We start from the raw sequence: 57,286 nt of genomic DNA on the forward strand, positions 1-57,286 counted from the left end.
CTCTTCGTTCAGCGTCAGGTCGCGGCCAAGGTAATCCTTGTCCTTGCGGGCAAACCGCAGCACGTCCGCCTCGGCCAGAGTGACTTCGTTGGTCAGCTCGCCCGCCCCTTTAAAGCCCTTTTCCATTCGCATGACGTTCATGGCAAAGCTGCCGTAATCGGCGATGCCGTGCGCCTCACCCGCGGACCAAAGCGCGTCGTAGACATCCTTGACCGCGGCAAAGGGCATGTGCAGTTCCCAGCCCAATTCGCCCGCATAGGACATGCGGAAGGCCCAGACCTGATGGCCTGCCACGGTGATTTCCTGCGCCGACAGCCAGCGGAACGAAGCATTGTCCAGCGGCGCATCCGTGGTGGCCGCCAGCACGTCACGTGCGCGCGGCCCGTTCAGGGACAAGGCCCCCCAACTGTCGGACAGCGCGGAAACCGTTACCGCCGCGTCGCCGCGATATGTGTCGAGGTGATCCAGCAAACGCTGTTCGAAGAAGGCCGCGCAAACCAGATAGAACTTGTCTTCGGCCATGCGCACGATGGTGGTTTCCAGCTCGATCCTGCCACGACGGTTCAGCATGTGGGTCAGCGTGATCGACCCGGTCTTTTGCGGCATCCGGTTGGCGGTCAGCCGGTCCAGCAGCGCATAGGCATCCGGCCCCTCTACCATGACCTTGGTAAAGGCGGTCACGTCCATCACGCCCACCCGTTCACGCACGGCCCGGACCTCCTGGCCAACCATGTCGTGCACTTCGTTGCGCCGGAAGGAATAGTGATCCTCTTGCGCGACACCGTCCTTGGCGAACCAACGGGGACGTTCAAAGCCATAAACCTCTTCGTAAACCGCCCCCTTGTTCTTGAGGGTTTCATACAGCGGCGAGGGTTTGATCGGGCGGCCGGCAAGCCGGTTGAAATGCGGGAACGGAATCTCGTGGCGCAGGCAATAGTCCTCTTCCGCCTTGGTCACCTGCCATTCCTTGGTGGCGTAGCTGCCAAAGCGGCGCGGATCGTAGTCGCGCATGGAGATATCCGCCGCGCCGTGAACCATCCATCGGGCCAGTTCGCGCGTCAGGCCGGGGCCCCAGCCGATGCCGATCTGCGTGCCGCAGCAGCACCAGTAGTTGCGCACGCCCGGTGCCGGGCCGATCAGCGGGTTGCCATCCGGCGGATGGCTGATTGCGCCATGCACATCGCGGGTGATCCCCAATTCGGCAAAGATCGGCATCCGGTTCAGGCTCTCTTCGAGCCAGGGCATGACCCGGTCGTAATCCGCATCGAACAGCCAGTTTTCGTATTCCCACGGGCATTCATCATGCCAGACCGAGTTGGGATTGGCCTTTTCGTAGATCCCGATCAGCCCCTTTTTCTGTTCCATCCGGATATACCCGGAAACCTTGCGGTCATCGCGGATCACCGGCAATTCGCGGTCCAGGTTCTGGAACTCGGGCACCTCGTCGGTCACGAAGTAATGGTGCGTCATGGACGTCATGGGCAGTTGCAGGCCCGACCATTCGCCCATCTGGCGGGCATAGGTGCCGCCGGCGTTCACGACATGCTCGCAGCGGATTGTGCCCTGTTCGGTTTCGACCACCCATTCGCCGTTCTCGGCCTGGGTGATGTTGGTTGCGCGGCACCGGCGCACGATGCGGACGCCCTTGGCCCGCGCGCCCGCCGCAAGCGCCATGGTGACGTTGGTCGGGTCCACGTGGCCGTCATCCGGCGTGTGCAGCGCGCCCAGCACGCCGTCGAGATTGTAGAACGGGTGGAGTTCGGCAACCTTCTCTGGCCCGACCAGTTCGATGTTGAACCCCAACGTCCGGCCCACCGACAACGTGTGGCGCAGCCAGTCCATCTCGTCCTCGGTATAGGCAAGGCGGAAAGACCCGCAGCCGTGCCAGGTAACGGCCTGCCCGGTCTCTTTTTCCAGCGCACCGGAATACAGGCCAATGTTGTAATCGACACATTTGCCAAGGCTGAAGGACGAGGTCGAATGGGTGATCTGCCCCGCCGCATGCCATGTGCTGCCGCTGGTCAGTTCCGCCTTTTCCAAAAGGACCGTCTCTGGCCCCCAGCCTTCGTGGCCAAGGTGATAGGCAAGACCCACCCCCATGACACCGCCACCAACAATCACCACGCGCGCCGTTTCGGGCAGGGCTTTCTCACTCATCTCGTCTCCACCTGTTCGAGAGTCGCAATTCAATCCCGTCAGGGCGGGAAACTGCTCGACAGGCTAAGTGGACATGTGTACCAATGTCAATCATGATTGGCACAAATGTTTCATCAACCATCCTCGACCGGCTTCGCGCCGAATGGGACGCGCTGACACCAGAAGCGCAGAAAGCCGCGCGTTACGTGCTGGAACACCCGCAGGACGTGGGCGTTTCCACCGTGCGCGAGATCGCGGAGGCCGCGAAGGTCAAGCCCAACACCTTTGTCCGCATGGCGCGACAAGTGGGTTTCGAGGGCTACGAAGACTTTCGCGCACCTTTCCGCGAAGCAATCCGCAACGGCACGGCCAGCTTTCCCGACCGCGCGCGCTGGTTGCAGGACATTCGCAAATCCGGCGACCTCGGCGGGCTTTATGCAGACATGGCCGAAGCCGCGATGCGCAACGTCGAGGAAACACTTGCCGGAATCGATGCTGAACGGCTAAAGGCCGCGGCCGAGGCGATTTGGGCCAGTGGCCAAGTCTACACGCTGGGTGTTGGCGTGAATAACGCCAACGCACGCAACTTCACCTACCTTGCCTCGACCGGAATGCGTCAGTTCCACGCCATTCCGCGTCCCGGATCCACCGCCATCGACGATCTGGCATGGGCCGGGCCGGACGATGTGCTAATTGCCATGACCTGCCGCCCCTACCGGACCGAGGTCATCGAGGCGCTGAACATCGCCCGTGAACAAGGCACAACCATCATCGGCATTTCCGACAGCCCCGCCAGCCCGGTCATCCGTGGCGCGGATCACGGCTTTGTCGTTGCAGCCGATACACCGCAATTCTTCCCCTCTTCCGTTTCGACCATCGTGCTGCTGGAAACCCTGCTGAGTTTCGTGATCGCTGTGGCCTCGGACGAAATCGTTGAACGGGTCGATAAATTCCATCACCGCCGCCACCAGCTTGGCCTTTACCTGGAGGAGCCAGAATGAACCTTCACGTCGAGCCGGTCCGCTCTCTTGCGGCCCGCTACTATACCGATCCAGCGATCTTCGAGGTCGAAAAGGTTGGCCTGTTGGCCAAGACATGGCAGTTTGCCGGTCACGCCAGCCAACTGGAAAATCCCGGCGATTACTTCGCCTTTGAACTGGCCGACCAGAGCCTGTTCAGCATCAAGGGCCGTGATGGCGTCATCCGCACCTTCTACAACGTCTGCCAGCACCGGGCGCACCAGCTTGTCAGCGGCGAAGGATCGACCCGTGTGGTGGTCTGCCCCTACCATGCATGGACCTATGAGCTGACCGGCGGTCTGCGCGCGGCCCCCAACGCCAAGACCGTGCCCGGTTTCGACAAGTCCAAGATCTGCCTGACCGAAGTGCGCACGGAGGTCTTCCTCGGCTTTATCTTCGTCAACCTCGACAACGAGGCCAAGCCGATGGACGAATGGTTCCCCGGCGCGCGGGCGGAACTGGAATCCTTCGTACCCAACTGGGCCGAACTGAAACCGCTGGAATGGGTCGAGATCCCGGAAAACTGCAACTGGAAGGTCTCGGTCGAGAACTATTCCGAGTGCTACCACTGCTCGCTGAACCACCCGACCTTTTCGACCGGCGTCATCAAGCCGGAAACCTACGACATCCAGCCCCAGGGCTATTGCCTGCGTCACACGACCGAATGCAACAGCCTTGACCAGATGACCTATGACATCAACAGCGGGTTCGAGAACAACGAGAAATATTCGTCGTGGTTCCTCTGGCCGATGTTCTCGTTCCAGGTTTACCCGGGCAACCTGCTGAACACTTACCACTGGCGGGCAATCGATGCCGATCACGTTGTGGTCTGGCGCGGCTGGTATTCCATCGGCGGCTACGATAATGAAACCGTCCGGCGCATGGCCCAGCAGGACCGGGCCACCACGGTCGAAGAGGACATCCACCTTGTCGAATCCGTGCAGCGCGGGCTGAAATCGCGTGGCTACGTGCCCGGCCCTCTGGTGGTCGATCCCGGCTGCGGCGTGAACTCGGAACATTCGATCCTGCACCTGCAACGCTGGATGCGCGAGGCCGTGGATGGCTGAGATCACGGGGCGTTGCCTGTGCGGTCACATCCGCTATCGCGCGGCAACCGCCCCGGTCTGGACGGCGCTTTGCCATTGCGACAGCTGCCGCCGGGCCTGTTCGGCTCCGGTGGTGGCCTGGATGGGCTTTGCCACCGGTGACGTGACATGGACCGGCACGTGCAAATTCTATCAATCTTCCCGGATCGCCACGCGCGGCTTTTGTCCCGAATGCGGAACGCAGATGAGCTTTGAAAGCACACGCTGGCCGGGCGAAATCCATCTTTACGGTGTTTCGCGCGACGATCCACAGGCCTATGCCCCGGACCTGCACTGCCACCACGCCGAAAGGCTGGACTGGCTGACCCTCACGGACGACCTGCGCAAGTGCGAAGGCTCTGCCGAACTGAACTGACCCGTCGCGCACCGACGCGACAAGCAAGAGACGGACCCCATGCAGATTGCCCCCTATTGGAAAAACTACATCGACGGCGTTTGGGTTGATGGCGGCGCGGGCCGCATCGACGTGACCAACCCTGCCACGGGCGAAAAACTGGCCGAACATGCGCTGGCCGATGCGGGCGACGTGGATCGCGCGGTGCAGGCAGCGCGGCGCGTGCACCTGTCCGGCGCCCTGCGGGACATGCGCCCGATCGAACGCGGCCGCCTTGTTCAGGCCATGGGCCGCTACCTTCTGGACCACATCGACGAGATCGCCGAGGTACTGACGCTGGAACAGGGCAAGCCGCTGTGGGAATCCCACATCGAGGTTCAGGGCGCGGCGCTCTATTTCGAATACTACGGCAATCAGGCCTCGACCGTCGAAGGCCGGTCGATCCCCTTGGGCGGCGGCTATTTCGACTGGACGGAAAATGAACCCTATGGCGTTTCGGCCCAGATCATCCCGTGGAACTACCCGGTGGAAATGACCGCGCGCTCGCTGTCGGCGGCGCTGGCCACCGGCAACACCTGTGTCATCAAGACACCCGAGATGACGCCCCTGTCCAACGCGTGGTTCGCCCATGCGGCCGAGGCTGTGGGCCTGCCCAAAGGTGCGGTCAACCTGCTCTGCGGTTTGGGTCAGGACGCGGGCGCGGCGCTGTCGTCGCATCCGCAGGTCAATCAGATCGTCTTTACCGGCTCGGTTCCGACCGGCATCGCCATCGCCACGGCGGCGGCCCGAAACGTGGTGCCCTGCGTGCTGGAACTGGGCGGCAAATCGGCGGCTATCGTACATGACGACGCCGATCTGGAAGCTTTCGAGAACGACCTGCGCTGGGGCATTTATTTCAACGCCGGTCAGGTCTGTTCTGCCATGTCTCGGGTCATCGTGCATGAAAGCCGCGCGGAGGAACTGGTCGAACGCGCGGCCAAGGTGGCCTCGTCGCTTTCGGTTGGCCCCGGCATCGACCGCACAGAGGGCGGCGCCAACATGGGGGCCATGGTGTCCGAAGCTCAGCGCGACCGCGCCGAAAGCATGGTGATCCGGGCCGAAGAACAGGGTGCGCGCACCGCAACCGGCGGGCGCCGCCTGAACCGGCCCGGCGCTTTCCTTGAACCAACCGTTCTGGCCGGTGTCACACCGGACATGGAGATCGCCCGGCAAGAGGTTTTTGGTCCGGTGCTTTCGGTCTTGTCCTTCAGCGATGACGCGCAGGCCATCGAGATCGCCAATGGCACCGAATACGGGCTGGTCGCCGGTGTCTTTACCGGCAACCTCGATCGGGCGACGCAGGCCGCACGGCACCTGCGGGCGGGTCAGGTCTTTGTCAACGAATGGTTCGCGGGCGGCGTGGAAACGCCCTTTGGCGGCTTTGGCAAATCCGGCTACGGGCGCGAAAAGGGCCGCGAGGCGCTCTGGAACTACGTCCAGACAAAGAACGTCGCGATCAAACTAAAATAACGCCGCCACGAAGCGGCCAAACCAGACGCAACAGGGAGGGACCAAACTTGTCCATAGAACCACCACTGACAGATCTGCCCATTCGCACAGCCCAACGCGGGTTCTACCGCGGCTTTACCAAGGATGTGACGATCACCGCAAAAATCATCGTCGCTGGCCTGATCCTCTGGGCCGTGGCCTTTCCGGAACAGGCCAGCGCGGCGCTGGGGGCCATGAACAGCTTTATTCTGGCCTCGTTCAATTTCTGGTACGTCTACGTGATGGCCTTTTTCGTCCTGCTTTGCTTTGCGCTGGCGCTTTGGCCCAAGGCCGGACGGATGAAGCTGGGCCACCACGACGACGAACCGGAGTTTTCCAATTTCTCGTGGTTCTCGATGATGTTCGGCGCGGGTATCGGCATCGGGATGCTGACCTTCGCCACCGCCGAACCGATGTATCACTGGGCTTCGAACCCGGATACGATCCGGGGGCTGTCCGAAGGGTCCACCGCCGATAATGTGCGTTCGGCCTATGTCTGGTCCTTCACGCACTGGGGGCTTGCCGCTTGGGCGTCATATGCGATTGTCGGACTGTCGCTGGCCTTTTTCGCCTATCGACGCAACCTGCCGCTGACCATCCGGTCGGCGCTGGCACCGATTTTTGGCGAAAAGCTCTCGGGGCCGATCGGGCACCTTGTCGACATCGTTGCCGTCGTGGCCACGGTTCTGGGCGTGGCCCAGACGCTGGGCTTTGGCGTCGAACAATTCGTGGCTGGCCTTTCGCGCATCGGCTTTGGCGACTGGCTGTACACCGCTACCGAAGATGGCGGACAAAAGACCTCGACCGCGGCGATCATTCTGGCGCTGCTGGTGATCATGGGCGCCTCGACCCTGTCGGCCCTGTCCGGGGTCGGCAAAGGCATCAAGTGGCTGTCCAACATCAATATGGGGCTCAGCTTTTTCCTGCTGCTGTTCTTCGTGGCCTTCGGTTCGACCTTCTTTGGCCTTCAGGCGCTGTTCGTCGGCATCTTTGACTATGTTCTGTCGATCCCGACCAGCATCTTTACGGTCTGGGTCTCGGACGGCGTCGATGGCTCTGAAGCGTCACAGCTTGCCGGGTGGCAAGGGGCCTGGACGATCTTCTACTGGGCGTGGTGGATTGCCTTTGCGCCGTTCGTCGGTGTCTTTCTGGCGCGGATTTCCAAGGGTCGGACAATCCGGGAATATGTGCTGGGCGCACTGATCATCCCGTCGCTGATGTGCTTTGTCTGGTTTGCCATTGTCGGCGGCACCGCCATCAACCTTGAACTGACCGGAGAAGCGGCCGGGGCCATCACCGGTGCGGGTGCATCGGATCAGCTCTTTGCCACGCTGGCGGTGATCCTCAGCGAGAACCTCGCCTGGATCATGTCCCTTGTCGTCGTGGTCCTGCTGCTGACGTATCTGGTGACTTCGGCGGACTCGGCCGTGTTGATCATCAACACGATCAACGCCGCGGGTGACGAAGGCCCAAAGGCCCGCCCGCACATCCTGTTCTGGGGCGCGGCGCTTGCGCTGGTCGTGGGGGCGCTGATCATCGCCGGCGGGCTCAGCGCAATCCAGACCGCCATGGTGATCGGGGCCCTGCCCTTCAGCCTTGTGATGGTTCTCATGGGGCTGTCGCTGGTCAAGGCGATCTGGCGGGACGTCAAGCGCGAGGCGCTTGGTCTGCCCACTACCCATGACGACGACGGTCCGGTCGCGGCACCGCAACCGGCCGAATAATCGGCACGCTTGTCAACCGGGGCCGGGGCATCCATGTGCCCCGGCCCTCCCTTGTGAAAGACTGGAGACGATACCATGGATCAGGATCTTTTCGAAAAAGGCCTGGAACAGCGCAAATCCACGCTGGGCGCGGAATACGTGGAAAAGAACCTTGCCGCGGCAGATGATTTCACTCGCCCTTTTCAGGAGGCGATGACCGCATGGTGCTGGGGCTTTGGCTGGGGTGATGACACGATCGACCCCAAGACCCGGTCGATGATGAACCTCGCCATGATCGGGGCGCTGGGCAAGATGCACGAATGGGAAACCCATTGCCGCGGCGCGGTGAACAACGGCGTAAGCAAGGAAGAAATCCGCGCCATCATCCATGTGATCGGCATTTACTGTGGTGTGCCGCAGGCGCTGGAGTGCTTCCGCGTGGCCCGCAAGGTGCTGGACGCCGAAGGCTGATCCCCACCGCCAAGACGATTGACGAAAAGGGGGCCCTGCGTGCCCCCTTTTTTCACATCCGAAACGTCTTGGCGGTTTGACAGGGGGGCGGAAATCGCATGCAGTCGGCCCGTACAGGGAGACCATGCATCCGATGACTGCTGACCAGACCATCCTCTTTGCGCTGTTCGGCGCGGTCTTTGCCCTGCTGCTGTGGGGCCGCATCCGCTATGATCTGATCGCCTTTTCGGCGTTGCTGGCGGCGGTCTTGCTGCATGTTATCCCGGCTGAACGCGCCTTTGCCGGGTTCGGGCATCCGGCCACCGTCGTGGTGGCGCTGGTGCTGGTGGTATCCGCCGGGCTGGTCCGGTCAGGCGCAGTGTTTCTGATCACCCGAACCCTGATCGACGCCTCGCGCAGCCTTGGCGGGCACATTGCCTTTATCGGCGGCATCGGGGCGGTGCTGTCGGCCTTCATGAACAATGTCGCGGCGCTGGCCCTGCTGATGCCGGTCGACATCCAGACCGCCCGCAAGGCCGGGCGCCCTGCCCGGCTGTCGCTGATGCCGCTGTCGTTCTGCACGATTCTGGGCGGTATGGTCACGCTGGTCGGAACCCCGCCCAATATCGTCATTGCCGAAATCCGGCGCGACCAGCTGGGAGAAAGCTTTCGGATGTTCGACTTTGCGCCCGTCGGCGGGGTGATTGCCCTGGTCGGGATCGCCTTTGTCGCCTTGCTGGGGTGGCGTCTGGTGCCCAAGGCCAAGGGCGAAGGCGCGCTGGCCGAGGTGCGCGAACGCGCCAAGGACTATGTTGCCGAACTCAAGGTGCCGACCGGATCGGCGTTGGCAGGCAGGCGCCTGTTCGAGATTTACGACACCGCCGAACAGAACGACGTGGCGATCCTTGGGCTCGCCCGGGACGGCACGCGCCGCTACGGGTTGCAGCGCAACACCATGATGGAAGAAGGCGACGCCATCGTCATCGAGGCCAGCCCCGAGGCCCTGGACGAATTTCGCGCCGCGCTTTCGCTGGACTTTACCGACGACGATGAGAAACAGCGGCTTGGCATCGCCGGAGAGGGCCTGTCGATCATCGAGGCGGTCGTGCCTGAGAATGCGCGCATCGCCGGCCGGACCGCCCGCCAACTTGGGCTGGCCAAGCGGCAGCGGACCGTGCTTTTGGGCATCTCGCGCGAAGGGCGCCGGATCAGCAAAGAGGTGCGCCGCACGATTGTCCGTCCTGGTGACATCCTGCTGTTGCTGGGCCCCGAAGGCGACGAGACCAGCTTGACCGACTGGCTGGGGGTTCTGCCCCTTGCGGATCGCGGTCTTGTTGTAACCGATTTCACCAAGGTCTGGCTGGCGATCGGCATCTTTGCCCTGGCCGTCACGATGGCGGCGATTGGCTGGGTCTATCTTCCGGTAGCCCTTGGCGTGGTGGTTGTGGCCTATGTCCTGACCGGCGTCTTGTCTATCTCGGACCTTTACGACCATATCGAATGGCCCGTGGTGGTTCTGTTGGGGTCGATGATCCCACTGGGTGCGGCGCTTGACGAGGCAGGCGGAACGGCCCTGATCGCACAGGCTTTGGTGGACCTTGGCTCGGGCTGGCCGGCATGGGTGCTTCTGACGCTGTTGATGATCGTCACGATGACCCTGTCCGACGTGTTGAACAACACGGCCACGGCGGTTGTGGCGGCCCCTGTGGGCATACAGATGGCCAACAGTCTTGGCGTCAGCCCCGACCCGTTCCTGATGGCCGTAGCGGTGGCCGCCTCCTGCGCTTTTCTGACGCCAATCGGGCACAAGAACAACACGCTGATCCTTGGCCCCGGCGGGTACACCTTTGGCGACTACTGGCGCATGGGTCTTCCGCTTGAGATCCTCGTGGTGGCCGTGGCCATCCCGATGATCCTGCTGGTCTGGCCCTTCTAGATCTTTTTCCATTTCTGCTTTGCTTCGGCGGCACGGACCGGTGCCGGGCTTTGTGTTGACGTGATCGGATTTTTGGTACATTTTTTGAATCAAAATTACAGGTGCCGATATGCGTCGCAACGAACTGTCAGAAGAATACTGCTCGATCGCACGGGCGGGGGCCGACATTGCTGACGCATGGACCTTTCTGATCCTGAGGGAACTGTTCCTGTCCAACCGCTCGTTCGAGGGGCTGCGCCGCCAGACCGGCATGGCACCGGGATCGCTGACCCAAAGGCTGACGTCACTCGAAGAGGCGGGCATCCTTCGGCGCAACGCCCCCGAGGACAAACCCCGCAAGGCACAATACGTGCTGACCGAAAAGGGGCTGGACCTCTGGCCCGTAGTGATCGCGCTCAAACAATGGGGCGACAAGTGGTTCGGCCCATGGCCGGGCGGCCTGCCCCCGGTCAGCCTTGAACATCGCGGACGCGACCATCCGCTGATCGTGCAAACCGTCTGTGCCTGCTGCGGCGAACCGGTCACGGCGATGGACTCGACCCCCGTCATAAACCCCGTCTTTGGCCGCAACCGCGACCAGCGCGAAGACATGGGCAAACGTGCCCGCAGAAAGGAAACCAAGGGATGACCACGCGACGTGTATTGTGCTCGGGATGCGACATCTATTGCCAGGTAGAGGCCGAAGTTCCCGACAGCGGTCTTGTCGCGGACGTACGGGTCAAGGCGATTGATCCGCGCCCGCTGCGCGCCAACATCTGCATGAAGGGCGTTCACGCGCCCGAAGGTTTTGCCCACCCCAACCGCCTGCTGTACCCGCTGCGCCGGGCCGGAGCGCGGGGCGACGGCAAATGGCAACAGGTCAGTTGGGACGAGGCGCTGGACGATATCGCGGCGCGGCTGGGCGCCATCGTCAACCGGCACGGCCCCGAGGCCTTCGCCGTATCGACCTCGCAATGGAACACCCAGACCGACAACGGGATGGCACGCCGCTTTATGAACCTGCTGGGGTCGCCCAACTGGATCAGCGGCGTGGCGATGTGCGCCGGGAACACCGCCGCGATCAATCGACTCGTCTACGGCTGGTATCCCTACCCCGACTACCCCAACACGCAATGCGTGGTCCTGTTCGGACACAACCCCAAGGCGCATTCATGGACACCGGTCCACAATGCCATCCGACGGGCGCAGGAGCGCGGGGCCAAGGTGATCGTGCTGGACCCACGGCGCAGCGAAAATGCCGAACTGGCCGATCTGTGGTTGCCGCTGAAACCCGGAACCGATGCCGCCATGTGCCTTGGTTGGCTGAAAGTCATTCTGGACGAAGGCCTGTACGACGCCGATTTCGTTGCGCAGTGGACCGTGGGCTTTGACAGCTTCCGTAAACGTATCGACGCGTATCCGCTGGATCGGGTGGCCCGGATCACCGGTGTCGATGCGCATCTGATTGCACAGGCCGCTCGCATCTACGCCACCTCAACCCCTGCCGTGATCCCATGGACACCGATCACCGACCAGCAGCGCAACAGCACCAGCGCCATCCGGCTGATGTGCATCCTGCGCGCGATCTGCGGCAATCTCGACGTCAAGGGCGGAGAGATCCTGCACGGGTTTCACCCGGATTTCATCAGCGAAACCGAACTGGAACGGCATGACGCCCTGTCCGATGCGCAACGCGCCAAGCAGCTTGGTTCGGAGGATCATCCCGCCTTTACCTACCGCGCGGCGGATATGCTGAAAGAGCCCGCGCGCCGCGTCTGGGGGCATGACTATCCCAACCTCGTGAACGGCAGTTGCATGGCGGTGCCTTCGGCGGTGTTCCGCGCCATGGCGGACGGCGATCCCTATCCGGTCAAAGCGTTCTTTACCCTCGGGAACAACACGCTGCTGAGTTATGCCAATATGCAGCTGATCCACCGGGCCTTGATGGCGCAGGACCTCGTGGTGGCGGTTGAACACTTCAAGACGCCCACCGCGCAACTGGCGGACTACATCCTGCCCGGCGACGCGTGGCTGGAACGCAATGCGATCAGCGACAGCTTTGCCTGGACCGCGATCTATCGCACCAGCCAGAAAACGGTCGAGGCACCGGGCGAATGCCGACCGGTCTATGATTTCTGGCACGGTCTGGCGCATCGGATGGGATTGGGGGACGCGTTCCCCTGGCCCACGCAGGACGCCCTGCTGGACCACCGGGTGCAAAAGCTTGCGCCGGATTTCGCCAGCTTTGCAGAGAACCACGCCTATCACATGCCCCGCATGGCCTATCGAAAATACGAACGGACCGGCTTTGCGACGCCCTCGGGCAAGGTCGAACTGGCCTCCGGCATCCTTGACGAACTGGGATTTGATCCCCTGCCCGGCTGGCGGCCCGATCCGCCAGCCGACCCGGACTGGCCGCTGACCCTGTTCACCGGCGTGCGCGAGGATGCCTTTTTTCAGACCGGACACCGGCACATCGCCTCTTTGCGCAAACGTCAACCAGAACCGCAGGCCTTTGTCTCGGTCGAGGATGCCCGCGCGCTTGGCATCGCGGCGGGTGACGATCTGGAGGTCGCAACCCGGCAGGGCCGCGTCCTGCTGAAGGCCGCAGTGCGCGATGACATGCCCATCGGTGTGGTGCGGGTGCCGCATGGCTGGTGGCTTCCCGAACGCCCGGAAGGCGATGGCAGCCTGTCAGGCGCATGGGACCATGCCGATGCACAGATCTGCCCGGATGATCCCGATCACGTCGACCGCGAACAGGGCATCCCGCATCTCAAGGGCATCGCCTGCCGGGTCACACGGCTGTCCTGACGGACAGCCGGGCGCTCAGGTCAGCCCATAGACCTGCCTTGCGGTGCCCTGCCCGATGGCGATTGCCTCATCTTCGGACAGAGAGGTCAGCAAGACGCGCGTGACTGCCAGCCAATCGGGCAGGCCCATGGCCATGTCGACCACGGGCCAGTCGCTGCCCCAGACCATGCGGGCCGGGCCGAACACCTCCAGCACGTGATCGACATAGGGCTGGATGGCGGCTTGGCTGGCCTGCCCCGGTGCGCAATAAGCCAGAACACCGGACAGCTTGCAGACCACGTTCGGCTGCGCCGCCAGCGCCGCCAAATCGGCACGCCACGGATCCATCCCCCCGCCGGAAATGTCGGGCACCCCGCAGTGGTTCAGGACAAATTGCGTGTCCGGGCAGGCCTGCACGAGGTCAAGCCCCAGCGGCAATTGCCGCGCCAGTAGGCACAAGTCAAAGGGTTTGCCCCGCGCCCCAAGCTTGCGCAGGTTCGCCCGGAACCGATCTGTGCCTGACAGATCGTCCGGCATGACGTGCAGGATCCGGCGAAAACCAACGACCCTCAGATCCCCGCATTCGTCCAGCCAGCCTTCGAACCCGTCCTCTTCGGGACGACACGAGGCAATCAGCCCGAGGAGTCCGCTGCCCTCTTGCCGCATCAGCCCGGCCACAAAACGCGCCTCGGCCCTGTAGTCGGCATCATCGACGCCGGTTTCCATGAACAGGCTGCCCGATACGCCCTGACCTGCGGTCAGTTCCTTGTAGCGCTCCAAGGGAAAGGCCTTGTTCGCCAGTACCGGAATCTCCTTGGTCCAGCCATAGCCGGCCGCCTCGGGATAGATCAGGTGCTGGTGGGTGTCGATCAAACCGACCATTGCCGCCTCCTATTCCGGGTCCGCGATGGCGGTCTGCCGCTGCTGGCCCAGGCCTTCGATGCCTAGTTCGACCACATCGCCGGGTCGCAGGTACTGCTGCGGCGTCTGCCCCATGCCAACCCCCGGAGGTGTCCCCGTCGAAATCACGTCACCGGGCTGCAACGACATGAACTGGCTGAGGTAACTGACCAGATGCGCCACGCCATAAACCATCGTGGCGGTCGATCCGTCCTGTTTGGTCTCGCCGTTCACGGTCAGCCACATCCGCAGGTTCTGCGGGTCCGCGACCTCGTCCCGCGTCACCAGCCAAGGCCCGATCTGGCCATAGTTGTCGCAGCTTTTGCCCTTGGTCCACTGCCCCGAACGTTCAATCTGGAACGCGCGTTCCGATACGTCATTGGTCACGGCATAGCCCGCGACATAGTCCATCGCCTCCGCCTCGGAGACGTATTTGGCGCGTTTGCCGATGATGACGGCCAGTTCGACCTCCCAATCGGTCTTTTCCGATCCGCGCGGAATGATGATCGGATCATTCGGGCCACAAATCGCGCTGGTCGCTTTCATGAACATGACAGGTTCGGGTGGCACGTCCAGCCCGCTTTCGGCGGCGTGATCGGCGTAGTTCAGCCCGATGCAGATGAATTTGCCGGTGCCTGCCACACAAGGGCCAAGCCGCGTTTCGGCAGGCACTGCGGGCAATTGCGACAGGTCGGTCGCCGCGATCTGCGCGAGGCCGGCCGCGGACAGGGTGTCCCCCGCAATATCATGAACCACGCCAGACAGGTCGCGGATCACGCCCTCGCCGTCAAGAATACCTGGTTTCTCGGCGCCGTCGGGGCCAAATCTGAGAAGTTTCATAGCGTTATTCCCTTATGTATTGGCCCAGCCGCCGTCGATGACATGCGCCTGTCCGGTGGTGTATCCGCATTCGTCCGATGCAAGGTAGGCGGCCAGCGCGGCGATCTCTTCGGCCTTTCCGATCCGACCGATCGGCTGGCGCGCGATAAAGGCTGTTCGGGCGGCTTCATAGTCGCCGGTGTCGCGCAGACGCTGTTCCAGAGAAGGGCTTTCCACCGTACCGGGACAGATCGCGTTGCAACGCACGCCTTGCGTGATGAAATCGGCAGCGATGGATTTCGTCAGGCCGATCACCGCCGCCTTGGTCGCACCATAGGCAAAGCGGTTCGGGGCCGCGATGATCGACGAGGCAACCGAGGCCACATTTATGATCGACCCGCCGCCACGTTCCAGCATCGCGGGCAGAAAGGCACGGCACATCCGGTACATCGACGTGACGTTGAGATCGCAGGAAAAGGCCCATTGATCCTCGTCGCAATCAAGGATGGTGCCATTGGCCACGAAACCCGCGCAGTTGAACAACACGTCCACACCGTCCGTTGCTTCCAGTGCAGCAGCGATCGAGACCGGGTCCAGCACGTCCAGATGCAGGGTTTCCAGACCAAGCCCGGCCAGTTCCACCAGCGCATCGCGGTTCACGTCGCTGGCAAAGACCCTGCCGCCCTCCTCATGCATCCGCAGCGCGCTGGCGCGCCCGATACCCTGCCCCGCTGCCGTCACAAGGCAGGTTTTTCCGGTCAGTCGTTTCATGTGGTGTTCCCGTTCAGATTGGCAGGCAAGCCGGCCCGATGGGCTCAAAGCTCTTGTAGGTCAGGATGAATTCCGCGTGGCCCAGCGCCTCGGACTTGGTCGGCGCGCCGGCGGCAACGCGCGTGATCTGGTCCACGATTTCGGCGCCGATCTCGTCCAGCCCGGCCTCTCCGCGGATGATGCGCCCCGCATTCACGTCCATATCTTCGTGCAGGCGCTCATACATGTCCGGGTTCGCCGCCACCTTGATGACCGGTGCAAGCGCCGATCCCACGACCGATCCGCGCCCGGTCACAAAGACAGTCATATGCGCACCCGAGGCCATCATCTCGACGATCTCGGCATTGTCCGAGATGTTGGGAAACCCAAAACGCACCGGCCCGTCCGGCACCACGTCCATCAGGTAGAGGCCCGGCCTGGGCGGAATGTCCCCCGGCTTGATGAGCCCGGAAATGGGCGATGCGCCCGATTTCGCATAGGCCCCCATGGATTTCTCCTCGATGGTGGACAGTCCGCCATCCGCGTTGCCCGAGGCAAAGCTGCCATATCCCAACTCGGCATAGTAGCGGGCGGCCTTTTCGACCGATGCCCGCAGTTCCACCGCCAGTTCCGGCGTTGCAGCACGGGCGGACATGATGTCTTCGCAGCCGATCAGTTCGCCCGTTTCCTCAAAAATGCAGGTGGCACCGGCCTTGACCAATGTGTCAAAGGCGCGGCCGGTGGCCGGGTTGCCCGAGATGCCGCTGGTCCCGTCCGACCCGCCACAGACCGTGCCGATCACAAGGTCGCCCACATCCATCGGCACGCGCGGCGTCTGGTCCAGCTCCTCTATGGCGGCGCGCACAAATCGCTGCCCCGCCTCGATGGCGCTTTTCGTACCGCCGACCTTCTGAATCACCAGCGTTTCCACCGGGCGCCCGCTGTCGCGGACGACCTGTTCCAACTGCATGCGGTTAAAGCTTTCGCAGCCAAGCGAGACCAACAGGACCGCGCCCACATTGGGATGGCTGCACAGACGTTCCATCATCATCTGGGCGTATTCATTGGGAAAGCACCCCGGAAAGCCGATCACATGGGCCTGATCCCGATAGGGCAGCGCGATTTCGCGGGCGACGTGGTGGGCACATTCCACCAGATAGGCCACGGCGACATAATTGCGGATGCCCTTACGGCCATCCTTGCGAAGGTACCCTTGCAGGTTCATGCGATCTTTCCGTCTTCTGTCAGGGCGTAGGTGGGGGTGTAGTCGCTTTTCATGTTGTGCAGATGCACGTGATCACCGACCGCGATGGACGTGGTCGCCGATCCGATGGGCACGCCGTATTTCAGGACTTTTCCCCCGGGAGACATGGCCCGGCACGCCAGTTTGTGCCCCAGCGTCACAGCGCGGTCCAAGGTGATCTGAACACCGCCAAGCCACAGCGTTTCACCCGCGGCGATGGCACAGCGCGCCACCACCACCGTGTCGGCCGGATTCAACAAAAGCAGCCTGTCATCGGTTTGGGTCATGTCAAAGTTCCTCTATCGTGCAGCGGTCGATGAACTCCCAATCCAGCGCGGCGCCCAAGCCCGGCGCATCGCCAAGCCGCGCCATGCCCTGATGGATCGGAAGCCCGCCGGCCAAACCAAAGTCGAACCGGTCCAAAGGCCAGAGGACCTCGAAGAAACTGCAATTCGACATGGCCCCTGCCAGATGCAGATTGGCCATTTCCAGCGGGTGAAAGATCGTCGTGTGCAGTTCACAGTTCACGTGAAAAGCCTCGGCCAGACGGGCGGTCTTTAAGGCCCCGGTCACACCGCCGGACCAGCTGACATCGGCGCGCACCGCATCGACCACCCGGTCGGCGATACATTCGGCCACGGAATAGGGATGACGGGTCAGCACCTCGGTGCCGACGACCGGAATGTCGAGAACGCGTGCAAGCTCTTTGAGCGCGCCGAAATGCTCATCCGGCAAGGGTTCTTCGAGCCAGAGGTAATCCAGCCGTTCCAGCACCCGGCCAAGGCGGACCGCCTCTTCCAACGTGTAGCAGGCCACCGGGTCGGACATCAGCGGAAACTCCGGGCCGACCGCATCGCGCACGGCTTCGTGGATCTCGATGTCCTCGCCCAGCGACTGCCCGGGCGGGTGGATCTTGTACCCCCGCAATCCCGCGTCCTGCACGGCCCGCGCCTCGTCGGCATAGGCCTGCGCGTCTGGCAGAACCAGCGAGGACGCATAGACCGGCACCTCACGCCGCGCGCCGCCGATATAGCGCCACAGCGGTTGCCCCGCTGCCTGCGCCCCCACCAGCCACAGGCAGGTGTCCAAGGGGCCATACAGGTAGAACGGCAGGTGATGCCACCATCGGTCGGCCACGCGCCAATCCTGCCAGATCGCCTCGCGGTCCAATGCGTTGCGCCCGATCAGGAACGGGCGCAGAGACGCCGCCGCCATGTGCCCTGCCCCGCGCGCCGAACGCCCGGCAAAGCCGAACATCGACGCGCTGGCGCCATCGGCGCAGTGCAGTGTGTAGACAAGAAATTCCAACCCGTCGTCGCCATCACCCTTGCGCAGGGCATCCGGCGCCAAGGCGCCCGGTGCCCGACAACAGCGTATGTCCAACGCCGTGATCTGCATCTCAGAACTTGCCATACTTGAGGTAGGCCTCTTGCGGATCCGTTCCGGCAAGGATGGCCGTGCGGACCATGTTTTCGGTCTGCATGGCGGTCAGCGATTTCTCGATCACCTCGTCAAGGATCTCGACCGGGATACAGACCATCCCGTCGCGGTCGCCATGCAGCCAGTCACCGGGGCGGATCAGCACCTCGCCAATCATGATGTCGATCTCGCTTGCGGTGGGCATCCAGAACCCCACCACGTCGCGCGGCGTATGGTGGGTCCGCCAGCAGGGCAGCCCCAGTTCAAGGATGAAATTCGCATCCCGCAGCGCACCGTCCAGCACGCAGCCCAGCACCCCCTTGGCCTCCAGCGTTTCGGCCGACAATTCGCCCATCTGCGCGATCTGGTAAGTATTGGGCTGGGCCGTCCAGATATGGCCCGGCTTGGCCTTGGACAGCAGCCCGGTCCAGGCCAGCAAGGTTTCATGCGGGTCGGCGGCCTCGTCGACACGGCCTTCGACGGTCCAGGCAGGACCGCACAGCGTCATTTCCGGCTGCAAGGGCGTAATACGTGGCGGCAGCGTGAAATTGCGCTGCCCCATGGCCCGCAGCACGTCGTGGATCACGCCGGTATAGCAGCCCTGCAATTGGGGCAGGCGATTGTCAGTCATGGTGAAAAACCTCTTCCATCATTGCCCACCACTCGCCCTCGGCGCGGGTGTTCAGCGGAGCCTGCATGGGCATGCAGATCGCCCACCACTCCTGCGTTTTGGGGTCCGCCGCCATCTTGGCCGCATCAGCGGCGAAATCGGTTCCGTGGTATTCCCAGTAACCGAACAGAAGGTTTTCCGGCTCGCGCAGGAAGATCGAGTAGTTGCGGATATTGCAGTCCGAAATCTGTTGCAGGATCTCGGGCCATGTCTCGGCGTGCAGCCGTTTGTATTCGGGGATTTTCTCGGGTTTGATCCCAATGACCATCGCCATTCGTTCCATGACCTAGCCCCCGATCTGCGCGCTGAGGCCCGCGACCGCACGGCCATTGATCGCGTCCCAGTTCCAGTCGATACCCAGCCCCGGAGCGTCCGGCGCATGTGCCCGCCCGTCCCGGATGTCCAGCCGCGAATGGGCGATCTCGTCCAGTTGCGGGATGTATTCCAGCATCGGCGCATTGGGCACGGCACAGGTCAGGCTCACGTGCAATTCCATCAGGAAATGCGGGCAGATCGAGACATTGAAGGCCTCGGCCATATGCGCCACTTTCAGCCATGGCGTGATGCCGCCGATGCGGGCCACATCGGCCTGCACGATGCTGCACGCGCCCATCGCAAGATAATCCTTGAACTGGCTCAGCGAATACATGCTTTCGCCCACCGCAATCGGGACCGGCGAACCGGCCGCAAGCACCGCATGGGCGCCAACGTCATCGGCCGGCATCGGCTCTTCGAACCAACCGATGTCGAACTCGGCCAGCATGTCGGCGCGGCGGCGGGCTTCGGACAGGGTAAAGGACTGGTTGGCGTCAACCAGCACCGAATAGTCATCGCCCACCGCGGCCCGGACCGCCGCAAGCCGTTCGCGATCCGCCGCCAGCGTGGGTTTGCCGATCTTGATCTTGGACCCGGCAAAGCCGCGCGCCTTCATGTCCAGCGCATCCGCCACAAGCGCCTCTGTTTCGATGTGCAGCCAGCCGCCTTCGGTCGAATACAGCGGGACGCTGGGCTTGGCCCCGCCCGCCATGCGCCAAAGCGGTTGCCGCGCCCGCAGGCAGCGCAGGTCCCACAGGGCCGTGTCGACCGTCGCCAGCGCCAGCGATGTGATCGCGCCAACCGCGGTGGCATGGGTCGCCAACAACAGGTCGCGCCAGAGAGACTCGATCTCTTCGGCCTCGCGTCCGATGACACGCGGCAGCAAGGTGTCGCGCAGCAGGCTGATGACGGCGGGGCCACCGGTGCCGATGGTGTAGGAATAGCCCGTCCCAACCACGCCATCCGCATCGGTCAGACGGACAAAGGGCGTTTCCTGACTGACGAAGGATTGGATCGCGTCCGTGCGAACGACCTGGGGCTGAAGGTCGACCATCAGCACCTCTGCCTTGACGATACGTGCCATCAGTCCAACCTCACCGATTTGCCGGTGGCCGCATCGAACAGATGCGCCTTTTCCAAAGCCACGTCGAATTCCAGCACCTCACCCGGTTGCACATCACGCGGACCGAACATCTTGCCCTGCGCCTCTTGCCCCGAAATCGAGGTGTACAGGATGGTTTCCGTGCCCAACGGTTCGGACAGGGCCACCTCCAGCGTCATGCGGGCCCGCTCACCGGTTTCGGCAATCCCATGCCCCACCGGCGTCAGGTCGTCGGGCCGCAGACCAAAGATGACCTCCTGCCCCTCCTGCACCCGCGCGGCCAGACGAGCCGGCACCGGCAGCGCCTTGCCGTCCTTGAACTCGACGGCCCCGTTCCGGATGGTGGCCGGCAAGAGGTTCATCGGCGGCGAGCCGATAAAGCTGGCCACGAAGGTGTTGACCGGATGATTGAACACCTCCATCGGTGTGCCGACTTGTTCGATATAGCCGCCGCGCATCACGACGATCCGATCCGCAAGGGTCATTGCCTCGACCTGATCGTGGGTGACGTAGACCACGGTCGTCTTGACCTTCTGGTGCAACTTCTTGATCTCGGTGCGCATCTGAACGCGCAACTTGGCGTCTAGGTTCGACAGGGGTTCGTCGAACAAAAAGGCCTCGGGGTGGCGGACGATGGCGCGCCCCATGGCGACCCGCTGCCGCTGCCCGCCCGACAGTTCGGCCGGGGTGCGTTCCATCAACTCGTCCAGACCGAGGATCTCGGCGGCCTCGTCCACGCGCTCGGTGATGGTGGCCGCATCCTGCTTGGCGATCTTCAGGCCAAAGCCAAGGTTCTCACGCACCGACATATGCGGATAAAGCGCGTAGTTCTGGAACACCATCGAGATGTTGCGCTTGCGGGGGGGCAGGTCGTTCACCACCTCCGACCCGATCGAAACCGAGCCGTCCGAGATGTCCTCGAGCCCCGCGATCATGCGCAGCGTGGTGGATTTGCCGCAGCCCGATGGACCGACCAGCACGACGAATTCATTGTGGGCGATGTCGAGGTTGATGCCATGCACCACCTTGACCTTGCCGTAGCTCTTGACGACGTCCCTGAGGGTGATTTCAGCCATGATTTATCCTTTGACCCCGCCGAACGTCAGGCCGGCGATCAGGTGTTTCTGCACGAGGAAGGTGAGGATCAGCGCCGGGACGATGATGATCACCGCCATGGCGGACATGCCTGCCCAGTCGATTGTGAACTGCGCCGTGAAATCCATCAGACCCACGGGCAGGGTCTTGCTGTCGGTCGACCGCGTGAGGTTCGACGCCAGCGCGTATTCGTTCCAGCTTGTCAGGAAGGCAAAGATGCCCGCGCTGGCGATGCCGGACTTGGCCAGCGGAAACTCGATTTTCCAGAAGGCCTGCCAGCGGGTACAGCCGTCGATCTGCGCGGCCTCGGACATTTCCTTGGGGATCTGCCGAAAGAACCCGTCGATCAGCCAGATGGTGAAGGGCACGTTCATTGCCACGTAGACGATGATCAGGCCCATCTTGGCGTCGATCAGGCCGATGCGGCTCCAGATCATGAAGACCGGCAGCGACAGGGCGATGCCGGGCACGGTGCGCGACAGCATCAGGCCAAGGAACAGGCCGTTCTTGAACTTGAACCGATAGCGGGCAAAGGCATAGCCGCCCGACATGCCGATCAACAGGGCGATGGCCGTCGAGGTCAGCGCGATGATGATCGAATTCGCGAAATAGGCTGGCACGGGGATCGCCACCTGATCGGCGCCGAACCCGAAAATCTTGGCGAAATTGTCCAGCCCGGGGTTCTGCGGGATCCAGACCGGCGGCTTGGCCAGCACTTCGCCGTTGGGGCGAAAGGCCGTCAAGACCACCCAAAGGCCCGGCACACACATGATGACCATCAGGACAAAGGTCAGGACCCAAAGGGCGGCGGCGCCCATGCGTTTCTTCAAGGCACTGCTCATCACTCTGCCCCTCCCATGTATTTCCGGGCCGCGATCAGCTTGGTGAAGAAGTAGTAGGTGAAGGCGATGGACAGCAGGATCGAGACATAGGCCATGGCATTGGCCTGCCCCATCCGGGCGTTGTCATAGCCGGTGCGGGCGATCAGCGTCCAAAGCAGCTCGGTCCGGCCTGCGGGGCCGCCCCCGGTCATCACGTCCACGATGTCATAGGCCCGCGCCACGTCCAGCGACCGGATGGTCATGGCGATAAAGACGAAAGGCATCAGAAACGGCAGCGTGATATGGCGGAACACCTGGAAAGGTGTGCAACCGTCCACCTTGGCGGCCTCCAGCGGATCCCGCGGCATCGCAAACAGGCCCGCAAGCAGGAGAATGGCAAAGACCGAGGTGCTCATCCAGACTTCGGCAAAGATGATCGCGAAATTGGCAAGGTATTTGTCAACCAGCCAGGCAATCGCCCCGTCGCTGAGCCCAAGCGCCTGCAAGGCGTTGTTCAGAATGCCGATATTGTCGTTGAAGACGAATTTGAACTGATAGCCCACAAGGATGGGCGAAAACATCATCGGGAACATCATGATCGTGCGCAGAGTGCGCTGCCCCCATGTGATCTTGTTGATCAGCAGAGCAATCCCAAGGCCCAGCAGGAACTCGAGGTTCAGGGCAATGGTCAAGAAGATGATCGTCCGCCCGAAGGCAATCCAGAAGTCCTCGTCCCCGAAGATCCGTTCGTAGTTCCGGAAGCCGACCCATTGGTACAGGCTGTCCGGCCGGATCAGGCGGTAGCCGGTAAAACTGGTATAGAGCGAGAAAAGCAGCGGCAGCAGGACGACGAACAAAAGCGTCAGCACAGCCGGCAGCAACAATAGGTATGGCGTATATTTCTCCCGCTGCCAGAACGGGGGAGCTTTGCGCGTCATGGTAAGATCGCCGTGATGTTTCGAGACAGGTCAGAACGGATGCGGACCGGACAGGCCCGCACCCCGGGCCGCGATGCCCGCTTAGAGATATCCCGCGTCTTCCATGACAATCCGGGCGTCTTCGGCGGCTTCGTCCAGCGCCTCCTGCGGGGTCATTTCCCCAAGGATGGCGGCCTGAAGACGCGGCCAGATCTCGTTCGAGACCTCGATCCAAGGCGCGATCAGCGGCGGGGTAAAGGCATCCTCGGCCATGGATTGCGCGTAGGTTTCAAAGACCTCGACAAGGAAATCATTGCCATCGGCGGCAAACTTGGCCTTGGCATCTCCCCAGACCGCTGCCCGTGTTGGCAGCAGCCCAGCGGTGGCTTCGATCATCTGGCTGTCGTGATTGGTCAGGAAGGTGACGAAAGACGCCGCCGCATCGACATTGTCACAGCTCGAAGTGATCGAGAAGGAATGGCTGCCAGACCATCCCGACCGCACACCGCCGTCGCCCTTGGGCGCACGGACAAGGCCGATGTCCCCGGCCACCTTGGAATTCGCCGGATCGTTGAAGAACGACGCCCAACCGGCCCAGTCGAGGTTCAGCGCCACAGTGCCCGAAGCAAAACCAAGCCCGGTGTCGTCCCAAAGGTAATTCAGCGAGCCGGCCGGCACAGCCTGTGCGTCATACAGTTCCTTGAACCATTCCACGGCCTTCACGCCTTCGGGCGAATTGAATGTCGGGTTCCAGTCCTCGTCGAACAACTGCCCGCCGTTGGCCACAAGCATTTCGTAGAAACGGCCCGTGATCGCCTCGTCCTTTCCGACGAATTGCGTACCGTAGAAATTCGGCGCATCCGCAAAAAAGATCGCCTGATCCTTCATCTGATCAAAGGTTTCCGGCGGTGCCAGATCGTAACCGTATTCAGCCTTGAAGGCGGCCTTGTTTTCCTCGTTCTCGAAGACGGATTTCTTGTAGAAAAGGTTGGAAATGTCGGAATGGCGCGGCAATTGCACCAGCCGGCCATCCACGGTCGAGTTTTTCAGCGCCAGTTCCTGAAACTCGGCTAGGGTCGCTTCACCGATGACGCCGTTCAGGTCGATGTAGATGCTGCCGTACTGGGGCGCGAAACTGGTGTGGTTCGATCCCACGCACCAATCCAGTGTTCCGGCGGCAATGTCCTGTTTGATCTCGCGGTCCAGTTCAAAGTGGTTCTTGCGCGACAGCACGTCCACCTTGGCGCCGGTCATTGCCTCCCATTCCGCGATGCGCGCATACAGCGGTTCGTACTGGGCGCCGCCGATCAGCTTGACCCGCAGGGTATAGCCCTCGAAACTGCCGTAATCCACGTCCTCGGCAATGGCTGCGGTGGCGGCGATGCCGCTTAGCGCCGTAGCGGTCAGCAGCTTTCTGAAAGTCATTCTGGTCATTTGGTCCTCCCTGGAAAATTGACCGTTATTCTGTCGCATCCTCCGTGCGGTGCCGGTCCAGCACCGCCTGCGTGTCTTGCCCAAGCTCGGGCGCCGCGCGATCCGATTTCAGCGTCGCGCCGTTCATCCGGATCGGCGAGCGCAGCGTCTCCAGCCGGACCGAGCCGTTGCGGATGATCGTCTGTTCCAGATCCAGCAGGCGGTAGGCCTCGGTCTGGCGCAGGTCGGCCCAGTCCAGCACCTCGGAACACCAGATGTCCGCCGGTTGGAGCACCGCCAGCCAGTCGGCGGTGTCGCGGGTCCGCAGTTGTGCCGCAAGGATCGCCTTGATGGTATCGCGGTCGGCCATTGCGGCCTTGGGATCGTCGTACCAGTGGTCCAGTCCCGAAACCTGCAACAGGTCGGCCAGCACCTTCAGCGACGGCGTCATGGCCAGCGCGATAAACCCGTCCCGCGTTTGGTAGACGCCGTAAGGCGCGCCAAGATAGGCATGCGCCCCGTTCACGGCACTGCGCTGCGGCAGGCGATGGCCATCGTTCAAATGGGTCGAAAGCACTTCGAATTGAAAGTCGATCATCGCCTCCAGAAGGCTGGTCTGCACATGCGCCCCCCGCCCGTGGATGCCGCGCCCGACCAGCGCCGCCAGAATGCCCTGCGCCAGCGCGTTGCCCGCCAGCATATCGGCCACCGCAAGCCCCATCGGCATAGGCGCGTGATCGGCGCTGCCGGTCAGCCACAGCAGCCCCGACCGGGCCTGCGCCAACAGATCCTGCCCCGGCAAATCCTTCCACGGTCCTTCCTCGCCGTAGCCGGAAATCGAGCCGTAGATGATGCGCGGATTGATTTCGCGCACCGTCTCATAGCCAAAGCCTTGCCGTTCGATCACACCGGGACGAAAGTTCTGGATCATCACGTCCGCCCCCCGGATCAGAGCCGTCAGTGCGGCGCGGTCCTTGGGGTCACGCAGGTCGGCGGTGATGCTTTCCTTGTTGCGGTTGATCGCGTGAAACAGGGAATTGTCGCCGTCGATATCCGTGTCCGACAAATAGAGATTGCGGCAAAGATCGCCTACGCCGGGGCGTTCGACCTTGATGACACGCGCCCCAAGGTCGGCCAGTTTCAGACCGCAAAGCGGCCCGGACAGGAACTGGCTGAAATCGACAACGACCAGCCCGTCCAGCGGCCTTTCGGATTGCGGCAGCACCTTCATGCCCGGCTCTCGCGATACGCGGCGTCAAGGGCATCCAGCGTTTGCGACGCATCGGTTTCCCCCCGCAGGCAAGCGTGCAGGATGTCCCCGCCCCGGTCCTGAAACCCCATGTAGCCGTCATAGCGCGGCCGGAGCCAAGCGGTGTCCAAGGTCCGCCGCGTGTTGCGAAAGAAATTGCGCGAGGCCGCATTTGTGCGCTCTGCCTCCCAGGCCAGTGCGTTGCCCGGTTGACCGCCTGCATCAAAAAACAGACCTGACTGGCATTCGGCCCCGGCGATCCAAAAGGCATAATCGGCCGCCACGTCGATGTGCCTGCATTGGCTGGAAATCGCGATGCCGGTGCCACCGATCACGGTGCCGCGCGGACCATTTCCACCCACGCCCGGCGCATCGGCAAAAACAATGGGAAAACGGCAATATCCGTCGCGGCTGTAATTCGTATAGTTATAGCCAAAGGGGCAATAGGCGGGTGCATCCGCGGTGCGCCCCATCCATTCCAGCACCCCGATCGGATCCAGTTTCAGGCATCGCGGATCGACCTTGGCGGCCAGTTCGCGCAGCATGTCCAGCACTTGTCGCGCCGCCGTCCGGTCCATCAGGCGGTCCGCTGTCTCGGCCACGGGCATGTCCTGATTCCGGGCCAGCCCGAAAAAGGTCATCAAAGTGTTGATCGGGATCAGCGCCAGCGCCACCTTGCCCTGACCGGCCAGCATCATGACATCGTCCCAGCGGGCCGGAGCCTCTTCGATCAGGTCCGGGCGGAACGAAGCAACCGGCGTGGCCGCGTCGATGGCAAGCCCCCATTGGTGGCCGTCAAATTGGTAAGACGAATGGGACACACCCAAGGATTGAGCGGCCAGCTGTGCCAGATCAGCGTCCCGCCCCAGCGTATCGAGCGCCACAAGATACCCCGCCCCGGCGACCTCGCCCACGTGGGGATGGTCGATCACCATCAGGTCGTAACTGCGCGCCATCTCGGCGATCGGACGGTCGGCAAAAGCCTGAAGCGACCGCTTTTCCCACAGGATTTCTACGCCGGGATGAGCCTTGGCAAATTCCGCCGACGTAGCCAGCATCGGATCGACGCCCCGGCTGTGATCCCATGTCATGCCACGCAGGGTGATCTTGTCAGGCATCCTGCGCCTCCTTCGCCGTGCGATAGAGCGCCGTCATCAGGTGCTCGCAATAAAGCACCAGTTCACCTTTGCCCTTGTAGACCGAATAGCTGACCCGCACCTTGCCCATGCGGTCATCCTTGCGTTCTTTCGCGAGGTTCTCGCGGATCGTGTAGATCGTGTCTCCGATGAAGACCGGCTTGATGAACCGCAGGCGATCATAGCCGTAGGAAAAAGAATTCAGGCAGTTGGTCGCCGCCAATCCCAACCCGTAGGAAAACACCATGGCCCCGGCGACCAGCCGCTTGCCAAAGACGCCCTCCTGCGCGGCGAACTCCTGATCGCTGACATAGGGATGGTGATCCATCACGAGACTGTTGAACAGCATCGACTCGCCTTCCGAGATCGTGCGGCGGATCGAACGGATGCGGTCGCCCACCTCGAAATCCTCGAAAAACCAGTTCTCGGAATTCCAGACGGGGATCTGGGCATGTGCCTCCGGCACCCCCGGCACCCCGCGTGCATGAACCCCGATCTCTGCCATGTTTGCCCTCCTCCGGCTGATGGCCCAAGTCGTAGCATTAGCACTTTTCATATGTAAAGTAGTTTTGTACATATAAAATAAATTGGCCGACCAAGGAAGCAAGCTATGGAAAAAGAACAGTTTTTTCAGGACTACACTCAGGGGGAGCAGCGAAAGACGCTGGCCAGAACGATCACGGAAACGGATTTTGTTGTGCATGCCGGGCACACCGGAGACTTTTTTCCGCACCACATGGATGCCGAATGGTGCGCGACGCAGCCCTTTGGTCAGCGCATCGCGCATGGCACCATGACCTTCGCCATCGGCGTCGGTCTGACCGCCACGCAGATCAATCCGCGGGCCTTCACCTATGGCTATGAAAAGCTGCGCTTTCCTACGCCGGTTCACATCGGCGACACGATCCACACGGTTGTTACAATCGGCGAGATGACACCGGATGCCAAACGCAAGGGCTTTGGCAAGGTGGTCGAGATCACCGAAACCCGAAAGCAGGACGGCAGCACCGTAATGTACTGCGAACACATCCTGATGGTCGAAATGAAGGGGAACACGGCATGATTCGGGACATTTCGCAAAGCTGGCCAGCTCCCAGAGCGCCCCGCCCCATTGTCATCATAGGTGCCGGCGGCATTGTTCGAGACGCCCATTTGCCCGCCTATGCCAAGGCCGGATTGACAGTTTCAGGCGTCACGGATCTGCAAGCCGAGCGCGCCGAAAGCCTTGCCCGCGACTATGGGATCGCCGCGGTACATGGCAGCGTGGCAGAGGTCGTTGCGACCTGTGGGACCGATGTCGTCTATGATATTGCTGTGCCGCCGCAGGCCATCGCCGGGATCCTGGAACAAATGCCCGACGGCGCAGCCACGCTGATCCAGAAACCCATGGGCGCGGACCTGCAACAGGCACGCGCCATCCGTCAGATCTGCCGGGACAAAAAGCTCAAGGCAGCGATCAATTTCCAACTGCGCTATTCACCGATGATGATGGCCGCCCGGCAGGCCATTGCACAGGGGCTGATCGGTGACCTTTTGGAGATCGAGGTTCACCTCAACATCTTCACCCCATGGACCCTTTTCCCCTTTCTCATCCCCATGGACCGGGTCGAGATCGCGGTGCATTCGATCCACTATCTCGACACGATCCGCGCGCTTGCCGGTAATCCGGACGCAGTGTTTGCCCGATCGCTTCGCGACCCGCGCGCCGAAGAATTCGCGCAGACCCGCACCACGGTTATCATGGATTACGGGGACCGGCTGCGCGGTGTGATGTCGATCAACCATAACCACCAGTCCGGGCGGAAATTTCAATCCGCGTGGTTCCGGCTGGAAGGCACCGAAGGCGCGATGATGGTCAAGCTGGGGGTCTGTTTCGACTATCCCAACGGCGAGGCGGACGAATTGTGGTTCTGCCGAAACGGAGGCGACTGGGAGCAAGTGCCGCTGGACGGCAGTTGGTTTATCGAAAGTTTCATGGGGCCGATGCGTAACGTCCAGCGCTTTGCCGCCGGTGAGGACGACCACCTGTTTTCCGGGATCGAGGATGCTTATCAGACCATGGCCTTGGTCGAAGCCTGTTTCGACAGCATGAAAACGCCTGCAACGCCACTGGACCTCAGCTAACCTCCGGCGGTTGCCCTCCCAGCGTCTTGCTCAAGAGGGCCGCCGTCGCCGCCAGTTCGCTTTTACAGGTCTCAAAACTGATCGGTTCGCCATAGCGTTCGATATGGGGAATGGTGAGCGCGGCCACCGCCTGTCCCGAATGGTCGATGATCGGGACCGAGATATTGACCACCCCGCGCACAACAAAACTGTCCCGGACTTCAAGCCCCCCTGCCCGGATTTGGGCCAGCTCCTCAAGGATCTGTTCCGCGCTGCTGTCCTTGGGGATCGGAACCTCTTTCATCAGGCGCCGCACCTCTTCCTTGGGCTGATACGCAAGGATCACCCGCCCCGACGAGGCGCGCCAAAGGTCGATCTGCGCCCCCAGACGCACCGCCATCACGTTGTTGCCCGGTGAATTGGTCTGACCGATCACAAGGACACCGGTGCCGCTGAGGATCGACAGATGCGCCGATTGGTTGATCTTGGCAGACAATTCGCGCATCGGCGGACCCGCCGCCGCCGTCAGACGGCCAACCACCGGAATACGGTGGGCGATTTCAAAGATATATGTGGTCAGGGAATAGCGATCCGACAGCGGATCCTGAGCCACGAACCCACGGTCCTGCAAGACGATCAGCATGCGAAAGATCTCGCCGACGGAACGGCCAAGGCCGCGGGCGATTTCGGATTGGGTCAAGCCGGTTTCCTGCGCCGAAAGCAGTTCGATGATGTCCAGCCCCTTTTCAAGCGCCGGCGCGGAATAGTTCGGATTCGACTTGCTGCTCACTGGTTTGCCCGGATGTCCTCGAATGATCCGCACAAGATTATGTGCGCACCGGCTGAATTTCCATTCCCCCGAGGAAAATCAACGCCACCTGTGACGATAAATGCTCCGAAAAGACGCAAGGGACGCGGATGCGCCCGGCCCCGAGGGGAACCGGGCACGCCCATACCCTCAGGCCGAAACCAGTTCTGCCCGCAACCGGCGGGACGGCGTGCCGGGCACCGGGGCCATAGGCGCCAGCAGGCGATAAAGTACCGGCGTCAGGAACAGGGTAAACACGGTCGCAAAGCCCAGTCCGCCCACCATGACCCAGCCCACCGCGATCCGCGCCTCGGCCCCGGCCCCGCTGGCAATCACAAGTGGCACGCCCCCCAGAACGGTCGAAACCATGGTCATCATCACCGGCCGCAACCGCAGCCGCATCGCCGTTCGGATCGCCTGCGGCACCGCAACGCCCGTTTCGCGCAGCTGGTTGGCAAACTCGACGATCAGAATGCCGTTCTTGGCCATGATACCAATCAGCAAAACCAGCCCGATCTGGCTGTAATAGTTCAGGCTGCCCCCGGTCAGCGCAATGGCCATCAAGGCCGCCCCCAGCCCGAAAGGCACCGCCAGCATGATAACCGCTGCCGAAACAAGGCTTTCGAACTGGGCCGAAAGGACCAGCAAGACCACAAGAAAGGCGATGGCGAAGACCATGTAGGTCCCGGCCTCCGAGCTTTCCAGGCTTGACGCCTCGCCGGTGAAGACCAGGCGCACCTCGTCGTCCAGCACCTCGCGCGCCAGTGATTGCAGCGCCTCGGCGGCCTCGCCCAGATCGACACCCGCAGGCAAGATCGCCCGAATGGCCACCGCACGGTTGCCGCCTTCGCGGCTGACGCGAGACAGACCTGCGACCTGATCCAATTGCGCAACGCTGGACAAAGGCAGGAAACTGCCCGAGGCACTACGTAGCGAAATCCGGTTGAGATCGTTGGGATCATTGATCGGTCGCCCGCCCGGTTCGACCCGGACGGTGATTTCCTCGCCGTCCAGAAAGACCTCCGCCGGCTCAAGACCGCTGGTCATCGCGCTGATGGTGGCGTCGATCTCGGCGGTGGTCAGGCCGTGTTCCCGGGCAAGGTCCGCGTCGATGGTGACCCGGATTTCCGGGACATAGGATTCTTCGCTCAACTGCGGAGCGCCAAAGATCTTGGGCTGCGCCTGCATGGCCGCCACCAGCTTTTCGGCCTCTGCCACCAGCAGATCGGGATCGGTGCCCGTGACCGCAGCGGTCAGGCCCGACCCCGCGCCGCGAATGCCAAGGCTGTTGGGCGACCGGGCAAAGACAGTCAACCCGGTGATCCCGTTCAGACGCGGGGTGAGTTCGGCCATGATCTCTTGCTGGCTGCGGTCCCTTTCGGCCCAGTCGGCCAGACGAACGATCACGAAGGCCGAGGTGCCTCCGCCAAAGCCGACGATGGATTGCACAGCCGCGACTTCGCCGCTGTCGACATAGGGCGCGACCAGCGCCTCGATCTTCTGCACTTGTTGATCGGTAAAGCTTGACGATGCCCCCGAAGGCGCGCGGGCGGCGATCATGAAAGCACCCCGATCCTCGTTCGGTGTCAGAGAGGTGCTGAGCGATCCGTAAATCGCAAAGGAAAACAGTCCGAAACTGATCGCCAGCGCCAGCACAAGCACCGGAAAGGCCAGCGCCCGGTCGACCAGCCACAACAAGCCGCGTGCCGCCCAGCCCGGGCGCGGCTCCCCTGCCGGGGGCGGGGTCGTGCCGGACTTGCCCGGATCCAGCGTGGCCGCCAGCATCGGAACCAATGTCAGGGCGACGAAAGATGACACCAAAACGCAAAACGCCAGAACAAAGCCGAATTCCAGAAAGATGCCCCCGGCCTGCCCCGGCAGGAATGAAATCGGAATAAAGACCGCAGCAAGGGTGGCCGTGGTCGAAATCACGGCAAAGAACACTTCGTTCGCGCCCTCTGCGGCGGCGGCAAACCGGCCCAGCCCCTCTTGGCGTTTGCGGACGACGTTTTCCACGACGACGATGGCATCATCCACCACCATGCCCGTCGCCAGAACAAGGGCCAGCAAGGTGATGGTGTTGACCGAAAAACCTGCCAGCCAGATTGCCGCCAGCGTGCCGATCAGGGCAACCGGGATCGTCAGTGCCGGGATCAAGGTCGCCCGCCACGACCGCAGAAAGGCATAAAGAACAAGGACGACGATCACGACCGCCAGCAGGATCGAGGTCAGCACCTCCTGCAATGCCCGTTCGACATAGACGCCGTCGTCGGCGGTAATGACCAGCTGCACCCCCTCTGGCAGTTCCTTTTGCAGTTCGGCCACGGCATCGCGAACCTCTTGGCTGATGCTCAGCGTATTGGCCACGGATTGCCGGATGATATTTACCGACACGGCCGTTTCGCCGTTCACACGGGAAAACACGGTCCGGTCGACCGCTGTCAGTTGAACCAGCGCAACGTCGCCCAACCGGGTGTACTGGTCGATACGCAGCCCCGCGATGTCCTCGACCAGCACATCCTCGGTCGATAGTTTCAGGGTCAGTTGCTGGTCGTTGCTTTCCAGCGTGCCCAGCGCGGCGCTGCTGTCCAGTGTGGCCAGCGCCTGTGACACATCCTGTATCGTCAACCCGCGCCCGGTCAGCGCGGTCATATTGACCCGTACGAGGTATTCATTCACCTGCGCCCCGGCGACTTCCAGCGAAGCGATACCATCGATACGTTCCAGCCGGTCCGTAATGCGCCCCTCGGCAAGGATCGACAGATCCTCAAGACTGGCCGCGCCGAACAGCGCCAACCGGATGATCGGATCGGCGTCGGAGTCATTCTTGCTGACCTCCGGATCGACGTCTTCGGGCAGATCCCGGCCAAGGCCCGACACGATTTCGCGCGCTTCGTTCGCGGCGGTGTTGATGTCGACGGAAGACGACAGTTCCAGCGTGATCCGAGAACTGCCGAAACTCGACTGAGAGGAGATCGCCACCACGCCTTCCAGCGCGCTCAAGGCATCTTCCAGAACGGCTGTCACCTCGGCATCGACGGTTTCGGGCGCGGCATTGTCGAAACTGCTGCGCACGGAGAGCACCGGCTGATCCACATCCGGCATCTCGCGGATGTCAACGCCAAGAAGGGCCGCCGCACCAGCGATAATGATAAGGAGGTTCAGCACCACGGCAAGAACCGGCCGGGCGACGAACAGGCCCGAAAGACCCGATGTGCGTCTGAACTCAGTCATTGTCCGCGCCCTCCGACCGGGCTGGACGCGCCTGTGCCGTCTGCACCTGACCGCCTTCGCGCACCTTCTGCACCCCCTCGACAACGATCCGGTCGCCGTCGCCCAGTTCCCCGCGGACCCAGACACGATCATCCAGCCGATGCCGGATTGTCACCGGCACACGCCTTGCGCCACCGTCCTCGACAACAAAGACCGAAGCCCCTTCGCGGCTCCATGCAATCGACAAGGCCGGGACCGCGGGCAGCGGCGGCTGCTCCTGCGCCAGAACCACATTGGCGATCATGCCGTGACGAAGCCCCGAAATGTCGCCTTGCAGGCGGGCCTCGACATCGATCAGGCGCGTGTCGGGATCAATTTCCGTGTCGATGGCCGAAACCGTGGCTGCAAAGGCCTGCCCGATACGGGAAGGCAGATAGACATCCACCGCAAGACCCGGCTCAAGGATCGCCACCGCGCTTTCCGGCAGGGCAAAGCCAACCTTCAGCGCGTCCAGCTTGCTGACCGTCGCGATCTCGATCCCGGTTGACAGGTAGTCGCCCTTGTTGGCTTTGATCAGGCCCACAGCGCCGGTGATCGGCGATTTGACAACGCGCTGGTCCAGCTCGAACTCGGCGATTTCAACGGCCACCTCGGCCAGTTTCACCGCGGTCTGCGCCTCTTTGACCTGAACCGACGTGACCGCCACGGACCCGGAGGCGCTGAGTTGCTGCAATCGGTCCAGCGTATCGGCGGCTTCGGCCAGCTGGGCGCGGGCGGTCGCAAGGTCCAGCTCTTGCGCCCTCTGATCCAGCCGCAACATCGGTTGCCCTGCCGTGACCTGATCGCCCGGCGCGACCAGAACCTCGTCCACGCGCCCGCTTGCCTCCGAGACGATGGCAACGCGCGATACCGCCTCGACCGTGCCCACGGCCTCGAACACAAGCGAGTAGGGTTCGGCCTTCACGGTTTCCAGCGTGACGGTGGCCGAACGGCTGCCGCGTCCCGGAGCCCCGCTGGTGGCAGGGGCCGGTCCCGTTGTGACCGACGCCGCCCCTTCGCCGACAATGGCAGGCAAGAGGCTGTCGCCAAAAATCCAGTAGGTGGCCGAGGCAAGGACAGCCAAGGCCACCAATAGTTCCGTAATCCGTTTCATAATCGCGCGCGTCCCGGTCCCGTGTCACATTGGTGTCCGGGTGATACGCAGCATCTCAGGCGTTCCGTCGCGCCTTCACGAAAAGGTGTGGTTCTCTAGGCCCTCAGCGCCTCGGGCAGATCAAGGATACGTCCGCCGTTGCCCAGATCGACAGCCGCTTGCCAGACTACGCGCGCCCGCATCAGCGGAGTGTCTCGCAACGTGACCGATTCATCGGGGGTCAGCGCGACGTCCCAAGCCGCGTCGCTCAGATCACGCCATTCCACGTCCAGATGCACTGCCGCATGGTGGATCAGACTGCGCAACGCCCGCGCGGGCAATGTCGCGCCCAGTGCGATCTCTGCCTCGGTCGCGCCGCCCAGAGCGTCCAGTTTCACCGGCTTGCCCGAATGCGCCGCCGCCAGACATTCGGCCATGGCCCGCGCATGATATCCGGTCTCGGCAATCAACGCCGCACGCGACATGCCCGGCCGCAAGCTTGGCCCCGTCAGGTCAGCGTCGGGCAATTCCGTCAGCTTGCGGGCGAAATAGGCCGTACCGCGACGGGCCAGCAACAGCGCCTCCGCCGGAGCCGAGGGCGCGTCATAGCGCGCCCCTGCCCCTTGCCGAGCACGCAGGGCCTCCCGCGCGGCGGCCTCTTGTTCGGTCAGGTTCATTGCCCGTCGACCATGGTCCGCATGAAATTCAGCCGCTCCATGATTGGTGCGTCCGAAAAGCGGAACAGGTCGAATTGCGTTTCCGCCTGCAAGGACCAAGGCACCCAAGACGGGATCACGAACATGTCGCCTTTCTCAAGCTTGTGCGTCTCGCCCCCCATGACCGCAGCACCGCGCCCCTCAAAGACTTGGAACACGGTGGAGCCGACCTCGCGCCGTTCGGGCGTTTCGGCCCCGGCCCGCAAGCGATGGAATTCGCAGCGGATCGTCGGCATCACGTCGCCGCCCGTAGTCGGGTTCACATAGCGGATCGCCGCGTGGCCCTGTTCGACAGTGGCAGGGTTGCCTTCATCTTCCAGCAGCAACTGCTGGGTCAGCGCCTGGTCGGTGAACTCCCACCGATAGGCCCCGATGGGCGAGGACACGGTATCCTGCAACTGCGACAGCGGGCGCAGTCCCGGATGGCACCACAGGCGTTCCCCCTGCGAGTAGTTGGGCGTGGCATTGTCGGTCACGCGCTCGGCCCCGAACTCGAAGAACCCAACGTCCATCTGTTGGCTGAACGGAATGTCCAGCCCGTCGATCCAGGCCATCGGCTCGGTCGCAACGTTGTGGTGGCCGTGGAAATTCCAGCCCGGCGTCAGCAGCAGGTCGCCGCGCGACATGCGCACCGGGTCGCCGTTCACCACGGTCCAGACCCCCTCGCCTTCGACCACAAAGCGGAAGGCATTTTGCGAATGGCGGTGTTCCGGCGCGTTCTCACCGGGGCACAGGTACTGGATCGCGCACCAGAGCGTCGGGCTGACATAGGCGCGGCCACCAAGACCCGGATTGGCCAGCCCGATGGCGCGACGCTCGCCGCCCCGGCCCACCGGCACCAACTCGCCCGACCGTTCCGCCAGAGGCAGCAGATCCGCCCAACGCCAGACATGCGGCACCGCCTTGGGCCTGGGGTGAAGGGGCATCAGGTCGCCGGTCTGCGTCCAGAGCGGGTTCAAGTGGTTGTCTTCGAACCCCTTGTACAACTCGCGCAGTTCCGGCGTGTCCTCCGGTTGCATTGCGTTGTCCATTTCTCTCCTCCTTGGAAATACCGGTCAGGCCGCGTCGGGCTGGTTGGGCGGGGCCGCGTTGCGGAAGGCAGGCAGCGCATCCAGCGCCTCGAAGATGCGCGCGATGGTCGGCCAGTCTTCGACCGGCACCTCGAACCGCTTGTTGTTCCAGACCTGCGCGTAAAGGCAAAGGTCGGCCAACCCCGGCGTATCGCCATGGCAATAGGTGCCGGTGGCCGGATCCTGCAACGCCTGTTCCAGCGCGTCAAAGGTCGTGCGCACCCAATGGGTGAACCAAGCCCTCTGCCACTCTTCATCGGCACCGAACTGGTCGCGGAGCCGGAACAGCACCCGCAGGTTGTTCAGCGGGTGGATCTCGCAGGCGATCATATAGGCCAGCCCGCGCACCCGCGCCCGCCCCAGCGGATCGGCGGGCAACAGCGCGGGGTCTGGGTGGGTCTCCTCCAGCCATTCGATGATCGCCAGCGACTGGATCAGAGTCGTGCCGTCTTCCAATTCCAGCGAGGGCACCAGCCCTTGCGGGTTCTTTGCCAGATAGTCCGGCGTCCGCGTCTCGCCATTGCGCAGGACATAGGCCACATAGTCGTAATCCAACCCCTTGAGGTTCAACGCGGCACGCAGCCGGGTCGAGGTCGAGGAGCGAAAGAAATTGTGCAGTTTCAGGCTCATGCGCGCGACCCGATGATCGTGGTGCAGGTGCCCAGCCCTTCGATTTCGACCACGCAGGTATCCCCCTCTTGCAGCGGGCCAACACCGGCAGGCGTGCCGGTCATGATGATATCGCCGGGCTTCAGCTCGAAAGAGTGCGACAGGATCGAGATCATCTCGGGCACCGACCAGATCAGCTCGGCCAGATCCGCATCCTGCTTGACCTCACCGTTCACCATCAGCTTGATCGAACCCTTGGACGGATGCCCCACCTTGGCGACCGGATGCACCGGCGCGATGGGTGCCGACCGGTCAAAACCCTTGCCCAGATCCCAGGGGCGGCCCTGTTCGCGGGCCTTCAGCTGCAGGTCGCGGCGCGTCAGGTCATTGCCCACGGCATAACCCCAGACATGGTCCAGCGCCTTTTCCTCGGGGATGTCCACGCCACCGGTGCCGATCACCGCCACCAGCTCGGCCTCGTAGTGGAAATTCTCGGTCTGCGGCGGATAGGGCACCGTCGCGCCGTCCTCGACCACTGCATCGGCGGGCTTGAGGAAAAAGAACGGCGGATCACGGTCCGGGTCCTTACCCATCTCGCGGGCATGGGCGGCATAGTTGCGCCCGATGCAAAAGATGCGCCGCACCGGGATGCGGTCGTCACTTCCGGCGACGGCAACGGTAGGTGCTGGTTGAGGGGCGAATACAAGTGCCATGTGTCTTTTCCTTGCGTCAGACAGGCGCGCGACCTGCTGCTTCTTCTTGGTAAAAATACTCTAAAACCGCGCGGCGGTTCAGCTTTCGAGCCCGTTCGAGCCGTAGAGCCAGTTCAGCTGATTGTACCAATCCTCGGCGCTCATCGACCGCATCACGCTATTGCGCACGGCGGCCTTTGCGTCGTCGGGGTGGTAGATGTACTCTCCGATCAGGCGAGAGTTCATTTGCACGCGGGCCGTGCGGACGCGGCGCATGTCCTGATAGCGCTGAAGCATCGTCTCGACGTCTGCGCCTGCCTGTTCGACGCAATGTGACAGCGCCACGGCGTCTTCCATCGCCATGCAGGCGCCCTGCGCAAAGTATTGCAGCATCGGATGCGCCGCATCCCCCAAAAGCGCTACGCGCCCGTCGACCCAGTTGGAAATCGGGTCGCGGTCACAAAGCACCCAAAGTTTCCAGTTGTCGCCATGTTCGATGACCTGCCGTGCCTTGGGGTGGATATGTTCGAACCCCTGCGCCACTTCTTCCTTGCTGACAGGCTTTCCGGCAATCGCCTCCTGCACGTCGCGGTGATAGGTGACGACGAGGTTGAATACCGATCCGCCTTTCAGCGGGTAGTGCACGATATGGCATTTGGGCCCGGCCCAAAGCGTCGCCGCGTTCCAACGCAGATCCTCGGGCATCTGGTCCGTGGGGATGACCGAACGATAGGTCGTGTGCCCGGAAATCCGCGGCTCGCCATCGCCGATCATCTGCGCCCGGATCGGCGACCGCAACCCCTCGGCCCCGATCAGGAAACGCCCCTTAATCGGGTCGCGCCCGTCCAGCAGCAGCGAAACGCTTGTGCCGTCCTGTTCATAGCCCAGCACCTTGTGATCGGTACGCAGGTCGATCAGAGGGCTGTCCTCACAATATTTCAGCAGGACGCCATGCAGGTCGGCACGATGCACCACCGCGTAGGGATTGCCGTAGAACTTGCGAAACGGCTCATCCAGCGGGATCGAGGTAATGTCCTCGGCGGTTTGCGCATCCATCAGGCGCAGCTTGTCGATGTAGACGGCCTTGGACCGCGCCTCGTCGCCCACGCCAAGATAATCAAAACAGTGAAAGGCATTCGGGCCGATCTGGATACCGGCCCCGATTTCCCCCAGTTGCGCCGCCTGTTCGACAACGATGCTGCGTTGCCCCTTGCGCGCCAGCCCGCAGGCCGCCGCAAGACCGCCGATTCCGCCGCCTGCGATGATGATGGGCAAATCGCTCATGGCTTGGTTCCTCTCTCCTCCGCCGCGGTCGCCTGTCCGGTCGCACCGCCCCCTTTGGGCCTGCCAGCCGGACAACTGTTATTACACAGCCCGGGTCGCGCCCCTCTCCCCTGCTGCCTGACGGGCAGTCATTTAATATGTAGACATATGATTTGCACACACATGATTGCCCGTCAAGAAAAAGATGCGTACACTTACCAAAACGAAAAATTTCAGCAGGCCCGACTTTTGGCACATCCCAACGAAATCACGCTCGCACAACACGCGGACAATGCAGATGCGTCTGACCTCGAAAACCTGGCAGGCCATCTGATCCGCAGGCTGCATCAGTCCGCGACCAGCGTGTTTCATACCCGGATCCGCGAAACCGGGCTGGATCTCACCCCGGTCCAGTTCGCCGCAATGCGGGAACTGCGTGCCGCGCCCGGGCAGGACCAGGCAGGGATCGCCGCGCGGATCGCCTATGACCGCGCCACCATCGGGGGCGTGATCGAACGGCTGGAGCAAAAGGGCTGGGTGACACGGTCAGTCAGCCCGCGTGACAGGCGCGCCCGCGTGGTGGCGCTGACCAGACAAGGTCAGCAGGTTCTTGACCGCGCCATGCCTGTCATCCGGGCCTTGCAGGCCGAAATTTTGCCGGGGTTGAGCGCCGAGGAAACGGCGTTGTTTCTGCATCTGGCCCGCAAGGCCTCCGGCTGAGGCACGTTCCGGAATCCCGGACTGGGGGTCGGCCCAGCGCAATGATATGTCTTGAGAATATTTTCGCCCAGCCACCCCGGGCTCCCCGCCAATTAACGGCTCGTTAAGAGGAAAGTGTCATTTTGATGGAAAAAATCGAGCGGTAAGGAAGCAAAAAATGTACCCAGAGGAACTGATCGAACGCGCTGTAGAATCCGCCACGCAATGCGAGGCGCAAGGCTTTTACGAAACAGCGAAATCCCTGCGTGCGCTTGCACAGGACATGCGCGCCTCTGCCCTGCCGACGGCGGGGTTCCACGGGTTTGCCGAACCGGCAGCACCCGCGCCTTTCATCCGGTCTTAACCCGGTGTTTACACGGTAAGCCCATAGCTGGCACGGGCGAGCCACGGGGGGCACGGATGGACGACTTATACGACGAAGTGATGGCCTTGTTGCACGACACCGGGGCCTTTGCCGAATGGCAACAGGATGCCGGCGTTGCGCGCAGCGTCGACGCTGTGCGCAACGCCGCGCACAAGGAAATACCACCCCTTGCGATGGCCCAGTTTCTGCGCAAGCGTTCAACCGATCCGATGCCCAGCACCTGACGACGCTCAGCTTTCTTCGGCTGCCGCAAACAGTTCCAACGCCTTGCGGCTGCCGCGCCCGATGTCACCGTCGATCGCACCGGAATAGAACTCCTGCGCTTTCAACTGACGCTGCATTTCCTTTCGGAATTCAAGGTCAAAGGCCATGGCGCGGCCGTCGACCAGCAAGAGCCGCGCGTCCTCGTCCCCCGCCCGCAGACGCGCCAGCAGGGTCTTGACCTGTTCATCCAGCGGCAAATCCGCAGGCGCGAAATCAGGCAACCCGTCACGCAGAACCTGCGCCGCGGGAAGAAAGCTGCCATCGGGAAGACGAACGACCACGCGCTCCAGCAAAGCAGGGTCGGAAAGGAACAGTGTCGCATCGACCTGCGCCACCGTCCCGTCCGGCCAGTTTGCCAAGCGCGCCTTGACTTGCCCGTTGATCATGTCCCACAGCACGGCACCGCCGGGCGCAAGGCCCGCCGCAATCCGCAGCCCGTCCGGTGCAAAGGCAAGGGCGCGCACCTCTGCCCCGCCGGTGGGCAACCGCCACAGAAACCGCCCCACCGACAGATCCCATAGCAGGACATCCGGCGAACCATGCTGCGCCACGGCGGCAAAGCGTCCGTCGTGGCTGATCGCCATGGCGCTGGGGGCGGTCTCGATACCGCCAAACCGGCGGAGCAACGTCCCATCCTCAGCGTTCCAGACGGCCAACACCCAGGCAGCGCTGGCCCCTTTGGTGTAGGCCACCCCGACCACCTCTGCCTCTGGTCCGCGAAAGGCTATTGGACCAATGGTCGAAAATGGCAACTGTAGCTGGACCACCCCCGCGCCGCTTTCCATTTCTGACAGCGTGACCGCTGCCTCTGCGCCATTGCGCGCGACCGCCAAAAGCTTGGCATCGCGGGAAAAGGCGGCGAAATCTCCCGGCAAGGCGCGGACCACCTGCCCGGTCGCCGCTTCCAGAATGGACACCTTTCCAGCAGCATCGGTCCGGACAAGGAAACGGCCATCATCGCTGTAGCTCAGCGCGCGCGGATCCGCCGCCCCGGACAAGCTGCGCGGCAGATTTTCGAAATCATCAACCAGTAGGGCACCGGCCATTGCCTGCGACGCAAGCCCGGAGCCCGATGGCGACCACGCCAGAACCTGCGGGACCGCCCCGTCGGCGCGGGTAAATGTGACAAACCCCTCTTGCCAGGCCCAGACTTGAAGAGGCACCCCGGCACCGCTGATCGCCAGCCGCGTGCTGTCCGGGCTAAAGGCCAAAGCCCTCGCCTCATCCGGTTGCCGGGGCAAAAAGCCTATCCGGTCGCCACTTTGCGGATCGAACCGCGCCAGCCCCGGCGCGTCACCCGTCACATGCCCCGGCACCGGCACGCCCTCGGGCGCGGGGACCGCATGATCCAAGCCCCCGTCAGGCGCACCAACCGAGGACAACACGCCATCCAGACCGTCGCCCCCCTGCACAAACTTGCCGGTTTCAAACTCAAGCTGAGAAAGGCGAACAGGATCGCCACTTGCCAACACAAGGCCGGCGCCATCCACGGTATAGGTCAGCGCGGAAACCGGGCCTGTGGGCAGGTCGATCCGGTTGACCTGCTCCAGTGCGGGCACCTCCAAAACCTCGACCCATCGCGCCTGACCGTCGTGCCGGGCCAGCGCCAGTGTCGCCCCGTCGGTCGACAGGGCCAAGGCCTCGATCCCGAGGGGCAGGAATTTTCGGGCCAGCAAGGTACCATCCGCTGACCGCCAGAGAGAAAGGACCGTAAACCGCGCCTCCAGCCGTGTCAGGCTGGCGGCCAGACCGGCCCCGGAAACCGCCGTCTTGGCATCCGGCCCGGAAAGATCGCCCAATGGCCCCGTAACCAGCTCCACACCGGTGCCCGGCGGCAGATAAGGCAAGGCAACCCCGTAAACCGCAGGGCCGTCGCCATGGACGCCAACGGGAAAGGCCACTGTTGGCGCTTCTGCGTCCGGATCCGGCGGCATGTCCGCCTCCCCTTCCTTGGCCGGGGCCAATTCAGGTACAACGCCGCTTTCGGCCAGTTCTACGGTCTGTGGCGCTGGTGCCGCGTCCCACTGCGCGGGAAACACCACGCCGCGCCCCTTTGGCTGGTGCTTCAGGTGCAGGCCGATCAGGTGCCCCTTGTCGTCGAGGATGGGGGCACCGGCCATGCCCGGCAAAGTGGCGCAACCGTGCAGAATCTGCCCGTCCTGCGTCACCGCTTCGCGGAGCGTGCAGCCGCGTCGCAGCACCTGCTTGGCCGCGCCCAGCGGATGCCCCACAAGGGTCAGCGGCGCCCCCTTGGGCGGCGCGGTTTCGGCCCGAACCAGCGGTGCCACCGTCAGGTCCGTATCCATCTTTACGCTCAGGACCGCATAGCCCAACTCCCTATCCGCCGCGACCGGCACGATCGACAGGGCGTGGCGTTGCCCAAGGTTACCATCCACCAGCGCGTCGAAATCCGTGACAAAGACCGCACGCAGCACCGCCGTCGCGCCCTTGGCCGAAAGGTTCGGATCGGCCAGCACACCGGGCAGACAGCGATAGGCCGTCAGAACCAGACCTTGGCCGATCAGGCTGCCCGTGCAGGCGACAACGACCGGGCCATTCGGTGTTTGCAGTTCGACCCGGATCTGCCCCACGGCGCGACCTGCCCGGCGGATCGCGGTCGGCGCGGTATATCTCAGGATACTGCGGGATCCGGTGGCCTTGATCCGGTCCAATGCAATTGCGGCGGCAGCTTCGCTTGCCGCCATTTCCATCCGGTCAAAAGCCCCTGCCTCGAATAGCGGCAGGCCCTGCGCCCGGGCCAGCGGGGTCAGCCCCACGGCCATGACAAGCCCCAAGACCAGACGGCATCGGACCTGCGCCATGGTCGACCCCCTCTCAAAGTATTGAAACAATCGCTCTGATCATGAGCCTAGAGCAAAGCCCCGCGCCGGTCGACCCACCGCTTCAGGTTGTGCGCAGCAACCCCTTCCCTTGCCAGCGGTCGAACACCTCCAGCGCGGCCTCGGCGAATTCCGGGTCGTTGATATGGGCGTCCAGTTCCACCAGCGTCACGTTCTCCGGGCAGCAGGCCCGCATCTCGGCAACAAAGGCGGCCTGTGCCTCGGGATCGCAAAGCGGACCGCCCGGCCGGTCCCATTCGTTCCCCCCCTTCAGCGGCAACAGGAACACCGTCGGTGCCTTGGCCCGGGCCAGTTTGGCGCAAAGCTCGCGTGCCATTTCGCGGCGCTGATCGCCGGTCATCATGACCGAGGACAGCAACCGGTTATGGGCATGCACATCCTGGCCGTCCAGCTTGGGCGGCACCCCCTGCCAGCCGACAAAATCGACCAGATCGTAACAACCGATCGACAGGATCTGAGGCGTGCCGCTCTGGCCCGCGTTGGTCATCCGGTCAGCCCCCGCGCTGATGGTCGACCCCATCAGGTGATTGCCCACCTCCTGCGGCGCGAAATCCATCACAGCGGCAAAAGCCCCTTCGGCGGCAAGGCTTTCGAAGGCGCGCCCGCCCATGCCCGTGGCGTGAAACACCGCCACCTCGAAGCCGCGTTCCTCCAACGCCGGTTTCAGCACCACCATGTAGCGCAGAACTGTTTTGCCAAAGCTGGTCATGCCGATCAGCGGGCGCGTCCGGTCGGACCGTTCCACCGCTCGCGCCGCGCCCAGCACGGCCCCCGCCGCCTGACTGAGAGACGCCTTGCAGACCGAGTTCAACCCGTAAAGGCCACCCGCCCACAGGATCATCTGAACATCGGCCGCCAACCGCTCGGGCGGGATCAGCGGCGAGAAGGACACCGTCGAGACGATGTATTTCGGCACCCCCAGCGGCAGCGCCGAACAAACGTCCAGCGCAAGGTCGGTGCCCATGGTTCCGCCCAGCACGATCACCCCGTCGATGCAGCCCTCGGCCTGCAACCGCGCCGCCAGCAAAGCGGCCCCCTTGGCCATGATCTGCATGGCGCAGTTTTCGTCCCCACCCTCGATGGCAGCGCGGATGCTGCTGCCACCTGCCTCGGCCACCTCATGTTTCGAAACATCGCAAGGCGTCGAAGGATCGCCCAGCACGCTGACATCCATCGTCAACACGCCACCACCCTGCCCCCGGATCACCTCGGCCAGATAGGTCAGTTCGTCGTCCTTTGTGTCATAGGTGCCGACGATCAGGATGGTCCGGTCGCTCATAGCTTGATCCACGCGGTCTTGAGGTCGAGGTACTTGTCGAAGGCATGCAGGGACTTGTCATGCCCGTTGCCGGATTGTTTCACACCGCCCAGCGGCACGGTCATGTCCGATCCGCCATAGGTGTTCACATGTACCACGCCCGCCCGGACCTGCCGGATCATGCGATGCGCCCGGCCAAGGTTCGAGGTCCAGACCGCCGCCGCCAGCCCGTAATCGGTGCCATTGGCGATGGCCACGGCCTCTTCCTCGGTGTCGAAGGGGATCACCGCCAGCACCGGGCCAAAGACCTCTTCGCGTGCCAAGCGGTCGGTCGGCTCGACCCCGGTGACGATGGTCGGCTGCATGAAATAGCCGCCGGTCTCTTCCAGCATCCGCGCCCCGCCGGTGACGATCTTGCGCCCCGCGGCGCGGGCCTCTTCGACAAAGCCAAGGTTCTGTTTCAACTGCCGCAGGCTGTTGACCGCGCCCGCCGCCGTCGCCGGGTCCAGCGGATCGCCGACCTTCATGCCTGCGGTGAACTCGGCCAAACGGGCGACAAAATCATCGTGGATGGATCTTTCGACCAACAGGCGCGACCCCGCGACACAGACCTGCCCGGCATTGCGAAAGATGCCGTTGGCAGACACCTTGACCGCCTCACCCAGATCCGGCGCATCTGCAAAGACGATGTTGGGGGATTTCCCGCCAAGCTCCAGGTAGACCCGTTTCAGGTTCGACCGGGCCGAGGCCTCCAACAGGCGCCGCCCGGTGGGACCAGAGCCGGTAAAGACCAGCACATCCACATCCATCGACTCGGCGATGGCCGCGCCGACCACCGCACCTTCGCCCGTCACCACGTTCAGAACGCCTGCGGGCAGACCTGCCTCCATCGCCAGTTCGGCAATGCGCAACAGGGAAAGCGACGCGGTTTCCGCCGGTTTCAGAACCACGGAACAGCCCGCCGCCAAGGCCGGGCCCAGCTTCCATGCGCCGATCATCAGCGGAAAGTTCCACGGCACGATGGCGCCCACCACGCCCACGGGTTCGCGGTGGACAAGGCCCAGCGCACCGGGCGCCGTCGGGGCGATTTCGCCGTACAGCTTGTCGATCGCCTCGGCGTAATAGCGGATGGTCTGCGCTGCCGACATGGGCTCTGCCTTCAGCGCCATGCCGATTTCGGTGCCATTGTCGCGCACACCCAGCACCGCAAGCTCCAGCGCGTTTTGCTCGATCAGCGCAGCCCATTTCAACATGACCGCCTTGCGCGCCGCCGGGGCCAGCCCGGTCCAGCGCCCGTCGTCAAAGGACCGCCGCGCCGCCGCCACGGCAGCTTCGGCATCGGCCTGTGTGCCCCGCGCCATCATGGTCAGCCGTCGTCCGTCAAGTGGCGAGATCACCTCCATCTCACCCCCGTCCGAGGCCGGCACAAAGGCCCCGTCGATCAGGTGGCGGGCGGGAGGCACATCGGCGTGGCGCAGCTCTTCAATCCGGGACAGGTCCAGCATCTCAGTTCCCTTGCGTGTCGTGCATGTCGTGATCGTGTTCGAATTCCTTCAGCCCCGCCCGGCGCTCCCGGATCACCCCCCAGATGTGCAGGACCACCAGGGCAAGGATCGCGCAGGCGATGAAGGCGGCGATGGGCCGATCGACGAAATCCAGCGGCGTCTTGACCCGCGCCATGGCGCTGCGCAGCTTGACCTCCATGATGCCGCCCAGAACCATGCCAAGGATGATCGGCACCACCGGCAGGTTCTGCCGCTTCAGGATCAGCCCGAACAGGCCAAAGCCCGCGGCAATCGCGCAATCGGTCATCGAATTGCGCAGACTGTAGACGCCCACAAAGCTGAGGATCAGGATCGACAGGCCAAGGAACCGTGTCGGGATGCGGATAATCCGAAGCAGCAGGTTCGATGAGAAGCACATAAAGACGACGACGATCACGTTCAGCAGGATCATCGCAATATACAGCGCATAGACGAAATCCAGCTGGTTCTGGAACAACCCCGGCCCGGGCGTCACGTTGTGCACATAGAACACCGACAGCATCATGGCCGTCAGCGCCTCACCCGGGATGCCCAGCGCCAGCAGCGGGATCATCGCGGCGGCGGGCACGGCGTTGTTGGCCGCCTCAGAGGCCACCAGCCCCTCGGGGGATCCCTTGCCAAAGGCCTCCGGGGCCTTCGACGTCTTCTGCGCGTAGGTATAGCTGAGGAATTGCGCCGTGAACTCGCCCACGCCGGGGATCATACCCATCAGCACGCCAAAGCCCGAACCGACCGCCGCCAGCCTCTTGAAGCGAAAGACCTCGCCAATGGCGCGGAACATCGACCCTTTGATCGGCTGCGCGTCCGGCGCGCTGTCCTCTCCGCTGAGCAGTTGAAACGCCTGCGACAGGGCAAACAGCCCCAGCACCACGACGATCAGGTCAAAACCGCCGACCAGCCAGTCCTGCCCGAAAGTGTAGCGCTGGGTGTATTTTACCGGCTCCAGCCCGACAGTGCCCAGAAAGATGCCAAGGGCGGCCAGCATCCCGGCGGCAAAGGTCTGCCCCCGGTGGGCAAGGATCACGAGAACGATGCCCAGAAGCGCCGCGAGGAAAATCTCGCGCGAGCCGAACATGGGCGCAATCTTGGCCAACAGCGGCGCAAACAGGATCAGCGCAAGGATCGACAGGATGCCCGATACGAAAGACGCGCCATAGGCCAGTCCCAGCGCCCGCAGCGCCTCGCCTCTTTGGGTCATCGGGTGCCCGTCATAGGTGGTCAGCGCATTGACCGCCGTGCCGGGTGTATTGATCAGGATCGCGGGCAGCGCGCCGCCAAACATCGAAGACCCATAGATGCCCAGCAGCATGACCAGCCCCACCAGCGGGTCCAGCGCAAAGGTCGCGGGCAAGAGGATCGCAATGGCAACCGGCGGTCCGACACCGGGGATTGCCCCGATGATCACCCCCCCGATGGAGCCGATCAACAAGGCCAGCGCCACGTCGAACCGCGCCAGCATTTCCAGTCCGGACAACAAGGCGTCCATGCTTGGCCCCTTTCAGAGGTAGGTCATCATGAAGGTTCGGAAGGCCCCCGAGGGCAGCAGCTCATAGACCATGCCCGCCGGGATCTTGACCTGTAGCAGCCCTTTAAAGACCACCACGACCGCCACCGCGAACAATACCGCCGCGCCCTGCCAGCGGGCCGACCGATAGCCCAGCCGAAAGGCCAGCACGCAGGCAAAAAGGATCGAGGCGGCAAGGTAGCCAATCACCGGTACAAGCGCGACATAGGCCATGAACCACAGCGCGTATTCCACCGACTTCAGCCAGGCCAGCACCTCGGCGCCGCGCCCCGGGATCCTTTCGGACACCAGCGCGCCCAACAGGTGCAGCACACCGAACAGCGCCATCGCGCCGACCGAGACCGCCGGCCAGAAAGCCGGTTGCGCGAACAGCTTGGTCCGCTTCACCCACTGTGTCTCGTAAGGCAGCATCGCCAGCAGAAAGACCGCGAACAGGCAGAACAGGCTGGCAAAGACCAGATCTCCGGGCCGCCTGTAGCGTTTGAACAAGTCCTGAAAGGTCTGGAACCGACCCATGCTGCCCCTCCAAAGTAAAGGGGCGCCCCATCATGGGACGCCCGCAAGGATCAGTCGCCGATCAGCTCGGCCACGGTGCCCAGCGTCACCGCATCCTTCTCGATCTGCGCGGCAGAGGCGGCGGCGTCCTGCCAGTAGATCAGCGCGCCGGTCTCGGCCGCCAGCTTCTGCGCTGCGTCGGACATGACGACCTCGGCCGCCACGGCGGCGATCTTTTCGCGCACATCGGCGGGTGTGTCCTTGTGCACGAACAGACCGTTCCACAATGAGATGTCCAGCGACGGTGCAATTTCACCCACGGTGCGCGCGTCCGGCGTCAGGGCCGTCCGCTCGGCCCCGATCGAGGCCAGCACCGTCAGATCGTCGAGGCATGGCTTGATGAGCTGCAGCGTGGTGTTGATCACATCCACGTCGCCCGAGGCCAGCGTGTTGCAATCCAGCGCGTCAAAGGCCGCTTCGGCGGCATAGTCAAAGCCCATCTCGGCGGCCAGCGCAAAGGTCACCTGCGTCGGGATCAGGAACGATCCGAAATGACCCAGCGCCACGTCGTTGTCCTGCGCGTGGTCCTTCAACTCTTCCATGGTCTTGAACGGCGCATCCCCCGAGGCCGCGATGACAAAGGGATAGGTCAGGAAGATGCCCACCGGCTCGAACGGGTTGGGGTTCAGGGCGGGGATGCCGGTTTCCGGCCCGACCAGCGGTACGCCGATCACGAAAGACCCGACGGTATAGCCATCGGCCGGCGCCTGCGCGACCTCGACCGCACCTGGGAACGGACCACCGCCGCCGCCGGGCTTGTTCACCACCGCCGCGGGCACGCCATAGGTCTGCTGGAACTGCTCGGCGATCATCCGGGTCAGGACGTCTTCAAGGTCTCCCGGGGGCCATGGCACCACGAATTCGACCGGCTTTTCGGGATATTCGGCCTGCGCCGCCAGTGGCAGGGCAAGCGCCAGCAGGGCCGTTCCGGCCTTGAGAAAAGTCTTCATACCACGCTCCTGTTGGTTGGTTCATTATTTAAACCATTGGTGCATTTATTGTTGCCCTTGCAATGAAACTCTGTCAACATTTCTTTCGCAGCCGCCGCGAAACTCTGCTGAAAGGCCCTTGGACAGTCATGGGAACGATCACCAAAGCCCTTGAACTTCTTAACTATTTTTCCCGCACCAAGCGGGAAATCGGGCTGGTCGAATTTGCGCGCCTGTCGCAGCGCGACAAAGCGACAGTGCATCGCCACCTCGTCGAACTGGAGGCAAATGGATTCGTGGAACAACATCCGCAGACCCGCGCCTATCGGCTGGGACCGGCGATCCTGCGCTTGACGGCGGTGCGCGAGGCAACGCATCCGATCCGGCGCATCCTGCGCCCCATTGTCGACGGGCTGGCACAGGAGGTGGGCGAACTGTGTCACACTTCGCTGTTGCAAGGGGATATGCTGTCGCCGGTCTATCACGCCGACCCGATGATCCACGGCACCCAGGTCCATTTCGACGAGGGTGAGATGCTGCCGCTGCATGCCACTTCCTCGGGGCTTGCGGTGCTGGCCTTTTCACCACCCGAACTTGCGGATCAGGTTCTGTCCAGACCGCTGAAGGCCTATACCGACCAAACCCTGACCGACCCGGCCTTTTTGCGGTCGATTCTGGAAGACGTGCGCCGGTGCGGATTGTGCAGTCTGGATCAGGCCTTTGACAGCGAGGTCTGCTCGGTCGGCGGGCCGCTTTTCGGTGCTGACGGGCTGCCCGCCGGTGCCATTTCCGTTGCGGTGCCAGCCGTCCGCGCACAGCGCGACAAGATGGACCAGATCCGCGGCGCGCTGCGTAGCGCGATCCATAAGGCCACGATTTCGACCGGGGGCATGTTGCCGCGTCAGGGCGCCGCGCTCTGGACCGACACCCCCGTCCCGACACCCCCAGCCCAATGAGGTCTGACATGAAGGATTCGAACTTCCTGATCGAAAACAACGCCCGCCACCTTTGGCACCCGATGGCGCATCCGGCAGACAGCCTTGCCAATCCGCCTGACATCATCGTCGGCGGTGACGGGGTCGAGATCACGGATGTGAACGGGCACCGCATGGTCGATGCCGTGGGCGGGCTGTGGAACGTCAACCTTGGCTATTCCTGCGCGCCGGTGAAGGCGGCAATTGCCGAGCAACTGGATCGGCTGCCCTACTATTCGATTTTCCGGGGCACCACGAATGACAATGTCATCGAACTCTCGGAAATGCTGGCCGAGTTCTTTGCCCCCGACGGGCTGACCCGTGCCTTTTACACTTCGGGCGGATCGGACAGTGTCGAGGTCGCCCTGCGGCTGGCCCGCCAGTACCACAAGATCCGGGGCGAGGCCGGGCGGGTGAAATACCTCTCGTTGAAAAAGGGCTATCACGGCACCCATACGCTGGGCGCCAGCGTGAACGGCAATGCCAATTTCCGTACCCAGTACGAACCGTTGATGTCGGGCTGTTTCCACATCCCGGCCCCCTACCCCTATCGCAACCCTTTCAATGAAACCGACCCGGAAAAGCTGGCGCAGCTCTGCCTTGCCGCCCTTGAGGATGAGATCGCCTTTCAGGGGGCAGGCACCATCGCCGCCTTCATCATGGAGCCGATCCTTGGGGCGGGCGGGGTGATCCCACCGCACGAAAGCTTTATGCCCGGCGTGCGCGAGATCTGTTCCCGGCATGGCATCCTGCTGATCGCGGATGAGGTCATCACCGCCTTTGGCCGTACCGGAAGCTGGTCCGGCTCGCGCCACTGGGGCGTGCAGCCCGACCTGATGTGCACCGCCAAGGCCATTACAAACGGTTATTTCCCCTTTGGCGCGGTGATGATCTCCGGCGGCGTGGCCGAGGTCTTTGAAAGCGACACCTCGGGCAAGGCCGCCATCGGGTCCGGCTACACCTATTCCGGCCACCCGGTCGGCGCGGCCGCCGCCATCGCCTGCCTGAAGGAAACCGAGCGACTGCGGGTCAAGGACAATGCCGCCGCCCGCGGCACGCAGATGTGGCAGGGCCTCTTGGCGCTGAAGGAGAAACACGCGCTGATCGGCGATGTGCGCGGCGGACACGGGCTGATGTCGGCGCTGGAGCTGGTCTCGGACCGCGCGACCAAGGCCCCCATCGACAAAAAGACCACCGGCACCGTGCATCGCGTGGCCTACGAACACGGCGCGATGCTGCGCGTTTCGGGGCCGAATATCATCCTCTCGCCGCCGCTGGTCCTGACCCAAGACCACGTGAACAGGATTCTGTCCGCGCTGGATGCCGGTCTGACCGAGGCAGGTTGACCTCTGGCCCCAAGACAAGAGGCCCGGCCGCGCTACTTCGGGGTGCGGTCGGGATGGGCAGCGGCAAAAGCCGGAATCTCGGCCAATGCCGCCTCGACCCGCCGGATCTTTGGCAGCGGTGACAGATCCACGCCCCAACGGTGCGCGTTATAAAGCTGCGGCAACAGGCAGATATCGGCCAGCGTCACGCCCGCCCCATAGCAACGGTCGCCGCCCTCCAGCATCTGTTCGACCGCCTGCAAGCCCGGCCCGATAAAGGCCCGCATCCAGCCCTCCATCGTGATTGCGCCGTCCGACTCCGTCACCGCGTGGCGCGCCACGCGGAGATTGCAGACCGGATGGATTTCCATCGCGATTGCCTGCGCCAGCGCCCGAACTTTTGCCCGCTCTCCGGCATCAACGGGCAACAGACCCAGTTCCCTCGTTTCATCAAGATATTCAACGATGGCCAGCGATTGCGTCAGCCGCAAACCGTCAATTTCCAGAACCGGCACCAAGCCTTGCGGATTGCGGTCCAGATGCTCGGTTGACCGCTGGACACCGTCCACAAGATTGACCGGCACGCTGTCCCATTCCAACCCCGCAAGCCCCAGCGCAATGCGCACCCTGTAGCTGGCGGTCGAACGCCAGTAGTCGAACAGACGGATCATCAGGTCCCCTCCCCTTCGGACATGTCCGGCACAGGCAAGCCTCTGCCAGATTTGTATCACTCGCAACGATTAACTTGACTTCATTGCAGTTGCAACGAATATAGGGCGCAAGATCGAATCCGGCTCTCACCGCCACAGGGAGGAACGACATGACCCGCCACGAACTGCCGCAAGGTATGATCCGCGCCACCGGCACCACCGGTCCGCACGAAGGCTATATGCCCGGTTGGGCCAATGATTTCGAAACCGAGGCGCTGCCCGACGCGCTGCCGCAGGGCATGAACAGCCCGCAGAAATGCAACTATGGGCTTTACGGCGAGCAACTCTCTGGCACCGCCTTTACTGCCAACCCGCCGGAACGCACCTGGACCTATCGCATCCGCCCTTCGGTCAAGCATTCCGCGCGCTATACCAAGATCGACCTGCCCTACTGGAAATCCGCGCCGCATGTGAACCCGGACGTTATCAGCCTTGGCCAATATCGCTGGGATCCGGTGCCGCACACGGATGAAGGCCTGACATGGCTGACCGGCATGCGCACAATGACCACCGCCGGCGATGTGAACACGCAGGTCGGCATGGCCAGCCATATCTACCTTGTCACCGAGTCGATGAAGGATGCCTATTTCTTCTCTGCCGACAGCGAATTGCTGGTCGTCCCACAAGAAGGCCGCCTGCGTTTCTGCACCGAACTGGGCATCATCGACCTTGAGCCCAAGGAAATCGCCATCATCCCGCGTGGCCTTGTCTATCGTGTCGAAGTGCTCGAAGGCCCTTGCCGTGGGTTCGTCTGTGAAAACTACGGTCAGAAATTCGAGCTGCCGGGCCGCGGTCCCATCGGCGCGAACTGCATGGCCAACCCGCGCGATTTCAAGGCGCCGGTGGCCGCCTTCGAAGACCGCGAGGTGCCCTCGACGCTGACAATCAAATGGTGCGGGCAGTTCCACGAAACCCAGATTGCGCAAAGCCCTCTGGACGTGGTCGCATGGCATGGCAACTACGCACCTTACAAATATGACCTGCGGACCTATTGCCCGGTCGGCGCGATCCTTTTCGACCACCCGGACCCGTCGATCTTTACCGTGCTGACGGCGCCTTCGGGGGTGCCCGGCACCGCGAACATCGACTTTGTCCTGTTCCGCGAACGCTGGATGGTGGCCGAAAACACTTTCCGCCCGCCGTGGTATCACAAGAACATCATGTCCGAACTGATGGGCAACATCTACGGCCAGTATGATGCCAAGCCGCAAGGCTTTGTCCCCGGCGGGATGAGCCTGCACAACATGATGATCCCCCACGGGCCGGACCGGAACGCCTTTGAGGGCGCGTCGAATTCCAACCTCGGGCCGGAGAAGCTGGACAACACCATGTCCTTCATGTTCGAAACCCGTTTCCCGCAGCACCTGACCGGGTTCGCCGCCGATGAGGCGCCGCTTCAGGACGATTACATCGACTGCTGGGACACGCTCGAAAAGAAATTCGACGGCACTCCGGGCAAGAAGTAAGGGTAAGGGGGCACCGCCCCCTGTGCCGGGGCCAATGCCCCCGCAAAAGACGACACGCAAGGTCGGCGCAAACGGGAACGCGACGCCCCGCGCCGACCAACCAGACAGAACAGGACACCACATGCCCCTGAAACGCTCCTGGGTGGAGTCAGCGAACTCTCCCGACACGGATTTCCCCCTGAACAACCTGCCCTACGGCGCCTTCCGCGCAGAGGACGGCGAGCCGCATTGCGGCGTGGCCATCGGCGACATGATCCTTGACGTGACCGCGCTGGAGGCCGACGGGCTGATCCAGATGGGCGACGAGGAAGAGATCTTTTTCTTTGGCGACTGGACCGAATTCATGGCCCTTGGCCCCGAAGCATGGGACGCCTTCCGAGACACGGCAACCGGTATGCTGGCCGAGGGAGCCCCGGACGCCGACGGACTGGCCCGCTATCTGGTCGCGCAGGCAGACGTTCAGATGCTGATGCCCTTCGCGGTCAGCGAATACACCGATTTCTATGCCTCCAAGAACCATGCCACCAATGTCGGCACCATGTTCCGCGGACCGGAAAACGCGTTGCCGCCAAACTGGCTGTCGATCCCTATCGGCTATAACGGACGCGCGTCTTCCGTGGTCGTGTCCGGGACCGACGTGCGCCGCCCCTGGGGCCAGTTGAAAGGCCCCAACGACGACTTGCCGCGCTTTGCCCCCTGCGCGCGTTTCGATCTGGAACTGGAGATGGGGGCCATCGTCGGTCAGGATTCCGAAGGCCCGGTGACGGTTGGCGAAGCAGACGAGATGATCTTTGGTTACGTGCTGCTGAACGACTGGTCGGCGCGCGATATTCAGGCATGGGAATACCAGCCGCTTGGGCCGTTCCAGGCCAAGGCGACGGCGACCTCGATCAGCCCGTGGATCGTGCCCAAGGCCGCGCTGGAGCCGTTCCGCACCTCGACGCCCGAACGTGAACGCCCGCTGCTGGACTATCTCAAGGAACCCGGGCCGATGCTGTATGACATCGCGCTGGAGGTCGGTCTGGCCCCCGAGGGCAAGGCGGAAACCGTGATCGCCCGCACCAACTATGCCGAGATGTATTATTCATCGGCGCAGCAACTGGCGCATCACACCACGTCGGGTTGCCCGATGTCGGTGGGCGACCTGCTGGGCTCCGGCACGATCTCTGGCCCGGAAAAGGACCAGCGCGGCGCGCTTCTGGAACTGGCATGGGGCGGCAAGGAACCGGTGACGCTGGACACCGGTGAAACGCGGAGCTTCCTTGAGGACGGCGATACGCTGACCCTGCGCGGCGCGGCGCTGGGCGACGGGTATCGTGTGGGCTTTGGCGAATGTACCGGCAAGGTGCTGCCGGCGCTTGACGATCCTTTCGGGGGTCGTGGCTGATGTCAGACGCCCTGCTGCCACTGAAGGACGGACTCGACCGGCCAAAAGAGCATCAGGACGTTCAGCACCAGGCCATCGCGGATCAGGAAGGCGGTCAGCACCTCCAGCCCGATCACGATGGCCAGGCTGGCCCAGACCGGAATCCAGCGCGCAAGGTAAAAGCCGACCACCATCGCAACAAGGTCGAAGACCGAGTTTATGACGCTGTCGCCGTTGTAATCCACGCTGATCGTCACCGCGCGATAATGGTTGATGACCATGGGCGTGTTTTCGAGGATCTCCCAACCGGCCTCGACGATCAGCGCAATGGCAAGCCGCAGGTTCAGGTCCAGCCGCCGCGCCAACAGAACAAGCGCGCCGTAAAAGGCGATGCCGTGGATCAGGTGGCTGGGCGAATAAAGGTCCAGCAGGTGCTGACTGCCTTCGATGGCGGGCGCACCGGGACCGGCCCAGAAATCGACGCGGCCACAGGGGCAGATCCAGTCGCGCCCCATCAGGACAAGGATGATCGCCAGAACGATGGCGCTCACGGCAAAAATCAGGGCGGGTTTCAGCACGTTGCTCATGACCCGCGATGGAATCACAAAGACGCGTTTGCGTCCATAGACTTGAAAGGTGCCCAATGACCAAGGCCTTTGCATCCGCCGGAGACATGGAAGAAAAGAAGACCTCGTTCACGCAGGTGGGCGACGGGCTCTATGCCTTTACCGCCGAGGGCGATCCCAACACCGGCGTCATCATCGGCGACGACAGCGTGATGATCGTCGAGGCGCAAGCCACGCCGCGCCTTGCCCGCAAGGTGATCGAACACGTTCGGTCCGTCACCGACAAGCCGATCAGCCACCTTGTTCTGACCCATTACCACGCGGTCCGCGTGCTGGGCGCCTCGGCCTATGGCGCGCGTGAGATCATCATGTCCGATGTGGCGCGGTCCATGGTGGCCGAACGCGGGCAGGAAGACTGGGACAGCGAGTTCGACCGCTTCCCGCGCCTGTTTCAGGGGCATGAGGAAATCCCCGGCCTGACCTGGCCCACCACCACGTTCAGCGACTCGATGACCGTCTACCTCGGCAACCGCCGCGTTGACATCATGCATCTGGGCCGGGCCCATACCGCCGGTGACGCGGTGATCTGGGTGCCCGATCAAGAGGTCATGTTCACCGGCGACATCGTCGAATACCACTCGGCCTGCTATTGCGGCGACGGGCATTTCGGCGACTGGGAAGACACTTTGGCCAATATCGCGGCCTTCGAACCAAAGTCGATCGCGCCGGGCCGGGGCGACGCACTGGTGGGCGAAGAGATGGTCGCCAAGGCGATTGCCGCCACCGCCGATTTTGTCCGCTCAACCTACAAGCCGGTGGAAAAGGTCGTGGGCCGTGGCGGCTCGCTGAAAGAGGCCTGGGACGCGGTGCGCGCCGAATGCGACCCCAAGTTCAAGGACTACGCGATCTACGAACACTGCCTGCCCTTCAACGTCGCCCGCGCCTATGACGAGGCCCGCGGCATCGACACGCCCCGCGTCTGGACGGCGGAACGCGACAAGGAGATGTGGGCAAGCTTGCAGGGGTGAGGCGCGCGTCGGCCCGGCCCGACACATCCCGCCCTAGGGTGCGCAAGGACTGCGCACCCGACACGGCACGCGCCCTGCGCGCACCGTTTCAGGAATGCACGGCGGGCCTTGCCCCCGGTCGGACAAGGAGGAACCGACATGATCCACGACCGCTATCAACTCGCCTTCAAGCTCTACCCCTACGAACGCTCCACCGATCAGGACGCGGAAACGCCGGTCCGTCATCCGGTGGTCGTCATGGGCGGCGGTCCCATCGGGGTCGCCACGGCGCTGGACCTTGGCCTGCAGGGCATCCCGGTCGTCGTTCTGGACGACCACGAGGGCATCGGCATGGGCAGCCGGGCGATCTGTTTCGCCAAGCGGTGCCTTGAGATCGCCGATCGCTATGGATGCGGGCAGCCGATGCTGGACAAGGGCGTGGTCTGGAACCTTGGCAAGGTGTTCCACGATGACCGCAAGGTCTATGAATTCAACCTGTTGCCCGAAGACGGGCACAAGTTTCCCGCCTTCATCAACCTGCAACAGCCCTATTTCGAGAAATTCATCGTCGAACGGGTGCGCGAGGCGCAGGCGGCCGGTGCCCCCATCGAGCTGCGCGGCAAAAACCGCGTCGACAATGTCACCGTGCATGACGATCATGTCACGCTAGAGATCACCACCCCAGATGGCCCCTATACCATAGAGGCCGACTGGCTGATCGGCTGTGACGGTGCGTCGTCCCCGCTGCGCGGCATGATGGGGCTGGATTTCGAGGGCCGCGTCTTCGAGGACAGCTTCCTGATCGCCGACATCCGCATGGTGAACGATGATTTCCCGACCGAGCGTTGGTTCTGGTTCGAACCGCATTTCAAATCCGGCGCATCGACCCTGTTGCACAAGCAGCCCGATGGCGTCTGGCGGGTGGATTTCCAGATCGGTTGGGATGTGGACCGCAAGAAGGAACTGCAAGAGGAAAACGTGCGCGCCCGGCTGGACGCCATGCTGGGCGACGTCGAATACGACATCGTCTGGACCTCGATCTATACGTTCCAATGCCGCCGTATGAAAAAATTCCGCCACGGTCGCGTGCTGTTCGCGGGTGATGCTGCGCATCAGGTTTCGCCCTTCGGCGCACGCGGCGCCAATTCGGGCATGCAGGACGTCGACAACCTTGGCTGGAAGCTGGGGCTGGTGATCGAGGGAAAGGCCCCCGAAAGCCTCTTGGACAGCTATGATGCCGAACGGGTCTACGGCGCGGACGAGAACATTCTGAACTCCACCCGTTCGACCGATTTCATCACGCCCAAGTCCAAGATCAGCCATATCTTCCGCAACGCGGTGCTGGATCTGGCTGAACATCACGCTTTTGCCCGGCCACTGGTCAACTCGGGTCGGTTGTCGGTGCCCTGCACCT

Annotated in this window: 53 protein-coding genes (2 of these 53 only partly in view); 20 read left to right on the forward strand and 33 right to left on the reverse strand. The window is 63.0% G+C overall.

Translation table 11 applies throughout. The features are described from left to right. On the reverse strand, positions 1-2,157 hold the 5' portion of the coding sequence (locus KJP30_RS21055) for an FAD-dependent oxidoreductase (RefSeq protein ID WP_218451340.1). 300 nt of this gene lie to the left of the window's left edge; the window shows 2,157 of its 2,457 coding nt (coding positions 1-2,157); it begins with the start codon at positions 2,155-2,157; its stop codon lies off the left edge, out of view. Between the two features lie 92 nt (positions 2,158-2,249). Here KJP30_RS21055 and KJP30_RS21060 point away from each other — a divergent pair, with 92 nt between their 5' ends. The 9 genes from KJP30_RS21060 to KJP30_RS21100 all read left to right on the forward strand — a co-directional run bounded on the left by KJP30_RS21060 (position 2,250) and on the right by KJP30_RS21100 (position 13,004). After that, a complete protein-coding gene (locus tag KJP30_RS21060) occupies positions 2,250-3,137 on the forward strand; it encodes a MurR/RpiR family transcriptional regulator (protein ID WP_218451420.1) in 888 nt (295 codons plus the stop codon). Further along, complete coding sequence (locus tag KJP30_RS21065; protein WP_218451341.1) at positions 3,134-4,222, forward strand: aromatic ring-hydroxylating oxygenase subunit alpha; 1,089 nt, start codon at positions 3,134-3,136, stop codon at positions 4,220-4,222. The genes KJP30_RS21060 and KJP30_RS21065 overlap by 4 nt, the downstream gene beginning before the upstream one ends. Then, positions 4,215-4,616 (forward strand): GFA family protein, encoded by a 402-nt coding sequence (locus tag KJP30_RS21070; RefSeq protein WP_218451342.1) that lies wholly within the window; start codon positions 4,215-4,217, stop codon positions 4,614-4,616. Before KJP30_RS21065 ends, KJP30_RS21070 begins: the two co-directional genes overlap by 8 nt. 39 nt (positions 4,617-4,655) lie before the next feature. Further along, positions 4,656-6,104: an aldehyde dehydrogenase family protein gene (locus tag KJP30_RS21075; RefSeq protein ID WP_218451343.1), complete on the forward strand. Its 1,449-nt coding sequence runs from the start codon at positions 4,656-4,658 to the stop codon at positions 6,102-6,104. A gap of 47 nt (positions 6,105-6,151) precedes the next feature. Continuing rightward, positions 6,152-7,846, forward strand: a complete 1,695-nt coding sequence (locus KJP30_RS21080; protein WP_218451344.1) for a BCCT family transporter — start codon at positions 6,152-6,154, stop codon at positions 7,844-7,846. Positions 7,847-7,921: 75 nt separating this feature from the next. Beyond that, entirely contained in the window at positions 7,922-8,296 is a 375-nt protein-coding gene (locus KJP30_RS21085; protein ID WP_218451345.1) for a carboxymuconolactone decarboxylase family protein, read from the forward strand. A 133-nt stretch (positions 8,297-8,429) separates the two neighbouring features. Continuing rightward, positions 8,430-10,211, forward strand: a complete 1,782-nt coding sequence (locus tag KJP30_RS21090; RefSeq protein ID WP_218451346.1) for an SLC13 family permease — start codon at positions 8,430-8,432, stop codon at positions 10,209-10,211. 109 nt (positions 10,212-10,320) lie between these two features. Then, positions 10,321-10,839: a winged helix-turn-helix transcriptional regulator gene (locus KJP30_RS21095; protein ID WP_218451347.1), complete on the forward strand. Its 519-nt coding sequence runs from the start codon at positions 10,321-10,323 to the stop codon at positions 10,837-10,839. After that, on the forward strand, positions 10,836-13,004 hold the full coding sequence (locus KJP30_RS21100; protein ID WP_218451348.1) for a molybdopterin-containing oxidoreductase family protein: 2,169 nt from the start codon (positions 10,836-10,838) through the stop codon (positions 13,002-13,004). Before KJP30_RS21095 ends, KJP30_RS21100 begins: the two co-directional genes overlap by 4 nt. Positions 13,005-13,019: 15 nt before the next feature. Here the strand turns inward: KJP30_RS21100 and KJP30_RS21105 are convergent, their stop codons facing one another. The 16 genes from KJP30_RS21105 to KJP30_RS21180 all read right to left on the reverse strand — a co-directional run bounded on the left by KJP30_RS21105 (position 13,020) and on the right by KJP30_RS21180 (position 27,337). Further along, entirely contained in the window at positions 13,020-13,865 is an 846-nt protein-coding gene (locus KJP30_RS21105; protein WP_218451349.1) for an amidohydrolase family protein, read from the reverse strand. 9 nt (positions 13,866-13,874) lie between these two features. Next, a complete protein-coding gene (locus tag KJP30_RS21110; RefSeq protein ID WP_218451350.1) occupies positions 13,875-14,723 on the reverse strand; it encodes a fumarylacetoacetate hydrolase family protein in 849 nt (282 codons plus the stop codon). A 12-nt stretch (positions 14,724-14,735) separates the two neighbouring features. Further along, the gene (locus tag KJP30_RS21115) at positions 14,736-15,473 is read right to left on the reverse strand and encodes an SDR family oxidoreductase (RefSeq protein WP_218451351.1); all 738 of its coding nucleotides are present in this window, start codon (positions 15,471-15,473) and stop codon (positions 14,736-14,738) included. Positions 15,474-15,486: 13 nt separating this feature from the next. Then, complete coding sequence (locus KJP30_RS21120; RefSeq protein ID WP_218451352.1) at positions 15,487-16,677, reverse strand: UxaA family hydrolase; 1,191 nt, start codon at positions 16,675-16,677, stop codon at positions 15,487-15,489. After that, the gene (locus KJP30_RS21125; protein ID WP_218451353.1) at positions 16,674-16,982 is read right to left on the reverse strand and encodes a UxaA family hydrolase; all 309 of its coding nucleotides are present in this window, start codon (positions 16,980-16,982) and stop codon (positions 16,674-16,676) included. The genes KJP30_RS21120 and KJP30_RS21125 overlap by 4 nt, the downstream gene beginning before the upstream one ends. Position 16,983: 1 nt before the next feature. Further along, entirely contained in the window at positions 16,984-18,108 is a 1,125-nt protein-coding gene (locus KJP30_RS21130; protein WP_218451354.1) for an enolase C-terminal domain-like protein, read from the reverse strand. Then, on the reverse strand, positions 18,095-18,745 hold the full coding sequence (locus KJP30_RS21135; protein WP_218451355.1) for an RraA family protein: 651 nt from the start codon (positions 18,743-18,745) through the stop codon (positions 18,095-18,097). Before KJP30_RS21135 ends, KJP30_RS21130 begins: the two co-directional genes overlap by 14 nt. Next, positions 18,738-19,067: an L-rhamnose mutarotase gene (locus tag KJP30_RS21140; RefSeq protein WP_218451356.1), complete on the reverse strand. Its 330-nt coding sequence runs from the start codon at positions 19,065-19,067 to the stop codon at positions 18,738-18,740. The genes KJP30_RS21135 and KJP30_RS21140 overlap by 8 nt, the downstream gene beginning before the upstream one ends. 3 nt (positions 19,068-19,070) lie before the next feature. Continuing rightward, positions 19,071-20,183 carry a mandelate racemase/muconate lactonizing enzyme family protein gene (locus KJP30_RS21145; RefSeq protein WP_218451357.1) on the reverse strand — a complete coding sequence of 371 codons (1,113 nt, stop codon included), beginning with the start codon at positions 20,181-20,183 and terminating at the stop codon, positions 19,071-19,073. Continuing rightward, positions 20,183-21,277, reverse strand: a complete 1,095-nt coding sequence (locus tag KJP30_RS21150; protein WP_218451358.1) for an ABC transporter ATP-binding protein — start codon at positions 21,275-21,277, stop codon at positions 20,183-20,185. The genes KJP30_RS21145 and KJP30_RS21150 overlap by 1 nt, the downstream gene beginning before the upstream one ends. Positions 21,278-21,280: 3 nt before the next feature. Continuing rightward, positions 21,281-22,138, reverse strand: coding sequence for a carbohydrate ABC transporter permease (locus tag KJP30_RS21155; RefSeq protein ID WP_218451359.1), 858 nt, complete (start codon positions 22,136-22,138; stop codon positions 21,281-21,283). Next, the gene (locus KJP30_RS21160) at positions 22,138-23,055 is read right to left on the reverse strand and encodes a carbohydrate ABC transporter permease (protein ID WP_218451360.1); all 918 of its coding nucleotides are present in this window, start codon (positions 23,053-23,055) and stop codon (positions 22,138-22,140) included. Before KJP30_RS21160 ends, KJP30_RS21155 begins: the two co-directional genes overlap by 1 nt. An 81-nt stretch (positions 23,056-23,136) precedes the next feature. Beyond that, positions 23,137-24,468, reverse strand: coding sequence for an ABC transporter substrate-binding protein (locus tag KJP30_RS21165; protein ID WP_218451361.1), 1,332 nt, complete (start codon positions 24,466-24,468; stop codon positions 23,137-23,139). Between the two features lie 25 nt (positions 24,469-24,493). Continuing rightward, positions 24,494-25,678 (reverse strand): CaiB/BaiF CoA transferase family protein, encoded by a 1,185-nt coding sequence (locus KJP30_RS21170; protein ID WP_218451362.1) that lies wholly within the window; start codon positions 25,676-25,678, stop codon positions 24,494-24,496. Then, positions 25,675-26,814, reverse strand: a complete 1,140-nt coding sequence (locus tag KJP30_RS21175; RefSeq protein WP_218451363.1) for a type 2 periplasmic-binding domain-containing protein — start codon at positions 26,812-26,814, stop codon at positions 25,675-25,677. The genes KJP30_RS21170 and KJP30_RS21175 overlap by 4 nt, the downstream gene beginning before the upstream one ends. Next, positions 26,807-27,337 (reverse strand): MaoC family dehydratase, encoded by a 531-nt coding sequence (locus KJP30_RS21180; RefSeq protein ID WP_218451364.1) that lies wholly within the window; start codon positions 27,335-27,337, stop codon positions 26,807-26,809. Before KJP30_RS21180 ends, KJP30_RS21175 begins: the two co-directional genes overlap by 8 nt. Positions 27,338-27,442: 105 nt before the next feature. On the opposite strand from KJP30_RS21180, the gene KJP30_RS21185 reads away from it, so the two are divergent. Both KJP30_RS21185 and KJP30_RS21190 read left to right on the forward strand, forming a co-directional pair. Next, positions 27,443-27,895 carry a MaoC family dehydratase gene (locus KJP30_RS21185; RefSeq protein WP_218451365.1) on the forward strand — a complete coding sequence of 151 codons (453 nt, stop codon included), beginning with the start codon at positions 27,443-27,445 and terminating at the stop codon, positions 27,893-27,895. Then, positions 27,892-28,956 (forward strand): Gfo/Idh/MocA family protein, encoded by a 1,065-nt coding sequence (locus KJP30_RS21190; RefSeq protein ID WP_218451366.1) that lies wholly within the window; start codon positions 27,892-27,894, stop codon positions 28,954-28,956. The genes KJP30_RS21185 and KJP30_RS21190 overlap by 4 nt, the downstream gene beginning before the upstream one ends. Here KJP30_RS21190 and KJP30_RS25195 read toward each other — a convergent pair. From KJP30_RS25195 to KJP30_RS21230, 8 genes are all read right to left on the reverse strand, one after another. Beyond that, positions 28,949-29,725, reverse strand: a complete 777-nt coding sequence (locus KJP30_RS25195; protein ID WP_218451367.1) for an IclR family transcriptional regulator — start codon at positions 29,723-29,725, stop codon at positions 28,949-28,951. The genes KJP30_RS21190 and KJP30_RS25195 overlap by 8 nt on opposite strands. A gap of 168 nt (positions 29,726-29,893) precedes the next feature. Next, entirely contained in the window at positions 29,894-32,977 is a 3,084-nt protein-coding gene (locus KJP30_RS21200; RefSeq protein WP_218451368.1) for an efflux RND transporter permease subunit, read from the reverse strand. Further along, entirely contained in the window at positions 32,970-34,109 is a 1,140-nt protein-coding gene (locus tag KJP30_RS21205; RefSeq protein ID WP_218451369.1) for an efflux RND transporter periplasmic adaptor subunit, read from the reverse strand. Before KJP30_RS21205 ends, KJP30_RS21200 begins: the two co-directional genes overlap by 8 nt. Before the next feature lie 95 nt (positions 34,110-34,204). Further along, positions 34,205-34,765, reverse strand: a complete 561-nt coding sequence (locus tag KJP30_RS21210; RefSeq protein WP_218451370.1) for a maleylpyruvate isomerase N-terminal domain-containing protein — start codon at positions 34,763-34,765, stop codon at positions 34,205-34,207. Next, on the reverse strand, positions 34,762-35,835 hold the full coding sequence (locus KJP30_RS21215) for a cupin domain-containing protein (RefSeq protein ID WP_218451371.1): 1,074 nt from the start codon (positions 35,833-35,835) through the stop codon (positions 34,762-34,764). The genes KJP30_RS21210 and KJP30_RS21215 overlap by 4 nt, the downstream gene beginning before the upstream one ends. A gap of 24 nt (positions 35,836-35,859) precedes the next feature. Beyond that, the gene (gene maiA, locus KJP30_RS21220; RefSeq protein ID WP_218451372.1) at positions 35,860-36,504 is read right to left on the reverse strand and encodes a maleylacetoacetate isomerase; all 645 of its coding nucleotides are present in this window, start codon (positions 36,502-36,504) and stop codon (positions 35,860-35,862) included. After that, positions 36,501-37,196, reverse strand: coding sequence for a fumarylacetoacetate hydrolase family protein (locus KJP30_RS21225; protein WP_218451373.1), 696 nt, complete (start codon positions 37,194-37,196; stop codon positions 36,501-36,503). The genes maiA (KJP30_RS21220) and KJP30_RS21225 overlap by 4 nt, the downstream gene beginning before the upstream one ends. A 78-nt stretch (positions 37,197-37,274) precedes the next feature. After that, positions 37,275-38,459 (reverse strand): 3-hydroxybenzoate 6-monooxygenase, encoded by a 1,185-nt coding sequence (locus KJP30_RS21230; RefSeq protein ID WP_218451374.1) that lies wholly within the window; start codon positions 38,457-38,459, stop codon positions 37,275-37,277. Positions 38,460-38,687: 228 nt separating this feature from the next. Here KJP30_RS21230 and KJP30_RS21235 point away from each other — a divergent pair, with 228 nt between their 5' ends. The 3 genes from KJP30_RS21235 (at position 38,688) to KJP30_RS21245 (ending at position 39,746) form a co-directional block, all read left to right on the forward strand. Next, positions 38,688-39,158 carry a MarR family winged helix-turn-helix transcriptional regulator gene (locus KJP30_RS21235; RefSeq protein WP_246594676.1) on the forward strand — a complete coding sequence of 157 codons (471 nt, stop codon included), beginning with the start codon at positions 38,688-38,690 and terminating at the stop codon, positions 39,156-39,158. 157 nt (positions 39,159-39,315) lie between these two features. Then, entirely contained in the window at positions 39,316-39,501 is a 186-nt protein-coding gene (locus KJP30_RS21240; RefSeq protein ID WP_218451376.1) for a hypothetical protein, read from the forward strand. A 56-nt stretch (positions 39,502-39,557) separates the two neighbouring features. Continuing rightward, positions 39,558-39,746, forward strand: coding sequence for a hypothetical protein (locus tag KJP30_RS21245; RefSeq protein ID WP_218451377.1), 189 nt, complete (start codon positions 39,558-39,560; stop codon positions 39,744-39,746). Positions 39,747-39,752: 6 nt separating this feature from the next. Here the strand turns inward: KJP30_RS21245 and KJP30_RS21250 are convergent, their stop codons facing one another. The 6 genes from KJP30_RS21250 to KJP30_RS21275 all read right to left on the reverse strand — a co-directional run bounded on the left by KJP30_RS21250 (position 39,753) and on the right by KJP30_RS21275 (position 48,479). Further along, positions 39,753-42,608, reverse strand: a complete 2,856-nt coding sequence (locus tag KJP30_RS21250; RefSeq protein ID WP_218451378.1) for a trypsin-like peptidase domain-containing protein — start codon at positions 42,606-42,608, stop codon at positions 39,753-39,755. Positions 42,609-42,690: 82 nt separating this feature from the next. Next, a complete protein-coding gene (locus tag KJP30_RS21255; protein ID WP_218451379.1) occupies positions 42,691-43,926 on the reverse strand; it encodes a Tm-1-like ATP-binding domain-containing protein in 1,236 nt (411 codons plus the stop codon). Then, positions 43,923-45,410: an aldehyde dehydrogenase gene (locus KJP30_RS21260; RefSeq protein ID WP_218451380.1), complete on the reverse strand. Its 1,488-nt coding sequence runs from the start codon at positions 45,408-45,410 to the stop codon at positions 43,923-43,925. Before KJP30_RS21260 ends, KJP30_RS21255 begins: the two co-directional genes overlap by 4 nt. A 1-nt stretch (position 45,411) precedes the next feature. Next, positions 45,412-46,935 (reverse strand): tripartite tricarboxylate transporter permease, encoded by a 1,524-nt coding sequence (locus KJP30_RS21265; protein ID WP_218451381.1) that lies wholly within the window; start codon positions 46,933-46,935, stop codon positions 45,412-45,414. A gap of 12 nt (positions 46,936-46,947) precedes the next feature. Next, on the reverse strand, positions 46,948-47,490 hold the full coding sequence (locus KJP30_RS21270; RefSeq protein ID WP_218451382.1) for a tripartite tricarboxylate transporter TctB family protein: 543 nt from the start codon (positions 47,488-47,490) through the stop codon (positions 46,948-46,950). A gap of 50 nt (positions 47,491-47,540) precedes the next feature. Continuing rightward, positions 47,541-48,479 carry a tripartite tricarboxylate transporter substrate-binding protein gene (locus KJP30_RS21275; protein WP_218451383.1) on the reverse strand — a complete coding sequence of 313 codons (939 nt, stop codon included), beginning with the start codon at positions 48,477-48,479 and terminating at the stop codon, positions 47,541-47,543. A 62-nt stretch (positions 48,480-48,541) separates the two neighbouring features. On the opposite strand from KJP30_RS21275, the gene KJP30_RS21280 reads away from it, so the two are divergent. Further along, entirely contained in the window at positions 48,542-49,414 is an 873-nt protein-coding gene (locus tag KJP30_RS21280; protein ID WP_246594678.1) for an IclR family transcriptional regulator, read from the forward strand. Positions 49,415-49,422: 8 nt separating this feature from the next. Further along, complete coding sequence (locus tag KJP30_RS21285) at positions 49,423-50,778, forward strand: aspartate aminotransferase family protein (RefSeq protein ID WP_218451384.1); 1,356 nt, start codon at positions 49,423-49,425, stop codon at positions 50,776-50,778. 32 nt (positions 50,779-50,810) lie between these two features. Here KJP30_RS21285 and maiA (KJP30_RS21290) read toward each other — a convergent pair whose 3' ends face one another. Beyond that, the gene (gene maiA / locus KJP30_RS21290) at positions 50,811-51,428 is read right to left on the reverse strand and encodes a maleylacetoacetate isomerase (protein WP_218451385.1); all 618 of its coding nucleotides are present in this window, start codon (positions 51,426-51,428) and stop codon (positions 50,811-50,813) included. Positions 51,429-51,577: 149 nt separating this feature from the next. Here maiA (KJP30_RS21290) and hmgA point away from each other — a divergent pair, with 149 nt between their 5' ends. Together hmgA and fahA are read left to right on the forward strand one after the other, a co-directional pair. Beyond that, positions 51,578-52,933 carry a homogentisate 1,2-dioxygenase gene (gene hmgA, locus KJP30_RS21295; RefSeq protein WP_218451386.1) on the forward strand — a complete coding sequence of 452 codons (1,356 nt, stop codon included), beginning with the start codon at positions 51,578-51,580 and terminating at the stop codon, positions 52,931-52,933. Between the two features lie 121 nt (positions 52,934-53,054). Next, positions 53,055-54,320 carry a fumarylacetoacetase gene (fahA, locus tag KJP30_RS21300; RefSeq protein WP_218451387.1) on the forward strand — a complete coding sequence of 422 codons (1,266 nt, stop codon included), beginning with the start codon at positions 53,055-53,057 and terminating at the stop codon, positions 54,318-54,320. Positions 54,321-54,322: 2 nt separating this feature from the next. Here the strand turns inward: fahA and KJP30_RS21305 are convergent, their stop codons facing one another. After that, positions 54,323-54,886, reverse strand: coding sequence for a DUF2585 family protein (locus KJP30_RS21305; RefSeq protein ID WP_218451388.1), 564 nt, complete (start codon positions 54,884-54,886; stop codon positions 54,323-54,325). 56 nt (positions 54,887-54,942) lie between these two features. Between KJP30_RS21305 and KJP30_RS21310 the strand changes: the two genes are divergently transcribed. Together KJP30_RS21310 and KJP30_RS21315 are read left to right on the forward strand one after the other, a co-directional pair. Then, positions 54,943-55,893 carry an MBL fold metallo-hydrolase gene (locus tag KJP30_RS21310; protein ID WP_218451389.1) on the forward strand — a complete coding sequence of 317 codons (951 nt, stop codon included), beginning with the start codon at positions 54,943-54,945 and terminating at the stop codon, positions 55,891-55,893. 138 nt (positions 55,894-56,031) lie between these two features. Beyond that, on the forward strand, positions 56,032-57,286 hold the 5' portion of the coding sequence (locus KJP30_RS21315) for an FAD-dependent oxidoreductase (protein ID WP_218451390.1). 368 nt of this gene lie beyond the right edge of the window; 1,255 of the gene's 1,623 nt are visible here — the first part of the coding sequence; the start codon lies at positions 56,032-56,034; its stop codon lies off the right edge, out of view.

The organism is Antarctobacter sediminis, assembly GCF_019218285.1.
GTDB classification, from domain to species: Bacteria; Pseudomonadota; Alphaproteobacteria; order Rhodobacterales; family Rhodobacteraceae; genus Antarctobacter; species Antarctobacter sediminis.

Coding starts and splice junctions, on each gene's coding strand:
- KJP30_RS21100 (WP_218451348.1), top strand. CDS start 10,836: ATGACCACGCGACGTGTATTGTGCTCGGGATGCGACATCTATTGCCAG.
- KJP30_RS21085 (WP_218451345.1), top strand. CDS start 7,922: ATGGATCAGGATCTTTTCGAAAAAGGCCTGGAACAGCGCAAATCCACG.
- KJP30_RS21280 (WP_246594678.1), top strand. CDS start 48,542: ATGAAACTCTGTCAACATTTCTTTCGCAGCCGCCGCGAAACTCTGCTG.
- KJP30_RS21130 (WP_218451354.1), bottom strand. CDS start 18,108: ATGGCAAGTTCTGAGATGCAGATCACGGCGTTGGACATACGCTGTTGT.
- maiA (WP_218451385.1), bottom strand. CDS start 51,428: ATGATCCGTCTGTTCGACTACTGGCGTTCGACCGCCAGCTACAGGGTG.
- KJP30_RS21180 (WP_218451364.1), bottom strand. CDS start 27,337: ATGGCAGAGATCGGGGTTCATGCACGCGGGGTGCCGGGGGTGCCGGAG.
- KJP30_RS21185 (WP_218451365.1), top strand. CDS start 27,443: ATGGAAAAAGAACAGTTTTTTCAGGACTACACTCAGGGGGAGCAGCGA.
- KJP30_RS21260 (WP_218451380.1), bottom strand. CDS start 45,410: ATGCTGGACCTGTCCCGGATTGAAGAGCTGCGCCACGCCGATGTGCCT.
- KJP30_RS21150 (WP_218451358.1), bottom strand. CDS start 21,277: ATGGCTGAAATCACCCTCAGGGACGTCGTCAAGAGCTACGGCAAGGTC.
- KJP30_RS21305 (WP_218451388.1), bottom strand. CDS start 54,886: ATGAGCAACGTGCTGAAACCCGCCCTGATTTTTGCCGTGAGCGCCATC.
- KJP30_RS21275 (WP_218451383.1), bottom strand. CDS start 48,479: ATGAAGACTTTTCTCAAGGCCGGAACGGCCCTGCTGGCGCTTGCCCTG.
- KJP30_RS21090 (WP_218451346.1), top strand. CDS start 8,430: ATGACTGCTGACCAGACCATCCTCTTTGCGCTGTTCGGCGCGGTCTTT.
- KJP30_RS21145 (WP_218451357.1), bottom strand. CDS start 20,183: ATGGCACGTATCGTCAAGGCAGAGGTGCTGATGGTCGACCTTCAGCCC.
- KJP30_RS21205 (WP_218451369.1), bottom strand. CDS start 34,109: ATGAAACGGATTACGGAACTATTGGTGGCCTTGGCTGTCCTTGCCTCG.
- KJP30_RS21070 (WP_218451342.1), top strand. CDS start 4,215: ATGGCTGAGATCACGGGGCGTTGCCTGTGCGGTCACATCCGCTATCGC.
- KJP30_RS21255 (WP_218451379.1), bottom strand. CDS start 43,926: ATGAGCGACCGGACCATCCTGATCGTCGGCACCTATGACACAAAGGAC.
- KJP30_RS21250 (WP_218451378.1), bottom strand. CDS start 42,608: ATGGCGCAGGTCCGATGCCGTCTGGTCTTGGGGCTTGTCATGGCCGTG.
- KJP30_RS21110 (WP_218451350.1), bottom strand. CDS start 14,723: ATGAAACTTCTCAGATTTGGCCCCGACGGCGCCGAGAAACCAGGTATT.
- fahA (WP_218451387.1), top strand. CDS start 53,055: ATGCCCCTGAAACGCTCCTGGGTGGAGTCAGCGAACTCTCCCGACACG.
- KJP30_RS21210 (WP_218451370.1), bottom strand. CDS start 34,765: ATGAACCTGACCGAACAAGAGGCCGCCGCGCGGGAGGCCCTGCGTGCT.
- KJP30_RS21125 (WP_218451353.1), bottom strand. CDS start 16,982: ATGACCCAAACCGATGACAGGCTGCTTTTGTTGAATCCGGCCGACACG.
- maiA (WP_218451372.1), bottom strand. CDS start 36,504: ATGAGCCTGAAACTGCACAATTTCTTTCGCTCCTCGACCTCGACCCGG.
- KJP30_RS21230 (WP_218451374.1), bottom strand. CDS start 38,459: ATGAGCGATTTGCCCATCATCATCGCAGGCGGCGGAATCGGCGGTCTT.
- KJP30_RS21155 (WP_218451359.1), bottom strand. CDS start 22,138: ATGAGCAGTGCCTTGAAGAAACGCATGGGCGCCGCCGCCCTTTGGGTC.
- KJP30_RS21170 (WP_218451362.1), bottom strand. CDS start 25,678: ATGAAGGTGCTGCCGCAATCCGAAAGGCCGCTGGACGGGCTGGTCGTT.
- KJP30_RS21265 (WP_218451381.1), bottom strand. CDS start 46,935: ATGGACGCCTTGTTGTCCGGACTGGAAATGCTGGCGCGGTTCGACGTG.
- KJP30_RS21245 (WP_218451377.1), top strand. CDS start 39,558: ATGGACGACTTATACGACGAAGTGATGGCCTTGTTGCACGACACCGGG.
- KJP30_RS21270 (WP_218451382.1), bottom strand. CDS start 47,490: ATGGGTCGGTTCCAGACCTTTCAGGACTTGTTCAAACGCTACAGGCGG.
- KJP30_RS21190 (WP_218451366.1), top strand. CDS start 27,892: ATGATTCGGGACATTTCGCAAAGCTGGCCAGCTCCCAGAGCGCCCCGC.
- KJP30_RS21095 (WP_218451347.1), top strand. CDS start 10,321: ATGCGTCGCAACGAACTGTCAGAAGAATACTGCTCGATCGCACGGGCG.
- KJP30_RS21240 (WP_218451376.1), top strand. CDS start 39,316: ATGTACCCAGAGGAACTGATCGAACGCGCTGTAGAATCCGCCACGCAA.
- KJP30_RS21140 (WP_218451356.1), bottom strand. CDS start 19,067: ATGGAACGAATGGCGATGGTCATTGGGATCAAACCCGAGAAAATCCCC.
- KJP30_RS21060 (WP_218451420.1), top strand. CDS start 2,250: ATGATTGGCACAAATGTTTCATCAACCATCCTCGACCGGCTTCGCGCC.
- KJP30_RS21075 (WP_218451343.1), top strand. CDS start 4,656: ATGCAGATTGCCCCCTATTGGAAAAACTACATCGACGGCGTTTGGGTT.
- KJP30_RS21135 (WP_218451355.1), bottom strand. CDS start 18,745: ATGACTGACAATCGCCTGCCCCAATTGCAGGGCTGCTATACCGGCGTG.
- KJP30_RS21175 (WP_218451363.1), bottom strand. CDS start 26,814: ATGCCTGACAAGATCACCCTGCGTGGCATGACATGGGATCACAGCCGG.
- KJP30_RS21165 (WP_218451361.1), bottom strand. CDS start 24,468: ATGACCAGAATGACTTTCAGAAAGCTGCTGACCGCTACGGCGCTAAGC.
- KJP30_RS21160 (WP_218451360.1), bottom strand. CDS start 23,055: ATGACGCGCAAAGCTCCCCCGTTCTGGCAGCGGGAGAAATATACGCCA.
- KJP30_RS21225 (WP_218451373.1), bottom strand. CDS start 37,196: ATGGCACTTGTATTCGCCCCTCAACCAGCACCTACCGTTGCCGTCGCC.
- KJP30_RS21310 (WP_218451389.1), top strand. CDS start 54,943: ATGACCAAGGCCTTTGCATCCGCCGGAGACATGGAAGAAAAGAAGACC.
- KJP30_RS21120 (WP_218451352.1), bottom strand. CDS start 16,677: ATGAACCTGCAAGGGTACCTTCGCAAGGATGGCCGTAAGGGCATCCGC.
- KJP30_RS21215 (WP_218451371.1), bottom strand. CDS start 35,835: ATGGACAACGCAATGCAACCGGAGGACACGCCGGAACTGCGCGAGTTG.
- hmgA (WP_218451386.1), top strand. CDS start 51,578: ATGACCCGCCACGAACTGCCGCAAGGTATGATCCGCGCCACCGGCACC.
- KJP30_RS21285 (WP_218451384.1), top strand. CDS start 49,423: ATGAAGGATTCGAACTTCCTGATCGAAAACAACGCCCGCCACCTTTGG.
- KJP30_RS21065 (WP_218451341.1), top strand. CDS start 3,134: ATGAACCTTCACGTCGAGCCGGTCCGCTCTCTTGCGGCCCGCTACTAT.
- KJP30_RS21115 (WP_218451351.1), bottom strand. CDS start 15,473: ATGAAACGACTGACCGGAAAAACCTGCCTTGTGACGGCAGCGGGGCAG.
- KJP30_RS21200 (WP_218451368.1), bottom strand. CDS start 32,977: ATGACTGAGTTCAGACGCACATCGGGTCTTTCGGGCCTGTTCGTCGCC.
- KJP30_RS21105 (WP_218451349.1), bottom strand. CDS start 13,865: ATGGTCGGTTTGATCGACACCCACCAGCACCTGATCTATCCCGAGGCG.